Genomic DNA, 57,671 nt, shown 5'->3' with positions numbered 1-57,671 from the left:
GGGTTGAGCTTCGGTACGCTGAACTTCGGCTCGCAAACCACCTTGTTTTCCTCGGCGAATGCGCAAGTGGTGTCCGGCAGCAACAACGGGATTTCGATCCTCTGCTCGCCCGGCACCACTTCCACTCTCAAAGTGCGCGCCGGGCTGCACGACACACTGTCGGCACCTAACACCCGTGCATTGGCCGACAGCGCGGGTAACTACGTGGGCTATGACATTTTTACCGACTCCGGGTTGACCACGGTATTACCGGTCGATGGCACGGTGCCGGTGCCGGTGAGTACCGGCACCGCCAATGTGATCAATCTGTACGGCAAGGCGGTGGGCAAGGCCAGTTTGCCTCCGGGCACCTACACCGACAGCGTGGCTGTTGAACTGACGTTTTGAGCCATGACCCTGCCGTGGCTCGCACGCTCAATGGTGTGCCTGGGGTGTTGGCTGCCCTGGCCGCTGCTGGCGGCAACCGGCGCAACGTTTCAGGTCAGTGCCAGCATCGTGCCGGGCTGTCTGGTGGTCGGCGGGGTGACCCAATACGGCAACCTCAACTTTGGCACGTACTCGGCGTTGTCCACGCAAGTGGTCAAAGTGGCGTTGAGCAGCGGGGTGACGGTGCAATGCACACCGGGCGTGGCGCTGAGCATGAGCGTCGATGGCGGACTGCATAACAGTGGCGGGCGCAACGTGCAGCTTAATGGCGGGACGGCGCGGGTGGCGTACCAGTTGTTTCAGGACGCGGCCTACAGCCAGAGCCTGGGCATCGCGCAGAGCGTCAACGTGCCTTACCTGAGCACGAATGCCAATGCCATCACTTTGCCGATTTACGGCTACATGCAATTGCCGGGTAACAGACCCGGCGGGATTTACAGCGATGTCGTGCAAGTGCAGCTGTCTTTTTGAGATCTGGGGATCAGGAGTGTTCTATGCAATTACCCGCCCGGCCGATTCCGGCCTTGGTCGCAGGTTTTTTGATGGCGGTGGGGATGTCGGCTGCACACGCCGCCAGTTCGGTGCTGATTTGGCCGATTGACCCGGTGTTGGAGTCGGATCAATCGGCCAGCGCCCTATGGCTGGAGAATCGCGGTGATGAAACGGCCAACCTGCAAGTTCGAGTGTTTGCCTGGAGCCAGGGCGCGTTTGACGATCAGTATCAAAATCAGCGTGACGTGGTGGGCAGCCCGCCTGTGGCCCGTATTGAGCCGGGGCAAAAGCAATTGATTCGTCTGACGCGGACCAAGGCGGTAGCGGACGGTCAAGAGCAGGCATATCGCATCATCATTGACGAGATTCCCGCGCCGTTGCCCGCGACTGCGGCGGGTGCGGGCAAAACAGACGCGGCGATTCGCTTTCAAATGCGCTATTCAGTGCCGCTGTTTTCCTACGGGGCTGGGTTGTGGGGCAAGCAGGACGCCACCCTCAAGCGCGACCCGGCAGGTATCGGGCAGCCACAGTTAAGTGCGCGAAAGATCACCGTGGCGGGCAAACCTTTCATCGAGGTGCGTAATCGCGGAGCGGTGCATGCCCGGTTAACCGAAGCCAGCCTGACCCAGGGCGCGCAATCGCAGCCCTTGGTTGAGGGTTTGATGGGCTACGTGCTGCCCGGCGCCACCATGCGTTGGCCTGCGCCCACTGCGTGGGGGCAGACGTTGCGTGCGCGCGTCAACGGTCAGACGCAATTTCAGGACATCCCTTTGACGCAATAACCCTGCGCTCATCCCGTCCAGGCATAAGGAGCACGTGCGCAGGAGTCGCCCAAAATGGATCTAAACAGGGCATGAAAAGCACGCTGGCATGGATAGCCATCACCTTGTGGGGTGGTTGGGCCAGCACGACTGTGCTGGCGGGCGAATTGCCCCCGCCGCCTGCCAGCATGGAGGCCGTCGCCGATGCACAGTTGTATCTGGAACTGGTGGTTAATCAGATGAACACCCAGCGCGTGGTGCCGGTTGTACAACGCCAAGGGCAGCTGTTTGTGAGCGCCAGCGAATTGCAGGCGGTCGGCATTCGCTTGCCTGCCTCAGGCCCCTCAGAGGTGGGGCTGGACAGCGTGCCCGGTTTACACAGCGAGTACGACAGCCAGGCCCAGCGTCTATTGCTGCAAGTGCCGCCCGACTGGCTACCGGAACAACGGATCGGGGCGCGTTCGACCTACCCGCGCACTGAGGCCATGAGCAGCTTTGGCGCCTTGTTCAACTACGACCTGTACCTCAATGACACCGATGACGCGGGTACGTACCTGGCGGCGTGGAATGAAGTGCGCCTGTTTGACAGCTGGGGCACGCTGTCGAACACCGGTCAATATCGGCGCAGCATCCGTGACATGCCGGACAGTCAGCTCAATAACGGCTACCGGCGTTACGACACGACGTGGCGCTACTCCGACGACAACCGCCTGCTCACTTATGAAGCAGGGGATGTGATCAGCGGCGCGTTGCCCTGGACCAGTGCGGTGCGGTTGGGCGGGGTGCAACTGTCGCGTGACTTTGGTGTGCGCCCGGACCTGGTGACGTATCCCTTGCCGCAGTTTTCCGGCGAAGCGGCAGTGCCGTCTTCGGTTGATCTGTTCATCAATGGCTACAAATCTTCCAGCGATAACCTGCAACCGGGGCCGTATACCCTGACCAACATCCCGTTCATCAACGGCGCCGGGGAGGCGGTGGTGGTGACCACCGATGCGCTGGGCCGACAAGTGTCCACCAGCGTGCCTTTTTATGTGACCAGTACCTTGTTGCAACAGGGCCTGAGCGATTTTTCGGTATCGGCCGGTAGCCTGCGGCGCGATTACGGCACCAAGGATTTTTCTTACGGGCCTGGTGTGACAGCGGGCAGCCTCCGCTATGGCCTGACTAACAGCCTGACCCTTGAAAGCCACGTTGAAGCCTCAGATGCGCTGACCTTGGGCGGGGTGGGCGGCAACCTCAAGTTGGGTAATTTTGGGGTGCTGAACAGTGCGGTCAGTCAAAGTCAGTTCGATGGCCGCAGCGGTCGGCAGTTAAGCCTGGGGTATCAATACAGCACTCAACGCTACAGCCTGTCCTACCAACGGCTGCAACGTTATGAAGACTATGCCGACCTGAGCGTGGTCGACAGTCAGTACATCAGCCTTAGCCAGCGCAGTGAGCAAGTGACGTTAAGCCTGAACATGGAGCGCTTTGGCAGCCTGGGGGCGGGTTACTTCGATGTAACGGCTGCCGACGCTTCGCGCACCCGACTGCTCAACCTGAGTTGGAGCAAGCCGTTATGGTTTAACAGCAGCCTGTACCTGTCGGCCAACCGTGAAGTGGGTGACAGCAACTGGGCGGTTCAGGCGCAACTGGTGGTGCCGTTCGATGCGCGTGGCAGCCTGAGCCTGAGCGCCGAACGCAGTCAGTCAGGTGGCAGCCTGCAACGGGTCAACTACAGCCGCAGCGTACCGACCCAGGGCGGGGTGGGCTTCAATCTGGGGTATGCCAGGGGCGACGGGCCGGATTACCGGCAGGCAGACATGACCTGGCGCTTGCAGTCAGTGCAACTGCAAGCGGGTGTTTATGGCACCTCTGAGCAGCAAACGCGCTGGGCCGATGCCAGCGGCTCATGGGTGTGGATGGATAAGCACGTGTTCATGGCCAATCGGATTGACGACGCCTTTGTGGTGGTCAGCACCCAGGGTTTCCCCGGCGTGGGCGTGCGTTACGAAAATCAGTGGGTGGGCGACACCGATAAAAACGGCCACCTGCTGGTGCCGTGGAGCAGTGCTTACTATCGCGGCAAATACGAGATTGATCCGCTCAACTTGCCCGGCAACGTGCTCACGCCCAATGTCGAGCAGCGGGTAGCCGTGCGTCGCGGCAGCGGTTATTTGCTGGAGTTTGCCGTTAAACGCGTGAGCGCTGCCAGTGTGCGGCTGGTGAATGCCGAGCAGCGCGAGTTGCCTTTGGGCAGCGCGGTGCTCAATGAACAAAACGGCGCGCGGGCCGTGGTGGGCTGGGACGGTTTGGTGTACCTGGAAGACCTGACGGCGCAGAACACGTTGCAAGTGATAGTGCCCGACGGCGCGCCGTGCAGGGCCTCATTCGCGTTACCGCCCCAAGGCGATCAAGTGCCCTTGATCGGGCCGGTGGTGTGCCAGTGAAGCGCCTTGCGATGTTGCTCGCGCTGGGCGGCCTGTGCGGGTTGTCAGTCAGCGCACAGGCGGCGTGTAGTGTGGGCACCACGACCCCCGCAGCGTTTGGTTTGGTGGGGTCGATGGCGGTGAAAAACACGCTGCAATCCACCTCCACGCTCAATTCGGGGCTAAGTTGCGTGGGCACCGGCATTACGCTGTTCGGCACCTCGATGTTCAAGGCCACCATCACCTCGGCCACCAGCGGCATGGTCGGGCCGACCGGCGATGTGATCGGGTATACGATTTACGCCACCAATGCCACCACCTACCCGATCAGCCGCGGGGCACCCGGCTTTGACTTCGCAAGTAACGGTTTGCTGTCGTTGTTGGGGCTGATTGGCAGTGCGTCGCCCAAATACATCCCGCTGTACCTCAGCACCATTACGGGGAGCAATGTGGCGGCGGGGGTGTACACCGAAACGCTGAATATTCAATGGGACTGGTACTACTGCCCCGGTATCGGCATCGGTGGCATTTGCATCGGGGCCAACTCTGGCAGCAAGTCGACGCCCTTGACCGTCACCCTGACGGTGGCCAATGACTGCACCATCTCCGCGCTCAACATCAGCTTTGGCAGTGCGCCGGTGATCAGCGCATTCACCCCGGTCACCAGCCAGACCATCAGCCTGTCTTGCACCAAGGGCAGTGCCTATACCGTGGGTTTGAGTGACGGTGCCCATGCGGTAAGTGTGGGTGGGCGACGGCAGATGATCTCGGGGAGCAATTTTTTGGCGTATGACATTTTCAAAAGTGCCGGCACCACCCGTTGGGGCAGTGTCGGCAGCGCCCGACGGGCAAGCTCGGATGCCGAGATCAACCCTGGCAACGGGTTGGGCGTCGGCAGTCAGGTGTTTAACTTCAACGCCAAAATCTACACCGATCAGGCCACCCCGCCCGCCGGGACTTATATCGACAACGTGGTCCTGGATGTCGGGTTTTAGCGCAGTTCCTTGACCATTGCCGAGAGGGTGCTCAACACGTCTTTGCCCAATTGCATCGAGCGTTGACCATCCCAGCCTGTACCCGGGTTTGGCGCGTCGTTGTTGTCCTTGAACGGCATCTCCAGAGTCAGCGACAAACAGTCGAAATGCTCGCCGACGCTGTTGCAGGCCAAGGTCATGTTGGCTTGGCCGGGTTCATCGCGGGTATAACCGTGGGTGGTCTGAAAGTCCTGAGTGCGAGCCTTCAGGTCATCGCGAAAGCGTGCTTCCAGGGCGGCCAGGCGCGGCGTATAGCCGGGGTTGCCTTCACAACCCGCAGTGAACACATAAGGGATTTCTTCGTCGCCGTGGATGTCCAGAAACAGGTCGACGCCGTATTTTTTCATCTGCTCCAAGGCAAAGAACACCTCCGGGCTGACCTGCGAGCAGGGATTTTGCCAGGCGCGGTTCAGGTCCTGGCCGTTGGCATTGGTGCGCAAGTGGCCATGAAAGGCACCGTCCGGGTTCATGTTGGGGATCAGGTATAAGTCGGCGAAGTCCAGCAACTTGCGCAACTGCGGGTCACTGCCTTGTTCCAGACGTTTTAAAATCCCTTCCATGAACCACTCGGCCATGTGCTCACCGGGATGTTGTTGCGCGATGATCCAGATCTTGTGTTTATGGGCAGCGCCAGTGCCCTTGCGCAACAGCTCAATATTGCGACCTTCGGCACTTTGGCCGACGGCCAGCAGCTCGCAGCCCGACCACTGCTGTGCGTCCTTGATCAACTGGTCGTGGCGTACGCGGCTGTAGGGTTCGAAATAGGCAAACCACACCTCGCGGTGCTCGGCGTTCAGGGTGATGTTGAGCGAAGTACCCTCAAAGCGGGTCGGCACTCTGAACCAGCGCTCGTGATCGTAGGACGCCACGGCGTTGTAGCCATCCCACGCCTTGTTGTAGGAAGACTGGCTGGCGTTGGTCAGGCAAAAGGTGTGGGTTTGCCCTGGGGTCAGACCGCTGGCCTTGAAGTGAAACCACTGAAAGTGCTGACTTTTGGAATCGGGCTTGATGGCCAGTTTTACGTTCAGCGGGTCGCTGGCCTCCAGCACCTGAATATTGCCGCTGTCGAAGTCACTGCTGATGTGAAGTGAAGAGGGCGCCACAGTCATCGTCCAGATCCCTGAGTCTAAGAATTGTGGGCGTTACTGTACCGCGTCATGGCGTCGGGCCAATACGAAAATGTAGGTAAAAGCAGGCGAAAAAAGAGGAGAAAAAAGAGGAGAAAAATACGAGGGGGGCGTCATCCTTGACGCGGCGCAATTCTAGTGTTTTTGCGATTGATTCTCAAGTGCTAAATTGCCATTACGGCTATAGTCTTGGACTTCAGGCTTTCTTCGGTCGATGTTCTTTTGCTATCATCGCCGGCATCGTAGCGGTCACCGAAAAAAACCGGCCGCACACCAGACTTCATTAGCCTGAAGCAAGCTGAGCCAGATAACTGGCCACAAAAAAAAGACCCGGCCAGAAGCCGGGTCAAATAACCGTGATTAGCCTGATGAGGAGATTATTCAAAGAACCGACCTAAGGTCCCTTGAATGATCGGCTGATCTCGCGACCAGCTGCATGCAATAGTAATCATTATCATTTGCAAAGCAAGTGTTTTTCCGCGCATTTCGGAAATTTTTTTTCCATTCCTCGTTCCAAGGCTCTATCCCGCTAGTCCAACAACAACTCAGTGGTGCGCTTGACTTCGCTCATGGCGATATTTGAGTGGGCTTCCTGTACGTGTGGCTTTTGCAGCAGGTGATCGCGCAAAAAACGCTCGTAGCTGTCGATGTCATGGGTCACGACCTTAAGCAGGTAATCCATATCGCCTGCCATGGTGTAGCACTCGATGACTTCCGGATAACCGGTGATCGCTTCTTCAAACTCGGTCAGATGGCGCCTGCCGTGGCCAGAAAGCCGCACATTGACGAACACCACCACGTTGAGTCCCAGTTTTTTCGGGTTGAGCAGGGCGACTTTGCGCTCGATCAAGCCTTCTTCCTGTAAGCGATGGATGCGCCGCCAGCAGGGCGATTGCGACAACTCAACGTGTTCGGCTACTTCAGCGGCAGACAGGTCGGCGTTGTGTTGCAGCAAGCGCAGGATCTTGCGGTCGATGGTGCTTAATTTAATCGGCATGAATTAATCTGATTTCTTATTTTTGTTGAATGTTTCATGCAGCCTAGCACTGCATTTCCTAAAAATAAGAAAGAAAAATCCTCTGGCAAACCTTCACTCTCTTACGACGGGTTACGCACCCGCAGGCCGGGTCGCGCAGTGACCCTCAGGTCTGGCGTCGCTCACTGACTAACAACAAGAGAGAAATGAAATGCCGATTTTTGCTCATCCCGAATTTGATCAGCATGAACAGGTCATGTTCTGTCACGACAAGGCCACGGGTCTCAAAGCCATCATTGCGGTGCACAACACACGTCTGGGCCCAGCCTTGGGCGGGTGTCGCATGTGGCCCTACGCCGATGAACAGCAGGCGTTGAATGATGTTTTGCGCTTGTCGCGCGGCATGACCTACAAATCTGCCTTGGCCGGGCTGCCTTTGGGCGGTGGCAAGGCGGTGATCATCGGCGACCCGCACAAAGGCAAGAGCGAGGCGTTGTTCCAGGCCCTTGGCGTCTTTATCGGCCTGCGCGAAGCGGTCGCGCAGCGTCTGGGTCGCTCAGACCTTAACGGCTTGCGTGTCGCCATTCAGGGGCTTGGGCAGGTGGGGTTTGATCTTGCCCGGCAACTCAAGGCCGCCGGTGCGCAGTTATGGGTACACGATATTCAGGAGGCGAATGTACGCCGGGCCGTCGATGAATTGGGTGCCCATGCCGTAAGTGCGCAAGACATTTACGGGCTGGACGTGGATGTGTTCTCGCCCTGTGCCATGGGTGCAGTGATCAACGATCACACCCTGCAACTGTTGCGTGCGCCGGTGATTGCCGGTGCTGCCAACAACCAACTGGCCACCGCCGCCCATGCCGATGAATTGTGGCGCAGGGGGGTGTTGCACGCCCCCGACTATGCGATCAATGCGGGCGGCATCATTGACGTGTCTTACGAGTACCACGGCGGCACACCCGAGCAGGTCCGTCGGCACGTTGAAGGCATAGGCGAAACCTTGCGTCAGATCTTTGTGCGAGCCAAAGCTGAAGATCGCAATACCACCGCCGTTGCCGACAGCCTTGCTCAAGAGCGCCTTAACGGCTGATACGTGAGCAGGTCAGGCAAGGGCTGCCTGACCTGCAACGGCGGCGCTGTCAATCAGGCCGCCGGGTGTCAGCCCCCGGCGACCTTGTGTGTGTCCACCGTGTTGTCGACCAGGTCTTTGGCCATCTCGATGAAATGCACCGCGCCAAGTGTGAGATCCCGCTGCGCGCCTTGTAGGCTGCCAGCGCACTCATGGGCGTAGGCCAGTGCATAGCGCAGCAACTCTGAGGCATGGACCATGGCCTCTTCCAAACTCAAACCTTCGCGCACCGTGAACACTTTGTGCTCAGTACTGCGCTGAGTTACAGATGGTTTCAAATAATAATCGAGTGCGCGCTGGGTTGCGGCACTGTCTTTGAGCGCTTCTAGCTCTGCATCGGGTTCAGTCTTGAGCGGAATTTTTGTTATGGGAGTCATGATTTTCCTGCGTCTCTGAGATTAATCGAATCAGCCAATGCAGATTAGTACAGTAAGTATTCAGAGCTAATAGTTAAATAATACAATATGTGTATTGTTGCGGCTCAGGCATTCCGTATTGTTCGCCAGATGGATAAATGGATCGCTTTAGTCAGAACGAAATTGCGCGAGCTGAAACTCACGCAAGAAAAACTCGCCGAACGCGTCGGGGCTTCCCAGGGCGGTGTTGGCCATTGGCTCAACAAACGTCGTCAGCCCGACCTCGAAACGATGAACAAAGTGCTGCATGCCTTGGGGCTTGAGCACCTTGAAGTCGCGATTGTGGTACGTGAACGCAAGGCCAGTAACGATGACGTGAACACCGACGAGCCGGTCTACGACATCACCTCGGCGTATCGCTACCCCGTCACGGACTGGGAAAGTGCCGGGCAGATCAACGAGAAAGCCCGGCAGGGTTATCAATCGTCCACGGTGTTTGAGATGAGCGATCACTACGCCAAAGGGGACGCCTATTGGCTGCAAGTGACGGGCGATGCGATGACGGCCCCCGTGGGCATCAGCATCCCCCAAGGCATGATGATCCTGATCGACCCGGACCTGGAAGCCGAACCCGGCAAGATGGTGGTTGTGCGCACGCCGGACAGTGAAGCCGCTACGTTCCGCCAGTTGATCGAAGAGAGTGGTCGGCGCTATCTCAAGCCGCTAAACCCGACGTATCCCAAAACCCTGCTCGATGAGCGCAGCCGTATTCTTGGGGTGGTGGTGCAGGCAACGACCAAGTTCTGACTGCCAATCCCTCCGTGCATCCAGCTCAAAGGCGGACACCGACACCGGTGTCCGCCTTTTTAATACCCGGTAATCAGGTCAGTTCGACCAACACCGCGCCTTCGCCCACCATGTCCCCTTCCTGGCAGTAAAGGGCGTTGACGATGCCGCTGCGGGGCGCACGCACGCTGTGCTCCATTTTCATTGCTTCGAGCACCACCAGTTGCGTACCGGCTTCAATGCTTTGCCCAACCTCGACCAGTACCCGCACGATGCTGCCATTCATGGGGGCTGTCAGACCGCCTTGTTGCCCATGACTGGCCCCCGCAGTCGCCAGCGGGTCGCAGGCGTTCACCGTCTGTAGTTCGCCGTCCCAGCGCAGGTACAGCGTGTTAGCGCGCCGAATGGCCAGGTGTTTGCTGCGCACGCCGTCGTGTTCGCTCAACAACTGATCGTCGCGCAACGGGCTGCCAACACCGCTGAGGCTGACGGTGCGTTGCTCGCCGTTACAGCTCAGTGACAGCAAGGTGTGCGCCGCGAATCCGTTGCGAAATCCGCTGGTGACCGCCCACGGTGAGGCGCGATCCTCTTCGTGAACAACAGGTGTAAGGCTTTGCGCATACGCCTGCGCGGCCGCAGTCCAAAATGCGTCAGGCAAAGGCTCGGCAGGCGGCAGTAATTGCGCCTGGTAGCGCGGGATGAAGTCGGTGTCGAGTTCAGCCGCCGCGAAGGCGGGATGCCCGATAATCCGGCGTAAAAAGCTCAGGTTGGTTTTCAACCCGCCAATGCAAAATTCATCCAGCATCGCCAGCAGGCGCAAACGTGCCTGTTCGCGGTCTTCGCCCCAGGCAATCAACTTGCCGAGCATGGGGTCGTAAAACGGTGAAATTTCATCCCCTTCACTCACGCCGCTGTCCACCCGGCGTCCCGCACCTGCGGCCGATTCGCGGTACACGGCCAGGCGGCCGGTTTGCGGCAGGAAATCATGGCTGGGGTCTTCAGCGTACAAGCGCACTTCGATGGCATGACCGCGCAAGGGCACTTCATTCTGGGTGATGGGCAGTGCTTCGCCGCGTGCGACTTTGATCTGCCATGCCACCAGATCGAGACCGGTGATGGCTTCTGTCACCGGGTGCTCTACCTGCAAACGCGTGTTCATCTCCATAAAGAAGAATTCACCGCGGGCGTCCAGCAAAAACTCCACCGTACCGGCGCCCACATAGCCAATGGCCTGCGCGGCGCGCACTGCGGACTCGCCCATCGCGCGCCGTAGTGCAACGCTCAAGCCCGGTGCCGGCGCTTCTTCAACGACCTTTTGATGGCGGCGCTGAATCGAGCAGTCCCGCTCGTTGAGGTACAGGCAGTTGCCCTGTTGATCGGCAAATACCTGGATCTCTACGTGCCGGGGTTTAAGCACGTACTTCTCCACCAGCATCCGCGCATCGCCGAATGACGACAACGCTTCGCGCTGCGCCGACGCCAGCGCCTCAGCCAGTTGGCTGTCGTTTTCGACCACTTTCATGCCTTTGCCACCGCCCCCTGCCGTGGCCTTGAGCAACACGGGGTAGCCGATGTTGTTTGCTGCGGTGCGAAAGGTGTCCACGTCTTGGGCTTCGCCGTGATAACCCGGCACCAACGGCACGCCTGCCACTTCCATCAGGGCTTTGGCTGCGGATTTGCTGCCCATTGCATCAATAGCCGAAGCGGGCGGGCCGAGAAAGATCAGGCCCGCGGCTTCAATCGCCCGCGCAAAGCCTGCGTTCTCGGACAAAAAACCGTAGCCGGGGTGAATCGCCTGGGCGCCACTGGCTTTGGCGGCGGCAATGATCTTGTCGATTTTCAAGTAGCTGTCAGTGGCCTTGCTGCCGCCCAGGTTCACGCAGATATCCGCTTCGCGACAGTGCCGAGCATTACGGTCAGTGTCGCTGTGAACCGCCACGGTGGTCAGCCCCAACGCTTTGGCCGTGCGCATCACGCGGCAGGCAATTTCGCCGCGGTTGGCCACCAGCACGCAGGTAATTGTCGAGGGGTTCATGGGCGCGGCTCCTGTCTGGATGAGTCGAGCTGCCAACTCGGGGTGCGCTTTTGGAGAAAGGCACGCAGACCTTCCTGGCCTTCAGGGCTGACACGAATGCGCGCAATGGCGTTTTCGCAGTAGCGGCGAATGGCTGGCGTCGGTGCGCCGTGGCTGACTTCGCGCAGCAAATCTTTGCAGGCGCGCATGGCATGTGGGCTGTTGAGCAGCAGGGTGTCGGTCCAGCGCGCCACCTGTTGTTCGAGTTCTGCCACGGGGTAGCTTTCTGACAACAATCCCAATTGGCGGGCACGTTCGCCACTAAAGCGTTCGGCGGTGAGGGCAAACCGTCGTGCGGCACGCTCGCCGATGGCTTGCACCACAAAGGGACTGATCACGGCGGGGGCAATGCCGATGCGCACTTCAGACAGGCAGAACTGGGCGTCATCGGCGCCGATGGCCATGTCACACGCGCTGATCAAGCCCAAGGCACCGCCATAGGCCGCGCCTTGCACCACGGCCAGGGTCGGTATTTTCAACTTGGCCAGGTTGTACATCAGCTCGGCCAAGTGCCGGGCGTCGTCCAGGTTGGTGTTGTAATCAAGCTCGGCCGACTGCTGCATCCAGGCCAGATCGGCCCCGGCGCTGAAATGCCTGCCGCGCCCGCGCAGTATGAGAAAACGCAGGCTGGCATCACTTTGCACGGCGTCCAGCGCCAGGATCAGCTCACGGATCATTTCAGCGTTAAACGCATTGTTTTTCTGCTCGCGACTCAGCCACAAGGTGGCAAAACCCCGGGGGTCGGTGTGCAGTTCAAGGGTGTTGAAATCAATCATGTCCGTCAGTCCTTGGATGGCTGTACGTGTAAAAGATTGCGCCTGCTGTGTAGGTGCTTGCGATGGAATGCGGCCATCGCAAGCAAGCTCGCGCCTACCGTGAAGCTGGGGTTACATACGGAATACGCCAAAGCGCGTGCTGTCGATGGGCGCGTTCAGCGCTGCGGACAAGCCCAACGCCAGCACTTCGCGGGTTTGTGCCGGGTCAATCACCCCGTCATCCCACAAGCGGGCGCTGGAGTAGTAGGGATGGCCCTGATGTTCGTACTGATCAAGGATGGGCTGTTTGATCTGCGCTTGCTCTTGATCGCTGAACGTTGTGCCGTTGCGTTCGGCTTGTTCGCGCTTGACCTGCACCAGCACCCCGGCTGCCTGTTCGGCGCCCATCACGCCGATGCGAGCGTTGGGCCACATCCACAAGAAGCGCGGGTCGTAGGCGCGACCGCACATGCCGTAGTTGCCGGCACCAAAACTGCCGCCGATGATCACGGTGAATTTAGGCACTTTGGCGCAGGCCACAGCGGTCACCAACTTGGCGCCGTGTTTGGCGATGCCGCCGGCTTCGTATTTTTGCCCGACCATAAACCCGGTGATGTTTTGCAGGAACACCAACGGGATGCCGCGCTGGCAGGCCAGCTCGATAAAGTGCGCACCTTTTTGTGCCGCCTCGGCAAACAAGATGCCGTTATTGGCCAGGATCGCCACCGGATACCCGTGCAAATGGGCAAACCCACACACCAGCGTGGTGCCGAACAAGGCTTTGAATTCATCGAACACCGAGCCGTCGACCAACCGTGCAATCACTTCACGTACATCAAAGGGTTGCTTGGCCTCGGCAGGCACCACGCCATACAACTCGTCGCTGGCATACAGCGGCGCCGACGGGGTGCGTTGTTGCAGCTGGCCCAATTTGCGCCAATTAAGGTTGGCCACACTGCGCCGCGCCAATGCCAGCGCGTGTTCATCACTCTGGGCGTAATGGTCGGCGACGCCGCTGATTTTGCAGTGCACATCGGCTCCGCCCAAGTCTTCGGCACTGACCACTTCGCCCGTTGCCGCTTTGACCAACGGCGGCCCCGCGAGAAAGATTGTGGCTTGCTGGCGCACCATGATCGCTTCGTCAGCCATCGCCGGCACATACGCGCCGCCTGCGGTGCACGAGCCCATCACCACGGCAATTTGCGGGATGCCCGCAGCACTCATGTTGGCTTGATTGAAAAAGATGCGGCCGAAGTGTTCGCGGTCCGGGAACACCTCGTCCTGGCGCGGCAAGTTGGCGCCCCCGGAGTCCACCAGGTAGATGCAGGGCAAACGGTTTTGCTCGGCAATGGTTTGCGCCCGCAGGTGTTTTTTGACGGTCAGCGGGTAGTACGAGCCGCCTTTGACGGTGGCGTCGTTGGCCACAATCATGCACTCCACGCCTTCGACCCGACCAATGCCTGCGATGATTCCGGCCGCTGGCACGTCTTCGCCGTACACCTCGTAGGCAGCGAGCTGACTGAGTTCAAGGAATGGCGAGCCGGGGTCCAGCAGCCGGTCGATACGCTCGCGGGGTAACAGTTTGCCCCGTGAAGTATGCCGTTCTTGTGCTTTAGTGCCGCCGCCCTGTTGCACCTGGGCGAGCAGGCGGTGCAGGGCGTCGACCTGCTTGAGCATGGCCTCGCGGTTGACCGCGAATTCGGCCGAACGCGGGTTGATCGTCGTGTTCAAGATGGACATGTGCGTCCTCCTTAGCGGGTTTCGTTAAAGAGTTCGCGGCCAATCAGCATTCGGCGGATTTCACTGGTGCCCGCGCCGATTTCGTACAGCTTGGCGTCGCGCAGAAGGCGACCCGCCGGGAATTCATTGATGTAACCATTGCCGCCCAGAATCTGGATCGCGTCGAGGGTCATTTGGGTCGCGCGTTCGGCGCTGTACAAAATCACCCCGGCGGCGTCTTTGCGCGTGGTTTCACCACGTTCGCAAGCAGCGGCCACGGCATACAGGTAGGCGCGGCTGGCATTGAGTTGGGTGTACATGTCCGCGACTTTGCCTTGGATCAGTTGGAATTCACCGATGCTTTGGCCGAACTGTTTACGGTCGTGGATGTAAGGCACCACCAGATCCATGCACGCTTGCATGATGCCGGTCGGGCCACCCGAGAGCACCACACGCTCGTAATCAAGGCCGCTCATCAGCACTTTGACCCCACCGTTGAGCGGGCCGAGCAGGTTTTCTTCGGGCACTTCTACGTTGTCGAAAAACAGTTCGCTGGTGTTCGAGCCGCGCATGCCCAGCTTGTCGAAATGTTTGCTGCGGCTGAAGCCTTTCCAGTCGCGCTCCACGATAAATGCGCTGATGCCGTGGGCGTTTTTCTCGATGTCGGTCTTGGCGTAAATCACGTAGGTACTGGCATCTGGCCCGTTGGTAATCCAGGTTTTGCTGCCGTTGAGCACGAAGTGATCACCGCGCTTGTCGGCGCGCAGTTTCATCGACACCACGTCAGAACCCGCGTTCGGTTCGCTCATGGCCAATGCGCCGACATGTTCGCCGCTGATCAGTTTGGGCAGGTAATTGAGTTTTTGTGCGTGGGTGCCGTTGCGGTTGATCTGGTTCACGCACAGGTTGGAATGCGCGCCATACGACAGAGCGACCGAGGCTGAGCCGCGGCTGATTTCTTCCATGGCCACCACGTGTGCCAGGTAGCTCAGGCCTGTGCCGCCGTATTCTTCCGGGACGGTGATGCCCAGCAGGCCCATGTCGCCGAATTTGCGCCACATGTCGGCTGGGAACAGGTTGTCTTTATCAATTTGCGCCGCCCGTGGCGCCAATTCAGCGGCCACGAAGGCCTGAACCTGATCGCGCAGCATGTCGATGGTTTCGCCCAGGGCGAAGTTCAAAGTCGGGTAGCTCATGGGGCACCTTGATCGTTGTTCTTATAAGAGGCGGTAACTGCATCGCCATGGGTATGCTTTACGTTAACGTAAACTTGGTGTCAGGGGCTGTCAATGACCTTTACGTTAACGTCAACTTAAGCCAGAGTGATTGTCTATTCTTCACCTTGAGACGGCGCTTGCGCGCACCGTGCTCATGCTCCCGACAATAATCACAAGAGGAGTTGCCATGAAGTTGCCATCTGTCCCCAGTTACAGCCAGGGCGCACAGGACAAAGCCCTGCTGAGCCTGACCCTTGGCCAGGCGTTCGATCAAACGTGCATGCGTTACCCTGACGGCGAGGCGCTGATTGTGCGTCATCAACAGCAACGATTGACCTGGCAGCAATTGGCGCACGCGGTCGATCTGCATGCCAAAGCCTTTATGGCGCTGGGGATGCAAGCGGGTGACCGGCTGGGTGTGTGGGCACCCAACTGCCTGGAATGGTTTATTTGCCAGTTTGCCAGCGCTCACATCGGCGTGATTCTGGTCAATATCAATCCTGCGTACCGGCTTTCTGAACTGGAGTACGTGCTCAAACAATCGGCGTGTCAGTGGTTGGTGTGCGCGCAGGCGTTCAAAACCTCGGACTACCACGCCATGGTGCAGACGCTGGTGCCTGAGCTGGCGCAGCGCCCCCTCCACAGCGAACGTTTTGGTGACTTGCGTGCGGTGATCAGTCTGGGTGCGCAGCCCCCCGCCGGGTTTATCCCCTGGGCACAGCTGGCCGTGCTCGGGGCGGGTGTCAGCGCCGCACACTTGCATGCCCGCCAGGCCGCTGTGCAGCCTCAACATCCGGTCAATATTCAATACACTTCGGGCACCACCGGCTTCCCCAAAGGGGCGACCCTCAGCCATCGCAACATCTTGAATAACGGCTACATGGTGGGTGAAAGCCTTGGATTGACGGCTCAAGACCGGCTGGTGATTCCGGTGCCGCTCTACCATTGTTTTGGCATGGTGATGGGCAATCTGGGCTGCGTCACCCACGGCACCACCATGATTTACCCCTCTGACGCCTTCGACCCTGGCCTGACCCTGCAAGCGGTTGCTCAAGAGCGCGCCACCGCGTTGTACGGCGTACCCACCATGTTTATCGCCATGCTCGATCATCCTCAACGGGCCGATTTTGACCTGTCGAGCTTGCGCACCGGCATCATGGCTGGGGCCACATGCCCGATTGAAGTGATGCGCCGGGTGATCAGCGACATGCACATGGGTGAGGTACAAATTGCCTATGGCATGACTGAAACCAGCCCAGTGTCGATACAGACCGGTCCTGCGGATGGCTTGGAATTGCGTGTGACCACCGTGGGCCGCACCCAGCCACACTTGGAAAACAAGCTGATTGACGCGCAGGGCGAAGTGGTTGCCCGTGGTGAGATTGGCGAGTTGTGCACGCGCGGGTACAGCGTAATGCTCGGTTACTGGAACAACCCGCAGGCGACGGATCAAGCCATTGATAGCGAGGGCTGGCTGCACACGGGTGATTTGGCGCACATGGATGAAAACGGCTATGTCTGCATCGTCGGGCGTAACAAAGACATGATTATTCGCGGCGGAGAAAACATTTACCCGCGTGAGCTGGAGGAGTTTTTCTTCACCCATCCGGCCGTTGCAGACGTGCAGATAGTGGGCATACCGGACGCCAAATACGGTGAGCAAGTGGTGGCCTGGATCAAATTTCACCCCGGTCATACGGCTAACGAACTGGAGCTGCAAACCTGGTGCAAATCGCGCATCGCACACTTCAAAACGCCGCGCCACTTCAAGTTTGTAGAGGCCTTCCCGATGACCGTGACCGGCAAAATCCAGAAATTCAAGATGCGTGAAATCAGCATTCAAGAGCTTGGGGAGGGGTAAAGGGTCATTGCAGATAGCACAAAGGGGAGCCGAAGCTCCCCTTTAACGTGTCGTTGCGTGCTCTTTTTTAATTATTGAGGGGCGGTCTGTTGTTGTTTTTGGAACCGTGGCCCTTTGTTGCTGTTTTTGCGATCCCCATCCGGGATCAAGAGCAAACGTATTTTTTTGAGCGCTGATCCACTTTTATCACCGGCTATCACACCTGTGATCCAACCTGAACGGGTGCTACCTGAAGGTAGTTTTATTATTCTCAGCCCGGTTGCGAGGTGGCTTATGGCTCCTCGGAAAAGTAAACCTTCTCCAAAAAAATCTGTTAGCTGCGTCTCTGCCGTGTTGTTTTTGTTATGTCAGAGTCGTTTCGTATTGTTTTTATTATGTTGCTGCACTTTTTATTCTTGTTATGCCATAGAGATAGCAGAAGCCGTGCCAACTTTTAAAAATCCTTATAAATCAATGGTTTATTTTTTTGATGGAAAAAAATAGGCCCCTTGAGGGGCCGGTTTGTTTCCTTGTTACTCGTGTGGGTAACCGCTCGGTAACACTGCAGCACACTTTTCAGCCCTGGCGCGCTTTCGCGACGCGCGAGCCGGTAACACGGCCCAGTACACGGCAGATGTGTTCACCGGCCAGCAGCAGCGTGTCCATGTCGACACCGGTTTCAATGCCCATGCCGTTGAGCATGTACAGCACATCTTCAGTGGCGACGTTACCGCTGGCGCCCTTGGCATAGGGGCAGCCACCAAGGCCTGCGATCGAGCTGTCAAACACGGCAATGCCTTCGTGCAGGCTGGCGTAAATATTCACCAGTGCCTGGCCGTAAGTGTCATGGAAATGCCCGGCGAGCTTTTCGCGCGGCACGTAGGCAGTCACGGCTTCAAACAGTGCGCGCGTGGCCGTGGGCGTGCCCGTGCCAATGGTGTCGCCCAGCGAAACCTCGTAACAGCCCATGGCATACAACTCATTAGCCACGGCGGCGACTTGCTGCGCCGGCACGTTGCCTTCATAGGGGCAGCCGAGCACGCAGGACACATAGCCGCGCACGGTAATCCCATGCTGGTGTGCGGCTTCAATCAGCGGGACAAAACGCGCCAGGCTGTCACTGATCGAGCAATTGATATTGCGTTGTGAAAACGCTTCGGAGGCGGCGGCAAACACGGCGATCTCCTTGACCCCGGCGGCCACGGCGTCTTCAAAACCGCGCATGTTGGGCGCCAGTGCGCCATACACCACGCCGGGTTTGCGCTGAATGTGGGCAAAGACCTCGGCCGAACCCGCCATTTGCGGCACCCATTTGGGCGAGACAAAACTGCCGACCTCGATGTAGTCCAGCCCTGCATCAGTCAGCGCGTCAACCAACTGCACCTTGTCCGCCACGCTGATGGGCTGGGCTTCGTTTTGCAGGCCATCACGCGGACCGACTTCTATCAGGCGCACATGGGTAGGAAGTGTCATGGGGTCACCGATTTGTGTAGGAGCGAGCGTGCTCGCGAAGGGCAGATGTCAGGCCGTCTGACTTTTGATGGTGTGCTCCAGCGCCTGCGTGCAACGTTCTTCAGCCGTGTCCAGCTCCAACTGCATCTGCTGAATATCCAGCAACTGTTGCTCCAGTTGTTCACGGCGCTCGGCGATTTTGGCCAGCATGCTGGTCAGCTGCTTTTGATTGCCGCTGGTCGGGTCGTACAGCTCAATCAACTCGCGGCATTCGGCCAACGAAAAGCCAATGCGCTTGCCGCGCAGAATCAATTTAAGGCTGACTTTGTCACGCGCTGAATACACCCGCTCCTGGCCCCGGCGTTCAGGCGCAAGCAGCCCTTGTTCTTCATAAAAACGAATGGCACGGGTGGTGATGTCCAGTTCGCGGGCGAGGTCGGAAATACTGTATGTCTGGCTGCTCATGGGCGCGCTCTGGAGAAATCGTGTGATTAAGCTAATGGTTGGTTGACGTTTACGTCAAGCAAGCTCGCCGCCAGCCCTTTCTTTTCCTGAGCCACTTGCTGCTGACACACCTCAATCAACAATTCGCGCATCCAGCGGTTGGCCGGGTCTTGCTCGGTGCTTTCGTGCCAATACAAATGGGTTTCCACGTTGGGCATCTCGTTGAGTGGCAACGCCACAAAATGCAACGCATTGCGCCGTGCGAACCGCTCGGGCACGGTCATGACCATGTCGGTGTGTTGCAACACATTGGAGGCCATCAAGTAATGCTGCGAGCGCAGGGTGATTTTGCGTTGCAGGCCCATTTTGCCCAGCGCCAGATCGACCTGGCCCAGCCCGTTGCGGCGCGTAGAAATATGAATGTGGGTCAGCGCCAAATACGCGTCCAGGCTGAGGGTGGCTTGACTGGCCAACGGATGCCCGGCGCGCATGGCGCACACATAGCGGTCCTCCATCAACTTGACGTGACGTACTTGCGGGTCAGTGTTGAGCGGCGCGTCGATGGCAAAGTCCAGACGTCCTGCCGCCAGGTCGCTGGTGGTCTCACGTCGATGAGCTAAAAAGCTTTCAATGACCACCGACGGAGCCTGCTTGCGCAAGCGCTGGAACAGCGGTGGCAAAACCACGGCTTCTGTCAGGTCGGTCATGCTGATGCGAAAGGTTTTGTTGGCTTGTAAGGGGTTGAAGGTGCGGCTTTCCTGCACTGATACGCGCAATAACGCCAACGCGCTGCGCACAGGGCTGATGATGTTTTGTGCCATGGGCGTGGGCACCATCCCTTGGGCGGTGCGCACAAACAGCGGGTCGTTGAAACTCTCGCGCAGACGGGCCAGTGCATTGGACACCGCAGGCTGAGTGATGCCGATGATCTGCCCGGCGCGGGTCAGGTTGGCCTCGGTGTAGATCGCATCGAAGACCACAAACAGATTGAGATCGACTTTGTTCAAGTTCATGCGGGGCAACTCTTGTTATTGAGGGGGGCTGGCAGCACTGAATCATATATTGCTTATGAATGGTAATACACGCTGTCAATAGGCTGGGTAAATGATGGGGCGCTGAATTAGCATCGGGTGATACTTCCCACATTCCCGGTAAAGGCAGCCAGTCATGGATTTCGCTTATTCCCCTAAAGTTCAGGATCTTCGTGAGCGTGTTACGGCGTTTATGGACGCTTATGTGTACCCGGCAGAGGCGATTTTCGATCAACAGGTGGCTGAAGGTGATCGCTGGCAGCCAACCGCCATCATGGAAACCTTGAAGCTCAAAGCCAAAGCCGAGGGGCTGTGGAACCTGTTTTTGCCGGATTCAGAACAGGGCGCGGGGTTGACCAACCTTGAGTACGCGCCGCTGGCCGAAATCATGGGGCGTTCCATGCTCGGCTCCGAGCCGTTCAACTGCTCGGCGCCCGACACCGGCAACATGGAGGTGCTGGTGCGCTATGCCAATGCGCAACAGAAACAACAGTGGCTGGAGCCTTTACTGCGCGGTGAGATTCGTTCGGCGTTCGCCATGACCGAGCCGGAGGTGGCGTCGTCGGATGCCACCAATATGCAGGCGAGTGCCCTGCGTGAGGGCGACGAGTGGGTCATTAACGGGCGCAAGTGGTGGACCTCCGGCGTCTGCGACCCGCGTTGCAAAATCATGATTTTCATGGGGCTGAGTAACCCGCACAACCCGCGCCATCAGCAGCACTCCATGATCCTGGTGCCGGTCGACACACCGGGGGTAAAAATCGTACGTCCCTTGCCAGTGTTCGGCTACGACGATGCGCCTCACGGTCATGGCGAAGTGCTGTTCGATAACGTACGGGTGCCCTACGAAAACGTGCTGCTGGGTGAAGGACGCGGGTTTGAAATTGCCCAAGGGCGGCTTGGACCAGGGCGGATTCACCACTGCATGCGTTCAATTGGCATGGCCGAGCGAGCACTCGAGTTAATGTGCCAGCGTTCGCTGGCGCGCAGCGCCTTTGGCAAACCCCTGGCCCGCTTGGGCGGCAATATCGACAAGATCGCCAATTCGCGCATGGAGATCGACATGGCGCGCCTGCTGACCTTGAAAGCGGCGTACATGATGGACACCGTGGGCAACAAAGTGGCGAAAAGCGAGATTGCGCAAATCAAGGTCGTGGCACCGAATGTGGCGTTGAAAGTGATTGACCGGGCGATCCAGTTGCATGGCGGGGCAGGGGTCAGTGCGGATTTCCCGCTGGCGTATATGTATGCCATGCAGCGCACGCTGCGCCTGGCCGACGGCCCGGATGAAGTGCACCGTGCGGCCGTGGGCAAGTGTGAGCTGGACAAGTACGCCACGTTGTCGAAGTGACAGCTAGGAGGCTGGTGCTAATACACCCACACCTCAACGCGACGATTCTTCAGGCGGCCTTCATCTTCGGTGTTGGTCGCGACGGGCATTTGTGCGCCATAACCGCGTATTTCGCGCAGGATCACGCCGTTTTTCACCAGCTCACGGCGCACCGCCATTGCCCGCAGTTTTGACAGCAATTGCGCACGCTCGGGGTTGTCCTTGGCATCGCCAAAGCCTACCAGCGTCACCTGTTTGGTGAGTTTTGCGTGGCGTTGCAGATAGTCCACAACACGCAGTAAGTCTTGACGCGCCTTGTTGTCCAGCGACGCACTGCCTTCCTCAAAACGGAAATTGACTGATAAACGCTGGGCCTGTTGGGTCAGCGCCTGATAGTCCTGCGGCATGTGTGGGCCGGGCAGCACGCTGTCGGCCACCACGCTTTGCGCCACAAAACCGTTTTGCGCGACGATGGCTTGGCCCTGCGCACTTTGGGTGAAGGTAATCAGCGCTTTAGCCCAAGGATTATTCGCTGCAGGTGGCAGGTAAAAGTACAAGCGTCGCGACAGCGGATAATCTTCGCTGGCGATCAGGCTGTTAAGCGGCAGCATCGGTTGCGAAGCCCCATCGACAATGGCGACAGCCCTGGCTTCGCGGATGTAGGGCAAACCGATGAAACCAATGGCTTGTGGGTCCTGGCTGACAGCATCGGACAACTGTTCGCTGGACTCGAAGCGCTTGGCGGCTGCGCTCAACGGTAGCCCCGCGCGGCTGAGCACCAATTCCTTGAAGGTCTCCCACGTGCCGGACTGATCGTCCCGCGCATATAAATGAATGCTCCCGCCGACGCCGCCTAACGCTTCCCACGTCTGTATGTTGCCGCTGAAGACTTGCGCCAGTTGTTCGGTGTTCAAGGTCGTGAGCGGGTTGCGCGGGTGCACGATGATGGCCAAACCGTCGATGGCAATTACCTGTTCAGCCTCCGGGCTTTTCAGGTCGCCGAGGCGCTCGAGTTCGACCAGTTCGCGGTCCTTGATCGGGCGCGAAGAGGCCACCACATCGGCGTGCTCGTCGTTCAAGGCGGTAAACCCGGTGCCTGAGCCGTGGGCGGCAACGTCCACCCGTACGGGTTGGCCTTGGGCATCGGTGCCCATCAGGGTGTGCTCGTTGGGAGTGGCGGCTGGCACGCTATGAATGTCGCGCACGCCGTGCGCAGCGAGCATGGCAGCCACCAGCGCCGGGCCGAGATTGGCACCCATGGTGTTGGAGCCTTGAATCCTCAAGTCAGCGACTGGCGCGGCGAGGGCCATCCCCGACAAGGCGCACAGCATGATCCATGACATAAAACGCAGCATCGTCGGCGACCTTCCTGGGGCCATAAACGTGCCAGCAATTTAAGTCAGAAAGATTGCAGCGCGATGACAGCTCGCGTGAACCCGGCGCGTCGTATCTGACGCTGTGGGTTGAAGGGGTTTACGACGACTTTGCCGCCGATCACAGCCTCGCCTTACTCGTCAGTTCCTGCGGGTTATGCGCCAACGTTTTGTAGGCACTGACGAGGCGCGAGGCTGCGAGCGGTTCAGCTCAGTTCCAGCCAGATCGGTGCGTGGTCCGAGGGTTTTTCCATGGCACGCAGGTCGTAGTCGACGCCCGCGTCTTTGATGCGTGGCACCAGGCCCTTAGAGGCCAGAATCACGTCGATGCGCAAACCGCGCTTGGGTTCGTCTTCAAAGCCGCGGCTGCGGTAGTCAAACCAGCTGAAACGGTCTGTCACGTCCGGGTTGAGGTAGCGAAAGCTGTCGACCAGCCCCCAGCCCTTGAGGCGTTCCATCCACTCGCGTTCTTCAGGCAAGAAGCTGCACTTGCCGGTTTTCAGCCAGCGTTTGGCGTTAACCTCGCCGATGCCGATGTCGCAATCTTGCGGTGAGATGTTGATGTCGCCCATCACCACCAGCGGCTGTTCGTTGCTGAATTGGCTTTCGAGCAACTGCTGCAAGTCACTGTAGAAACGCTGCTTGGCAGGGAACTTGGTCGGGTGATCGCGGCTTTCACCTTGTGGGAAATAACCATTCATGACCGTCACTGCCTGGCCATTTTCATCCGCGAATTCGCCCCAGATAAAACGCCGCTGAGCGTCGTCTTCATCGCTCGCAAAGCCTTTATGGATGCTCAGGGGCGCCTGACGCGATAGCAGGGCAACGCCGTAATGGCCTTTCTGGCCGTGGAAATGCACGTGATAACCCAGGGCTTCAATGTCGGCGAAGGGGAACTGCTCATCGCTGACTTTGGTTTCTTGCAGGCCGATCACGTCGGGCTGGTGTTTTTCAATCAGCGCTGCCAGCTGATGGGGCCGAGCGCGCAGGCCGTTGATGTTGAATGACACAATTTTCATGGGCGGGCAGTCCAGAGCAAAACTGCGATGCTAGCGGACTGGCGCGCAAGCGGCCAGCGTGCAGTAGGGCAAATGCGCTGCTAACGTAGGTTGCATGTAGCCATGATTGAACTGTTGTGGCTCTCGGGGGCTCGTACTCACTAGAAGCGCCGCCATCCAAGCGCCGCCAGGGAGATTGAACGTCATGACGCAAACGTCGAATGCCATAGGCCAGATTCAACTGCTCGATGGTGGTTATTCACGCGAAGCGCGTTCGTTGCTGTATCAGGCTTATCGGCATGAGCCGACGTTTCGCTATCTGTTCGATGCTGATCGCAGGGGCTATGAGCAGCGGGTGCGGGCAACCGTTCGCGAGTTGGTCAAGCAGCATTTTTTGCAGGATCGGCCAGGGCTTGGGCTGCTGGTCAATGATCGGCTGGTCGGCATTGCCCTGATCGCACCGCCGCTGCGGCGTCTGGACATCACCGAAAGCTGGGCCTGGCAATTGCGCATGGTGCTGAGCACAGGGCTGCGCTGTACCCGGCGTTATCTGGAATACCATCAGGCGGTGTTGGCGTGCGTGCCGGGTGATGCGGTGCATATGCTGCCGTTGTTGGGGATTCACCCAGAGTTTCAAGGCCAGCATTATGGCGAGCAGTTGCTTGAGGCGGTGCACAACTGGTGTGCCGAGGATGAGCACTCCGAAGGCGTGGTGCTCGACACCGGCAATCCGCGTTACCTGGAGTTTTACAAAAAACAGGGTTACGTCGAGATTGGCGAAGTGGCCGTCGGGCCGGTGCGCGAGCACGTGTTTTTCCACGCCAACCCGCAGGTGTTACATACAGCAACGGCTTAAGGGCGAACTTCTCACCTTAGGCAGGCTCTATGACGTTCCTTGCCCGTGTTAGCATCCGCGCCTATGACGTTTCCAGGAAGATTTACCAGTGGTGTGGTCCTGCTGCTCAGCAGCTTTGCAGCCTTTGCGCAAAGCGAGCTGGTGGTCAAGGTCAAACCCGCCAATAGCGCCCTCAAGGCCAACGTGGAAGGCTATATAGGCAGCCTCGGCGATCGTGACGAGGCGGCCTTGTTGCGCTTCAAACGCGGTGCGCAAGAGCAAGCCCTCAAAGCCTCCCAAGCCTTGGGTTATTACAACCCCACCATTGACAGCGAAGTTAAACCCGGTGATCCGCCGCGTTTGGTATTGAGCATTGATCCCGGCGAGCCGGTGCATCTGCGCAACGTCAATGTGCGCGTCGAAGGTGCGGCCGCTTCGCTCAAGGCCTTTCAGATCCCCGCCAGTGACGACCTCAAGCCGGGGGCGGTGCTCAATCAGGGCGATTATGAAAGCGCCAAGCAAATGATCCAGAACCGGGCGCTGCGTTACGGTTTTTTCAATGGCCAATTTATCAAGCACGAACTGCTGGTCGACCCCAAGGGCGGCTACGCCGATATCAATCTGGTTTACCGCAGCGGGCCGCGTTTTTTGCTCGGCAAGGTCAGTTTTGGTGGCGACACGCCGTTTGATGAGGTGCTGTTGCAACGCATGGTGCCTTTCAAACCGGATACGCCCTATGACTCGGAGCTGGTGAACGAGCTTAATCAAAACCTGCAATCGAGCGGTTATTTTGAAGTGGTGCGCGTTGATGCCGCGCCCAGCACGGCAGTGGGGCAAGTGATTCCGGTCGACGTTGAGCTGCACACCCGCAAGCCACGCACCATGACGCTGGGCCTGGGTTACTCGACCGATACCGGGCCGCGCGGCAAGGCCAGCTGGATGCGCCACTGGGACAACGCCCGTGGCGACAGTTACGGTTTTGAGTCGGAAATTTCCCAGCCCAAGCAAAACGTCGGCGCCTGGTATGACATCCCGCTTGATCCGCCGCTCACCGACAAACTGCGTTTTGCAGCCGGTTATCAGTACGAAGAAATCGCCAATACCGACACCTTGAGCAAGTTGCTGACAGTCGGCCCGGAGTGGCACAGCAAACTGGACAACGGCTGGACGCGCATTGTCTCGCTCAAGTGGCAGCACGAAGAATATCGTTTGGGCGATGACTCGGGCCTGAGCACCTTATTAATGCCCGGTGTCAGTTATTCGGTACTGCGCAGCGATAACCGCATTGATCCTACCCACGGCTACAGCGTGTCGCTGGATGCGCAAGTGGCCAAGGAAGGGCTGATGTCGGACACCAACCTGTTGCACGGCAATGCGCAATTTAAAGCGCTGACTACGTTGTGGGACAAACACCGCTTTTTGGGCCGGGTTCAGTTTGGCGGCAGCGCCACCAACGGTTACAAGTCGATCCCGCCGTCCCTGCGGTTCTTTGCCGGTGGCGACCAAAGCGTGCGCGGCTATGACTACCAGAGCCTGTCGCCGAAGAACTCTGATGGCGACCGTATCGGTGGCCGCTACATGGTGGCGGGCAGCGTCGAGTATCAATATCAGTTCGCCGAAAAATGGCGCTGGGCAACCTTTGTCGACAAAGGCAACGCGTTCAACAGCCTCGACTTCCCCAGTTTAAAAACCGGGGTGGGCATGGGTATTCGCTGGATTTCGCCGGTTGGCCCGATCCGTCTCGATCTGGCTCATGCGCTGGATGACGATGGCGGCGTTCGTTTGCACTTTTCCATGGGGCCAGAACTGTGATTCGTGGTGTGAAAATAGCGGGTCTGGTGTTGCTGGCCTTGTTGCTGACAGGGGTGCTGGCGCTGGGCCTCGTGCTGGGTACACAAGCGGGCAGCCGTTGGGTGCTGGGCCAGGTGCCGGGTTTACAGATCGACAACTTTGCCGGTCGTTTGGGTGGCCAGTGGAGTGCCGATCATCTGTTGTGGGAGCAAGGCAGCAGTCGTGTGGAAGTGGAGCGGCCGATTTTTGCCTGGTCGCCCGCGTGCCTGACGCGCCTGACCTTGTGTGTCGATCAATTGCAGGCAGAGCGCGTGAGCCTGCAATTTCCGCCAGGCGAAGACAGCAGCAGCGGGCCGGTCAGCCTGCCGGAGCTGAAACTGCCGCTGTCCATCGAGGTGGGCGTGATCAAGGTCGGCAACGTGTTGTTCAACGGTATCGAGCAGCTCAAGGGCTTGCAGATGGCGGCGCAGTGGACGCCCAAGGGCTTGCAGATCGACTCGGTGCACGTAGACCGCGAGGATTTGAGCGTCGAGTTGTCTGGCCTGTTGCAACCCAATGGCGATTGGCCTTTGACCTTGCAGGGCGCTATCAACCTGCCGTCTCCCGATAAAGACAAACCCTGGGCGCTGGCGCTGAAGGTCGACGGTGATTTGCGTACTTCACTGAACCTGACCGCCGATAGCACGGGGTATCTCAACGCACAGTTAAAGGGCCAATTGCAGCCACTGGCCGAGAACTTGCCCGCGCAGATCAGCCTCACGTCTGAGGCGTTCAAAGCCAGCCCGGAGTTGCCCGATACCCTGCAAGTCAACCAGCTCGTATTGAGCGCCAAAGGTGATCTCAAGGCCGGTTATGTGCTGAACGGCAGCGCCAGTCTGCCTGCTGAAAAAGCCCCGGTCAGTCTGGTGCTCAAAGGCCGGGTGGATGCCAAGGGGGCGCAAATCTCGGCGCTGGATTTAACCGTCAGCCCCGAGCAACGTTTGAAACTGTCCGGGCAAGTGGATTGGCAAGAAGGCTTGAAGGCCGACGCCACTATCGACTGGCTTAAGTTTCCGTGGCACACCCTGTACCCGCTGATTGCCAAGCTCGATGTAGACCTGCGCACTTTCAAGGGCGAAGTGTCTTACACCGATGGCAACTATTTGGGCCATTTCAAAGCAGATCTGGATGGCCCGGCCGGGGCGTTCAGTCTGGCCAGCCCGTTCAGTGGTGATCTGGGCAAAATATTTTTGCCCCAGCTGCAACTGGTCGCCGGGCAAGGCAAGGCACAGGGCCACGTCAACGTGCAGTTCGCCGAGGGTGTGGCGTGGGACACCGCTCTGGACTTGAGCGCCATCAACCCGGCGTATTGGGTCGCTGAGCTGCCGGGTAACCTGGGTGGCCCGTTGCGTAGCACCGGTTCGTTCAAAAATGAGCGCCTTGAACTCAATGCCGATCTCGATTTAAAAGGCCGTTTGCGCGGCTTGCCCGCCGTCTTGCAAGCCAAGGCTCAAGGCGCTGGCGAAGATTTCACCCTGAGCGCTCTGGACATTCGCCTGGGCGATAACCGCATCAACGGCAGTGCCAGTGTGCAGCAGCAACTCAAGGCGCAACTGGATCTGAACTTGCCGCGTTTGGGTCAGCTGTGGCCGGATCTGCGCGGTCAGCTCAAAGGTCGGGTTGATGTAGGCGGTACGCTCAAGGCACCGCAAGGCAAGGTGGCACTCACAGGTCAGCAATTGGCCTTTGCCGACAATCACCTGCAAAACCTGACGCTGGATGCCTCGCTGGATCGCAATCAAAACGGGCGAATTGACCTCAAAGGCAGCGGGATTCAGACCGGCGACACACAACTGGGCGTACTGACAGCCAATGGCAGCGGTGACCTCAAGCGCCAACAACTGAAACTGGCGTTGCAAGGGCCGATGCTGCAACTGGGGCTGGCGCTGGAGGGGGGGCTGGACAAAGACAACTGGCGCGGGCGTTTGCTCAGCGGGGACGTGAAGGCGGGCGGCCAGAGTTGGGTGCTGCAAGACCCGGCGCGTCTGGAGCGGTTGGCCGATGGCCGTATCACCTTGGGTGCGCAGTGCTGGATGTCCGGGCCTGCCAGCCTGTGCGCTGAAGATCAGCGCTTGATGCCCGACCCCAAATTGCGTTTGCACCTTAAGCAATTCCCCCTCGACAGCCTGGCGCAGTGGTTGCCCAACGACTTTCAGTGGCAAGGCCAGCTCAACGCCGACGTGCTGATGGATGTGCCCGCCAGCGGCCCCAAAGGTCAGGTGGTGGTGGACGCCAGTGGCGGCACCTTGCGTATCAAAGACAAAGGTCAGTGGCTGGACTTCCCGTACCAGACCTTCAAATTGACCAGTCACCTGACGCCCAGCCGGGTCGACACACAGTTTGAATTCAATGGCGGCAAGCTCGGGCAATTGATGCTCAACGCACGCATCAATCCGCTGCCCAAAAGCAAACCGGTGAGCGGCGAGTTCCGCCTCACGGGGCTGGATGTGTCGGTGATCCGTCCGTTTGTGCCGATGGTGGAAAAGCTCACCGGGCAGTTGAATGGTGCGGGGAGTATTTCGGGCGGTTTGCTCGCGCCCTCGATCAACGGCAAGGTGGCGCTGACTGGCGGTGAAATCTCCGGCCCGCAGTTACCGACCAACTTTGAAAACCTGCAACTGACGGCCAACATCGTCGGCGAAACCGCGCAACTCAACGGCGGCTGGACCAGCGGTACGCAAGGGCAGGGCAGCATCAGCGGTGACGTGGCATGGGGCAAGGCGGTGGCCGTCAACGTGCTGGTCAAGGGCAATCACTTGCCGGTGACGGTGGAGCCTTACGCCAAGCTGGACGTGGCGCCCGATCTGAAAATCACGCTCAACGCAAACAACACCCTGTTGATTGCCGGTACGGTGAACGTGCCAAAAGGTGAAATCACCGTTCGCGAACTGCCACCGTCCACGGTCAAGGTTTCGGATGACACCGTGATCGTCGGTCAGCAGGTGGCTGAGGGCGAAGTGCCGATGGTGGTCGACATGGACATCAACGTGGTGGTGGGGCAAGAACTGCTGACGTTCTCCGGGTTTGGTCTGAACGCCGATTTGGCGGGCCAGGTGCATATTGGCAATAACCTCGATACGCGCGGCGAACTGCGCCTGAACAATGGCCGTTACCGTGCTTATGGCCAGCGCCTGACCATCCGCCGTGCGCGGCTATTGTTTGCCGGGCCGATTGCCCAGCCGTATCTGGACATTGAAGCGATTCGCCAGACAGATGATGTGATTGCAGGCATCCGCTTGAGTGGTAGCGCTGAACAGCCGACCACGCAAATCTTCTCGGAGCCGGCGATGAGCCAAGAGCAAGCGTTGTCTTACTTGATCCTGGGGCGTCCGTTGTCGGGCACCGGGGAAGACAACAACATGCTGGCCCAGGCAGCCTTGGGGCTGGGGTTGATGGGCAGTGCAGGCATTACCTCCGGTCTGGCGAACCACTTGGGTATCAAGGACTTTGAACTCGACACTGAAGGCAGCGGCGACAACACCGCCGTGGTTGCCAGCGGCAAGATCAACGAACGTTTGAGCGTGCGGTATGGCGTGGGCGTGTTTGAACCGGCGAGTACCATTGCGTTGCGTTACAAACTGAGCAAGCGGGTGTACGTGGAAGTGGCCAGCGGCTTTGCCAGTTCGCTGGATATCTTCTACAAACGCGATTTTTAAAACGCCAGACTCAGCGCAGCTGACGAGGCACGAGGCTGTGATCGAATGCGAAGCGGCCGTTAATCTGATGGCTGTGGCGTTTCTGACACACAGGGTTTAACGGTTTCACGACGGCCTTGGCGCCGATCACCGCCTCGCCTAACGCGTCAGTTCCTGCAGGTTGGTAGGAACTGACCTAGCCTGCGCGAATGTGAAACCTGCAAGGGCGGTCGCCGAGACAATGATGCGTCACTGTCTGGATGACTCCACTCATCCATGCCAGCCAAGCGAGGGGATATGGACCGATTCAACGCGATGCGCGTCTTTACCCGTATCGTCGAGCTGGGCGGTTTTGCCAAAGCTGCCGACAGCCTGCAAATGCCCCGTGCTTCAGTGACGGTACTGATCAAACAACTGGAAGCGCACTTGGGCGTGCAACTGTTGCATCGCACCACGCGTCAGGTCAGCCCGACGCTGGACGGCGCCGCGTATTACCAGCGTTGCGTCAGCGTGTTGTCAGACCTTGAAGAGGCCGAAGGGTTGTTCAGCGCCAGCCAACCCAAGGGTACGCTGCGGGTCGAAATGCCAGCGGCGGTGGGGCGTCTGGTGGTGCTGCCTGCGCTGCCTGAGTTCACCCGGCGTTATCCGCAGATAGCGCTGGAAATCGGGCTTAACGACCGGCCGGTGGATTTGATTCGTGAAGGTGTGGACTGCGCGATTCGCGCCGGTTTGACCGTGGATGATTCGCTGGTGGCCCGGCCCCTGGTGCTGATGGACCAAGTGACTGTCGCCAGTCCCGACTATTTGCGTGCTCACGGCATACCGCACACGGTGGCCGATTTGAGCGGGCATCTGATGGTGGAGTATTTCTCTGGCGTGTCGGGCAAGCGTTACGGGCTGGAGTTTGAGCAAGGGCCAGACGTGCAGTTGGTCAACTTGGCCAAACAGGTGTCGGTTAACAGTGCCGAAGGGTATTTGGCAGCGTGTGTGGCCGGTTATGGTTTGGTGCAGGCGCCGCATTATCATGTGGCCCAATGGGTGCGTGAGGGGCGCTTGCAAGAAGTGCTCAGTGAATGCTTGCCGCCGCCTCTGGCGCTGACCGCTTTATACCCGCCACATCGCCAGTTATCGCCACGGGTGCGCGTGTTTGTTGACTGGTTGGTGGCTGTGTGTGCTCGACCGGGTAGCGGATTTTGTCGCCAGATGACGAGCTAAAACCCAGGTGCGGTTGTAACATGGCCCACCGTTGAGGGTGGGCTTACCCGTAGACCCTACGCATGTGCACCTTTTGGCTTTGATTCAAGTCCCATTTTTTCAGGAACAGGCAATGACTCCTTCGCAGCGCTTGAAATACTCGATTTTGATCTCCCTGGTTGTACTGGGGATCATGTTTGGTCTTTCGTACATGCAGAACGCCGGCATGATCTCCGAGAAGATGTTTCAGTACGTCGCCATCGGCGTGGCAGTGATTGTGGTTGTCATCAACGGCGTCATGCGCCGCAAAACCAAAATCTAGGCGTCGATCTGCCCCATCAAAACAGCTTCGGCCTGCGGATGCAGGCTGTAGCTCTTGTCGCTGTTGAGCACCACCACCCCCTCGCTGCACAGGCGCTTGAGCACTTCGCGCACGCTGAGAAAAGACAGCGGGATATCCAGCGCTTGTAAATGGCTGTGCATGCCGCGCACCCCGAGTCGACGATCATTGCCGGCGGCGGTTAACAGCGCGTCGATGACCTTGAGCCGCACCAGGCTGGTGCGCAGCCCAAAACATTTAAGTAAATGACGAATACGTACATTGCCGTGTAATTGCACCTGTGCCTCCAGCAACCCGTTGTCGGGCTGAAAAGCTGATTTGCGTTGTTGATTACCGTCCGCTGGCATTTGCGAGTTGTGCATGCAAATAACTCCTTATCAGAGCCTGATCAGGAAAATAAAAACTGCTCTTAAGGTACTAGACGAATGAGCCGCCGAAATCATGAACATTTGGATGTAGAAAATTTGTCGTCAAATGCGCTTGATTGAAGTGAAGCCGCTTTGTAGACAGGTTTTTAACGGTGATTAAATTTTTTTAATCGGCTTCGTCTTTAGTGCAGGCACATGCCCGGTGGCGGCGTCCCCATGATGCGCAACGGGCATTTCTATTGAACGAGCAGGAGTGCGCGTGATTATTTTCAGGCCATTGAGCAAAGCGTGTGTTGCAGGGCTGTGTGTGGGACTGAGTGTTTGTGCTCTGGCTCAGACACCGGCCAAAGACGTGAGCGCCGACATTCGCCGCACCACCTTTGGTGTACCGCATATTCAGGCCGCCGATGAGCGTGGCCTGGGGTATGGCATTGGTTATGCCTATGCCCAGGACAACCTGTGTTTGCTGGCCAATGAGGTGGTCACGGTGAACGGTGAACGCTCTAAATACTTTGGGCCTGACGCGTTGACCCTGGAGGAGCGCGACAACCTGTCCAGCGACATTTTTTTCAAGTGGCTCAATACCCCGCAGTCGGTCGATGCCTTTTGGCAGGCGCAAACCCCGCAGGTGCGAGATTTGATTGAGGGGTATGTGGCCGGTTACAACCGTCAGCTCAGCGAGCGCAACGGTCTGCCAGCGCAATGTGACAATGCCTCGGTGCGGCCCCTCACGAGCCGGGATCTGGTCAAGTTGACCCGTCGCCTGTTGGTCGAGGGGGGCGTGGGTCAGTTTGCGCAAGCGCTGGTGGGCGCAACGCCGCCACGCGCCACGGCGCAATGGGCTCAGCACAGCAAGGGCTTTGCAGTGGCTGAGCAACGCATGCAGCGTTTTGCGCTGGAGCGTGGCAGCAACGCAGTGGCTATCGGCAGTGAGCGTTCAAAGACCGGGCGGGCGATGTTGCTGGCCAATCCGCATTTTCCGTGGGTAGGCGGCATGCGCTTTTATGAGATGCAGTTGACCATCCCCGGCAAGCTTGACGTGATGGGCGCCGCGCTGCCCGGTCTGCCGTTGATCAACATCGGTTTCAATCAGCACGTGGCCTGGACCCATACGGTCGACACCTCAAAGCACTTCACCCTGTACCGGCTTGCCCTCGACCCGCATGACCCGACCCGTTATCTGCTGGACGGCAACTCTTACGCGCTGCAAGAGCACACCGTCAGCGTTGAGGTCAAACAGGCCGATGGCAGCCTCAAGCCTCAGTCGCGGGTTATTTACAGTTCAGTGTTCGGGCCGATTGTGCAGTGGCCGGGCAAGCTGGACTGGGACGATAACGTGGCCTTTAGCCTGCGTGATGCCAACCTCGGCAACGATCGCGTATTGCAGCAGTGGTACGCAATGAATCAGGCGGACAGTGTCGATGCCTTGCAAGCCTCGGTGAACAAGATTCAAGGCATCCCGTGGGTCAACACCCTGGCCGTGGATGACAAAGGGCAGGCGCTGTACATGAACCTGTCCGTGGTGCCGTATGTCGATCAGGCCAAATTGGCCGCGTGCAGCGACCCGCGGGTGGGGCTGGAGATGATCGTGCTCGACGGTAGTCGCAGTGCCTGTGCGTGGACGGTTGACGCCAGCGCGGCACAACACGGTATTTATCCGGCGAGTCAGTTGCCGCAACTGCGTCGCAAAGACTACGTGCAGCATTCCAACGACTCCGCCTGGATGGCCAACCCTCTGGCACCGTTGAGCGGTTTTTCGCCGCTGATCAGTCAAGAGGGCCAGCCACTGGGGCCGCGAGCACGTTTTGCTCTTCAGCGGTTAAGTCAGCCCGGTGCCCTCGGTGTATCGGACTTGCAAGGCATGGTGATGGACAACCGGGTGTACCTGGCCGGGCAAGTCATGCCGGACCTCCTTGAGGTGTGTGAAGGTGAGCGTGAGGCCGCGCCGGCAGCGGTGTGTGCCAGCCTCAAGGCATGGGATCAGCAGGCGAATCTGGACAGCGGCATGGGGCTGGTGCATTTCCAGCACCTTATGGCGCAGTTGTTTGAAGTGCCTGACGTGTGGCGCGTGTCGTTCAACCCCGCAGACCCGCAACATACACCGCGAGGTTTGAACATCGATCATCCGGCGGTGCGTCAGGCGGTGCATGACGCGCTCAAAGCGTCAGCGGCGCAGGTGGCGCAAGCAGGGTTGAGTACCGACACGACGTGGGGTGAGATTCAGGGCGTCAACAGTGGCGGCCAGCGTACGCCGATTCACGGTGGCCCGGCGGTACTGGGTGTCTATAACGCCATGCAAAGCGTACCGGGTGAAGGCGGTCAGCAAGAGGTCGTGAGCGGCACCAGCTACCTGCAAACGGTCACGTTTGACGAGCAGGGGCCACAGGCGCAAGGGATGCTGGCGTTTTCGATTTCCAGCGACCCGGCGTCAAAACATGCGCGGGATCAAACCCGGGCGTTCTCGAAGAAGCAATGGCAAACGCTGCCCTTCACTGAGGCGCAGATCAAGGCCGACCCTAACTATGAGCTGACGCACATTCGTCAATAAATACTCTGCACACGCCCGACGCAGGCTGCCGCAGCCTGCGTCAATGGCGCGGGGGAACGGTGTTCAATCAGCCCCGCGGCAGGGCGTTGAGTACGGGGTTACCGTCCTGATTCACGCTCAGGTACACCGGCAACACTTTGGGCAGGGAGGTCACAAGGTTGTTGATTTCTTTGGTGTTGAATACGCCACCGATGCGCAATTGGCGGGTGGCAGAGTCTGCCAGTACCAACGGCGTGCCCAGGTAACGGTTGATCATGGGCAAGGCGTCAGCCAGCGTCAGGTTATCGAGCACCAATTTGCCATTGCGCCACGCCAGATCCGGCGCGTTGGCATAGGTCTGGCTGATTTGCGGGGTATAGTCGCCCGCCTTGTATCGCGCTTGCATGCCCGGCTCCAGACGCAAGCCGTCCCCGCTGAGCTGTTGGTTGCTGGTGACCAGCACTGAGCCTTCCAGCAGCGTGACTTTGACCTGATCTTCGTACATCCACACATTGAACTGGGTGCCGGTCACGCGCACCCGGCCCTCCGCAGCCTGCACCATGAACGGGTGTGCGACATCGTGACTCACCTTGAAAAAGGCTTCGCCTTTGCTCAGGGTGACGCGACGTTGGTCTTTGTAGTTGGCATACGTCAGTTGTGTGCCCAGGTTCAGTTCCACCTGGCTGCCGTCTGGCAGGGTCACGGTTTGCAACTGGGCATCGGCCTGATGACGTTCATAGGCATTGGGCACCCAGCCCAGTTCCCAGCCGCTGTACGCTGCCACAGGCACCGCGAGCAGGGTGATGGCCGCTGCCGTGGCGTATTTTTGCCAGGTGCTGCGCCGTGGCACTTGGGGCAGTTGCACCACGTGTGCCCCTATAGGCTCGGGGCGCGGCAGGTGCTCGCTGACATCCCAGATGTCGAGCATGGCCTCATATTCAAACGCATGCAGCGGGTCAGCGTTCAGCCACACAGCGAAAGCTTCACGTTCCCGGTCAGTGCAATCAGGCTCATGCAAGCGCATACACCACTGGGCAGCCGCTTCAGTGATGGCATCGTATTGGGCTTCGGTGAGGCGTGTTTCGCTCATTGGCTCTTCCTGGTTTTGTGCATTCTAACCCTGTGCTAGAGCGAACGAGAACATGAGGCATGTCAAAAGCATGTCATTTACCCATCATGGAGGTTTTTTTCTCTGCTACGTTTACTGCGGCAACCTACGTAACAGACGCAACATCAATTAATGGAGTTAAGACAATGTTGAAGAAAACCTTTGCTGCTGCAATCACTGCTGCTGTTGTGTTGAGCGCTGGCGCTGCGATGGCTGCGACACCCGATGCGAACTGGGCGTTCTCCAAAGAGGTGATTAAAGTCCTCAAAACCGATAATGGCTACGTCACCATTAAAAAGGTTGAACTGGAGAATCCGGCTACCGGTATCTGGAAAGCGGAAGGCGTGAAGAAAATCGATGGTGTGGAAGTCGAAGTCGAAACCACGCTTGATCACACGGGCAAAGTGATTTCCGAGAAGAAAGACTGATTCTCGCTACCTGAATCGCTTGCGAGCGCTTCTAGCCCGGTCTTGCCATTGCAGGGCCGGGCATCACGTGGTCATCACGGGCACATAAAAAAGCCCGCGTTCAACGCAGGCCTGGTGTGCAGCATTATCGTTGTTGACTCGATCAGCCGTTGGAACAGCCGTTACCCATGACCCGGTACTCAAGAATGTGACGCTGACCCTGGTGGTCTTCATAGATCATTTGCGCCGGCACCACTTCACACACATCGGCAGTCGGAGTCACGCTGATCACATGGGCAACGTCCAGGTCAGTGGCGTAGGTGTACTGTTCAACCACCGGTTGGGCCTGTGCAACTTCAACGTCGTCAGCGGCGGCTACTGTCGCAATACCCATCAAAGCAAGTGCTATAAAACCTTTCATTTTTTTCAGACCTTAAAACAATCACGTATCACTGACTTCCATTGCCATGCTGGCGGGAGAAGTTGTTGCGCCTTTTAAGAAGTGTGGCGCAACACGAAGTACCGTGCCCTGTTTCAATGTTTCAGCGAGGGATGAACATAGGATACGCACTTAAAACATTGATTAAAGTCAAAAGAATGCCAAGCAGTATTGTTGGAATGGTAATAATGCTGTTTTTTATGTTGTGCAAAAGAAAGCCCCCTACAAAGAGGGGGCTTGGGGTCGCATCCGTGCGTGCAACCTTGGGCATAGCCTGTGTTTAGTGAGTGCTGCAACCGTCACCCATGACCTGATATTCCACAGTGTGGCGTTGGCCCTGATGGTCTTCATAGGTCATTTGCGCCGGTACCACTTCGCACACTTTCGGGATGCTGGACATACTGATGACATTGGCAATGTCCAGCGTTGTTCCGTAGGAATAGTGTTCAACTGTCGGTTGCGAAGTGGGGGTTGTTTCACCGGCCAGGGCGGTGGTCGCTATGCCGGCCAGTAATAAAGCGATCAGATGTTTCATGTGAGTGGCCTCTAAAGTAATCAAATATGAACAGTGACTGACTTCATGTGCCGTGCAGGCGGGTAGAAGTTACGCGCCCGAATAAGTATTCAATGAGTGCGTACGAAGTTCCGTGTTTAAGTTTCAAGTGCGGTTCAGTGCATGTCGCCAAGTTTACGCCGTTTGAATGATTGAAAAAGACTTGATGGCAAAACGCTCTGTTACCGCTTGAGTAACAATGTGGTGACGCCGATCAGCATTTCAAGGGCCTCGGCCTGATGCCGTGCTGGCATACTGGCCCGTCAGATTCAGGAGCCGGTCATCGTATGAATGTTGAATCCCCCATCACTGCCTGGGAGCGGGCCATTGCACAGCACGGATTTGTCCAGGACCCTGCACAGTGGCGTGCGGTGCAAGCGTTGCAGCATTGTCACGAACAACTAAGCCAGGGCATTGAGCCGGTCAGGGGCGTGTATTTATGGGGACCGGTGGGGCGCGGTAAAACCTGGCTGATGGATCAGTTCTACCAGAGTGTGTCGGTGCCAGCGCGGCGCCAGCACTTTCACCATTTCATGCAATGGGTGCATCAGCGTCTGTTTCAACTCATTGGCACTCAGGACCCGCTCAAGGCACTGGCGCAAGGTTTGGCCCAAGAGGTGCGAGTGCTGTGTTTTGACGAGTTGTTTGTCAATGACATTGGTGACGCGATCATCCTGGGCCGCCTGTTTCAGGTGATGTTTGAGCAAGGTGTGGTGTTGGTGTGCACCTCCAATCAGCCACCGGAGCAGCTGTATGGCGAGGGTTTCAATCGCGACCGGTTTGCGCCGGCGATCACCGCGATTGTCAAACATATGGCCGTGGTGTCGGTAGACGGTGCTCAGGATCACCGATTGCATCCGGGGATCGCCGAGCAGCGTTATTGGCTGACGGCAGCGGGGCAACCGAGCGTGATGGGGCCGCTGTTTGAGCGTCTGACTCAAGGGCAGGTGGTGTCTGAGCAACCGATTGCAGTGGGGCATCGGGTATTGAAAACCCTGGCTGCCAGCGACACCGTGCTGTGGTGTACGTTTCACGAACTGTGCGAGCAGCCCCTGGCCGCCACTGAATTTATGCAGATGTGTGACCGATACAGCGTCATCTTGCTCAGCGAGGTGCCATGCCTGAGTGCCGAACAGCGTGAAGGTAAAATCGCGCGGGGTACGGAAGATGGGGCGGTAAAAGTTGAGGCGGGCGATCGTGAACTGCCGCAGCTGTCCAAATATGACGACAGCGTGCGGCGTTTTATTGCTTTGATCGATGAGTGTTACGACCGCAAGGTGGCGGTGTGCATTGAGGCGCAGGTGCCCATGGACCAGTTGTACACGCAGGGCTATCTGGCCTTTGCGTTCCGCCGTACCTTGAGTCGCTTGCAAGAGATGCAATTGCAGAGGTTTGGCGTGCAGTAGGTGCTGGCGAGGCACGAGGCTGCAATCATCTGACACAGCCTGGTTGAAGGGTTTTACGACGGCGCTGGCGCCGATCACAGCCTCGCATTACTCGTCAGTGACTACAGGTCTGTTTAATCCCACGCAGGCGCTACGCTTTGCGGATCGGTCAGGCGATGCCCGCGGTCCAGGGCTGCAATCTGCTGCATGTCTTGCTCAGTCAAGCGCAGTTCGCACGCCTTGAGGTTGCTTTCAAGGTTTGCCCGCTGGGTAGAGGACGGAATCACCGAGTAGCCCAGTTGCATGGCCCACGCCAGTGTGACCTGTGCTGGCGTTGCGTTGTGACGCTTGGCAATGGCATTGATGACCGGATCTTTGAGCACTTCGCCGTAGGCCAACGTCATGTACGAGGTGATATGAATGCCCTGGCTTTTGGCAAACTCGGCCACCTTGCGGTTTTGCAGGTACGGGTGCAGCTCAATCTGGTTGGTGGCAATGTTTTCGGCACCCACCGCGGCAATGGCTTCTTTCATCAGCGCGATGGTGAAGTTGGACACACCGATTGCTCGGGTCAGGCCCTGTTGCTTGGCTTCCAGCAACGCCCCCATAAACTCGGCAACGGGCACTGCGTTGTTGGGCGATGGCCAGTGAATCAAGGTCAGGTCCAAATGCTCGGTGCGCAGTTTTTTCAGGCTGTCCTTGAGGCTGGGGATTAACGCGTCCTTGCTGAAGTGGCTGATCCAGATCTTGCTGGTGATGTACAGCTGATCACGGGCCACGCCGCTCTCGGCAATGGCCTGGCCCACGTCGGCTTCGTTCTCATAAATCTGTGCGGTATCCACGGCGCGGTAACCCAGTTCAAGGGCGTTTTTTACCGAGTCGATCACCACTTGGCCTTTTAGTCGAAATGTACCGAGGCCGAATGCTGGAACTGTCATGGATAACTCCTTGGGTGTCGTAAGAATGAGGCTGAGTATCCTCGGTCAGATACGTGGGAAAAACCCGGCATCAGACAAAGCACTCTTGACCACAGGTCATGAATCACTGAGTTCAGTGGGAGGGGAGAGTTCCTGAAATCTGGCTGTGGCTGCGGGGCTAAATTTGAGCGCGCAACAAACGTTCTAGCTTGGATACGCCTGCATTCAGGCTGGGACAGGTAGGGCAATGACGATTTCTCGACGAGGGTTCATCGCGGGTTTAGCGATCACCGGCGCAGTGGCGCCAGCAGCGTTCTATGGGCATCGCGAGTTGACGCGGGTGGATGACCCGATCACGCCCGGCGAGGCGACGGTCGACCTGGCGGACACCGCCGGGCAACAACTGGCGGATCAACTGCGGGGTGTGTGGACAATCCGTTTCGATGGTCGCGACGCAGGGCTTGAAGGCTTGCCTGCGGATGACCTGCAAGTGTGGCTGGATATTGCCCCGCGTGGCCGTGGGGTGCGTGGCTTTCTGGACACCGCGCAGGTCTTGCATAGCGCGCAGACGCCGCGTTACCGCATCTTGGGTGATCTGGTAGAACCCGACGCCAAGCTGATGCATTGGCGTCTTACGCGCAGTGACGCGCCTCAGGGCCAGCCGGATTACGAATTCAGTTTCAGTCTTGATGAAGTGTGGGGCCTGTATGGCAACGCGGGCAGTGGCACGTTGAGTGGTCGGGTGCAGCGCCTGGATCGTGCGCTGGCATGGCCCGAGCTGGATAACCGTTTTGTGGCCGTCAAGCATACGTTTCCCGAAGCGCGCGAGCGCAATGGCCTGAATCCTGCGTTGTTGGCCTGGCTGGTGTCGCCCGAGCACCGTTTGTTTCACCAGCTCTGGCACGCTTCGCGCGATACCTGGCATGAACTGACGGAGGACAAGCGCAATGCCCTGCGCGGTATCGGCTGGCAACCCGGTCAGCGTGACAAGGAGCGGGACGCCCGGGGGCCGCGTAAAGACCGCAACGGTTCGGGGGTGGACTTCTTTTTTATGCACCGGCACATGCTGCGCACGGCGCGTTCCATGCAAGACCTGCCTTCGTGGCTGGCCTTTCCGTTACCGCAGCCAGAGCTGGTACGCGACCGGGCGGGCTTTGCCCGTTACTTTGATAACCATGACGGCAGTGCCTTGCCGCCGACCTGGCTGGCGGAAGGTGACGCGGTCTATACCCAATGGCTGAGTGATATCAAACAGCCCGAAACCTTTCACAGCAACTTCGAGGTGTGGGAGTCGCGCTATCGCGACCCGCGTTACCTGTCGACATTGACCCTGGGCCAGTTTGGGTCGGAGGTGGAGCTAGGCTTGCACGACTGGCTGCACATGCGCTGGGCCTCGGTGCCGCGCGATCCATCCAATGGCGCCCCGGTGCCTTTTGCGCGAGATCCGGCCGATTTTTCGGCGCGTTGGTATGTGCCTGAAAACGACTTTCTTGGCGACCCGTTTTCGTCGCATGTAAACCCGGTGTTCTGGAGTTTCCACGGCTGGATCGATGACCGCCTTGAGGACTGGTTTGCTGCTCACCAGCGCTTTCATCCCGGCGAGTTGACGCGTCAGGAAGTCAACGGCGTGCCCTGGTTTGCACCGGGGCGCTGGGTGGAAGTGGATGATCCATGGCTTGGGCCGATAACGCATGGGTGCAGCACGACGCCGGGGCTGGCGATGGGCAAAACGGTTGAAATGGACCCTGAAACCATGAAGCTGGCATTGCGGATCACTTTTGGCGATGAAAAGACCCTTGCCAGTCTGTTCCGTAAAGTCCCGCGACGTCCTTGGTATGCGCGGCATTTGTCGGTCAAGGCGTAGCTGCGTTTACCCACCTGGGTAGGCGTAACGATAAAACGCAGCAAGCACGCCGGGAGTGTTGGCGCTGGATTGGTATGCGCCAACGTGAACCGGGTGCTCAATCACATCGCTTGCCAACCGCCGCCTAGTGCCTTGTACAGTGCGATGCTGGCCTGCAACCGGGCCATGCGCAGTTGCACCTGTTGGTCCTGGGCCTGATACAGCGTGTTTTGTGTTTGCAGAACGGTCAGCAGCATTTCAGCCCCGGCCTTGTAGCGGTTTTCAGCAATGTCGAAGGCTTGCTGTGCCTGTTTGAGCTCTTCGTCTTGCCACTGACGCTGCTGGTCCAGACCGTTGGCGCTGTTGAGGGCTTTTTCAACGTCGGCGAAGGCGCTGATGATGCTTGCCCGGTAGGTTTGCAGCAGTTCCTGTTGGCGAGCACTGGCTTTGTCGCGTTCGGCACTCAGGCGCCCGTTGTTGAAGATCGGGGCGGTCAGCCCTGCCGTCAGGTTGTAAAACGGGCTGCGCAGCACATCGCTCAGACGGTCGGCCCCCGAGCCGAGGCTGGCCCCCAGTGTCAGGCCCGGCAACAGGGCGGCGCGGGCCACAATGACATCCGCGCGGGCGGCCGCCAGTTTGGCTTCGGCGCTGGCGATGTCGGGGCGCCGGGTTAGCAGTTCACTGGGTAACCCGCTGCCGATGCTCGGCCAGTGCAGTTGGGCGAACGCGGTGTCGCCGATAGTGAGTTGTTGCACAGGCTTACCCATTAGCACCGCGAGGGTGATGCGGGCCTCTTGCGCCTGTTGCTCAATGAGCGGCAGCTGACGTTGCTGACTGGCGACCAGGCTTTTTTGCTGGGCCAGCTCCAGTGCTGTCGCGGAGCCGGCGTCATAGCGCGTTTGCACCACGCCAAGCACACGTTGTGCATTGTTCAGGTTAAGTCGGGCAATGCGTGACTGCTCGTCGAGCGCCAGCGTTTGCACGTAACTGTTGGCAACGCCGCTGAGCAAGGTCAGCTCAACCGTGGCGCGATCAAATTCGGAGGCTTGGAGTGCCTGTAGCGCGCTGTCACGCGCTGCCGCTTTGCCTCCCCAAAAATCGACTTCATAGCTGGCAGTCAAGCGGGCGTCAAAGTAATCGACGGCCTTTTTGTTGTCTGTGGCGTCCAGTTGGCTGTAGCCCTTGCCGCGCAACAGCTTTTCGCGATTGCCGCTGCCGCCCAGTTTTATTTCGGGCAGCAAGGGGGCCCCGGCGATCACGGCGCTGGCTTGAGCTTGTCGTACCCGTGCGACGGCGCCCGCCAGGTCATAACTGCCCACCTGAGCCTGGGCAATCAGGCGGTCCAGTTCGGGGCTGCCAAATTGTTGCCACCATTGTTGCTGGGTCAGCGGGTTGGCGAGCGTGTGGGCTGACTGCCAGGTGGCGGGTGTCAGGACGTCGTGATCGTCGCGCGGGGTATTTTGGCTGCAGGCACCCAGCAACAGGCAGGCGGACAGCAGGCTCAAAGACGGCTTCATCAATCGTTTATTCACTGGTAAGGGCCGTGACCGGGTCGAGCCGGGCAGCTTTGCGGGCCGGCATAAAGCCGAAAATGACGCCAGTCACCAGTGCGCAACCGAAGGCGCCCAGGACGGCAACCAACGAAAACGCTACGGCAACGTCGCACAGGTAAAGTACGGCGCCCACGATGAATGCCAGGCCGATGCCCGCCGCGCCGCCCACCACCGACAGCATCAGGGCCTCAGTGAGGAATTGACGCAGAATGTCGCGCTGGCGCGCGCCGGTGGCCATGCGAATACCGATTTCACGGGTACGTTCGCGCACCGTCATGAGCATGATGTTCATCACCCCGATACCGCCCACCAACAATGAGATGGCGGCAATTGAGCCGAGCATCAGCGAGAGGGTGTTGCGGGTTTTGGCTTCGGCCTGGATCATCGCGGCGTTGTTGGTGATTTCGAAATCACGTTTGCCGTGGTGCAGTTTGAGCATCAGTTGCTCAATGGCTTTTTCGGTTTGATTGACCTTGCTGGCATCGGCTGCGGCAATCACCACGTATTCCGGGTTATGGGTGCCAAACAGGCGCACGCTCGCCGAGGAGTAGGGCACCACGATGCGCGTGTCACTGTCGGAGTCGCCGGAGCTGGCACCTTTCTCGGCCAGCACGCCGACTACGCGAAAGGGCACGTTCTCCAGCAGGATGTACTGGCCAATTGGGTTGGGTACGTTTTTGAGCACTTTCTCGCGGACTTTTTTACCGATCACCGCGACAGCGGCGGCGGCGTCTTCATCGGCCTGGGAGAAGAAACTGCCTTGCACCACGGGCCAGTTGAAGATCGCCGAAAAGTCGATGCCGTTACCGCCGGTGTACATGGTGTGATCTTCGTTGCCGAAGCGCACGCCGATCTCGGCGCCATTGATCGGCATGATCATTTTCACTTGCGGCAGGGTCGACAGCGCCGCCACGTCGCTGAGGGTGACAATGCCCAGCGGTGCTCTGGGACGGGGCGACATGCCGCTGAGGTAAATGATGTTGGAGCCAAAGGCGCCCATTTCGGCCATCACCTGGCGTTTGCTGCCTTCGCCCACGGCCAGCATCACCACCACCGAGGCCACGCCAATGACAATGCCGAGCAAGGTCAGGGCGGTGCGAAAGCGATTGATCCACATCACCCGCCAGGCCGCGTGCACGGCGTCTACCAGCTCGCCTTTCCAGGCGCCCCTGGCCTCGCTGCCTTCGTTCAGGCGTTGGCGCAAATCGATGGCCTGTAACGCTTTGGGGTTGTCGCTGGAAGCGGGTGCGCCGTTGGCAGTGTCACTGATGACCTCGCCGTCGCGCACTTCGATGATGCGCTTGGCCCGTGCCGCCACTTCGCGGTCGTGGGTAATCAGGATCACCACATGGCCCTGGCTGGCCAGTTCATCGAGCAGGGTCATGACTTCGGCGCCGCTGTGGCTGTCCAGGGCGCCGGTGGGTTCGTCGGCCAGGATGATGTGCCCGCCGTTCATCAAGGCGCGCGCAATGGACACGCGTTGTTGTTGGCCGCCAGACAGTTGGTGCGGGCGATTGGCCGTGCGCTCGGCCAGGCCCAGTCGGTCGAGCAGGGCAGCCGCGCGTGCGTGCCGCTCGGCAGCGGGCATACCGGCATAAATGGCCGGCATTTCGACGTTTTCCTGGGCTGAGGCCGACGGGATCAGGTGGTAGCCCTGAAACACAAAACCAAAGGCTTCGCGGCGCAGCCAGGCCAGTTCGTCGCAGTCCAGCCGGGCCACGTCTTCACCGGCAAACAGATAGCGTCCGGACGTGGGGCGGTCGAGGCAGCCGAGGATATTCATCAGCGTCGATTTGCCCGAGCCCGAGGCGCCGACAATGGCCACGAACTCGCCCGCGTGAATCGACAGGCTGACACCTTTGAGTACGTGGACTTCGGGGGTGTCGATGCCGCCATAGACCTTGCGGATGTCGTGCAGGTCAATCAGGGGAGTGGCCATTTAGCCTCCGTTGCCGGTGGCTGGGCCGATCAGCAGGTGATCACCTTCGCTCAGCCCTTCGAGGATTTGCACGCGCAGGCGATCACTGATGCCGGTGCGAATGTCGCGGGCTTCGACTTTGCCGTTTTTGGCGACGATGTGCGCCGTCTGGCGATCGCTGTCGGTACTGCCTTGCAGGGCCACAATAGGTGCAAGCAGCACGTCTTTGGCCTGATCGGCAACGAAGAAAACCTGGGTGGTCATTTCGGGCATCAGCGCCTGATCGGTGTTGTCGACGTCCAGCAATACGGTGTACAGCACCACCCGCGCGCTACCGCTTTTGCCTGAGCTGGCGGGGCTGCCGCCGCCCTGGCTGGCCTCGTTCAGGGGCTTGGGGGGCACCGGCAGAATTTGCCGCACGGTGCTGTTCCAGCGCCGGTTGCCACCACTCAAGGTGGTGAAGTAAGCCTGCATGCCGGGTTTGACGTGGCCGATGTCGGCTTCCGAGACCTCGGCCCAGACTGTCATTGGAGACAGTTTGGCAATGCGCAAAATCAACGGTGTTTGTTGTTGCGCGTTGAGGGTTTGGCCTTCGCGAGCGTCAATCGCCACCACGGTGCCGGCCATCGGCGCAAAAATGCGCGTGTAACCCAGCTCCGCTTCATCGCTGCGCAAGCTGGCCTGTGCCTGGCGAATCTGGGCCTGGAACATCTGGGTGCGGGCCTGGGTGGTGCGGACCTCGGCCTGTGCGCTTTGCACGTCTTCCTCGCGGGTGGCGCCGCCTTGTGCCAGGTGTTGCTGGCGGCGGTATTTCTGTTTGGCCAGGTCGTGCAGGGCGCGCTGTTCTTGCAGTTGGGCCTTGAGGTTTTCAATGGCAAACCGGCTGGCGTCGAGCTTGGCCGTTTGCGTGGAGGGGTCTATCTCGACCAGCAATTGGCCTTCTTTGACCTCGTTACCGACCTCGACATGGATCTTGTGAATTTGCCCCGAAGCCTGTGCACCCACATCGACATATTGGCGCGGTTGTAATGTGCCGAGGGCCGTGACGCTGTTTTCGATGTCGCCACGGGTGACGGGGACGGTGTCATACGCGTCCCGACCGGGCGTGAGAAAAGGCCACGCAACGAGGGCGGCAATCAGCAGTAAAGAGAGAGTAATCAGCAGTGCGCGGCGGGTCTGTCGGGGGCGTTTCATGCAGGGTTCCGGCCAATGAGATTCGGCCCGTCGTCATGTCATTGAGCCGAAATGCCCAACAGCTAACGCTGTCGGCGAGGCGACAGACACGGGGAGCTGTTGAGTAAACGAACGCTCAGGCGCGCAATTTAAGGCTGTGCAGGGCGGGCTGTTACTGAATATTTCCTGTGAGTTTGAACGGTCGGGCTTTAAATCTATATGAGAATTACTATAAATTACGTCTGCAAAAGTGCCATCATCATGCCGCTATGTCATACGGCCATGTTTCTGCGCTCATGGAAAGTTACCGCGCCCGCTGCGGTCAGGAGTCATGTTGGAAAACTACTATCGTGAATTGGTGAGCTTTTTGAGTGCCCGCATGGGCAATGCTCAGGCCGCTGAAGATGTGGTGCATGACGCGTATGTGCGGGTGCTGGAACGTTCCAGTGATGAGCCGATTGAGCAGCCACGGGCGTTCTTGTACCGCACGGCGCTCAATCTGGTGATCGACGGTCATCGGCGCAATACCTTGCGTCAGGTCGAACCGTTGGAGGTGCTGGACACCGATGAGCGGTTTTTCTGCCCCTCTCCCCAAGCCACCATGGACCACGGTCAACGCCTGGAGATGGTGCAGCGTGCGTTGAGCGAGCTACCTGAAGCCTGCCGTGACAGTTTTTTGTTGCGCAAGCTTGAGGGCCTGTCCCACCCCGAGATTGCCGAACGCCTCGGTGTGTCACGCAGTGTGGTGGAGAAGCACATAGTGAATGCCATGAAGCATTGCCGGTTTCGTATTCGGCAGTGGGATAACGCCTAAATTTTATTTCTGTAGCCTCGTTCCTACTCAACAGACGACCTGCTGTTCTGCCACAGAGCAATCAGGTCATGGGCTTTTTCTTCCCTCTGTTGAGGGGTAATCCAGAGGACACTGGAAATGACACAGGCAATCGCTTCGGCCGTCGTTCATGATCTGATCGGCATCGGTTTCGGGCCTTCCAATCTGGCCTTGGCCATCGCCCTGGAAGAACGCGGGCAGGTGCAAGGTCCGCTGGACGTGCTGTTTCTGGACAAACAGGCCGACTACCGTTGGCACGGCAACACGCTGGTGACCCAGAGCGAACTGCAAATCTCGTTCCTCAAAGACCTGGTGACGTTGCGCAATCCGACCAGCCCGTATTCTTTCGTCAATTACCTCAAGGCGCACGGGCGTCTGGTGGACTTCATCAACCTGGGCACTTTTTACCCGTGCCGCATGGAGTTCAACGATTACCTGCGCTGGGTGGCGTCGCACTTCGAAGCGCAAAGCCGTTACGGCGAAGAAGTGCTGGCCATCGAGCCGGTGCTGCATCAGCAGCAAGTTGAAGCGCTGCGCGTGATCTCGCGAGATGCTCTGGGCCAACAACACGTGCGCACGACACGCTCGGTGGTGGTGAGTGCAGGTGGCACACCGCGAATTCCAGAGGCCTTCAAAGCGCTCAAAGATGACAGCCGGGTATTCCACCACTCGCAGTACCTGGAACGTATGGCCAAACAGCCGTGTGTGAACGGTAAGCCAATGCGCATCGCGATCATTGGCGGCGGTCAGAGTGCCGCCGAAGCCTTCATTGACTTGAATGACAGCTTTCCGTCGGCGCAAGTGGACTTGATCCTGCGCGGCTCGGCGCTTAAACCGGCCGATGACAGCCCCTTCGTTAACGAAGTGTTTTCGCCGGAGTTCACCGACCTGGTGTACCAGCAAAATACCGCCGAGCGCGAACGGCTGATCAATGAGTACCAGAGCACCAACTATTCAGTGGTCGACATTGACCTGATCGAACGTATTTACGGGATTTTCTATCGTCAGAAAGTCTCGGGCATTGCCCGTCACGCGTTCCGCAGCCTGACCAGCATTGAAAACGCGGTGGCTGACGCGCAGGGCATCAAGCTGGCGCTGCGCAACACCGCCAGCGGTGAGCTTAACGAGCAGCATTACGATGCGGTGATTCTGGCCACGGGCTACGAGCGCCAGATGCATCGTCATTTGCTGGCACCTTTGGCCGAGTACCTGGGCGACTTTGAAGTGGGCCGCGATTACCGCATCACCACCGACGCGCGCTGCAAGGCGGGCATCTATATGCAGGGCTTTTGCCAGGCCAGCCACGGCCTGAGCGACACGTTGCTGTCGGTGCTGCCGATCCGTGCCGAGGAAATTTGCGCGTCGCTGTACACCCACGATAAAAACCGCACCAAGGGCCACATCAACGCGGAGCAATTGCTGGCCACCGCCGTCTAAGACGGAGCCTGTCGCGCACCCACAATGGCCACGTGTTGGCCTGCGACTCACGGCATCCCCAAAGCGCTTGCTTGATATTCAGGTAAGCGCTTTTTGGTTTCTGAACCCTGCCTGAAGAACCTTCTGATTCATCAAGTACAAGCCTTTCTACGGTTTACTCTCTAAAACGTCGGGCGTAAGCTGCCGGCGTTTTCATCAATAGCGGAGTCCCTCAGTGGGTACCAGTTCGAGTGACAGTAGTCGGCCGGTGTTAAAGACCGGTATCACCTCGGCAAGCTAACGCGCAGATTCCCCTGCCGTTTCTTGCTGATCAGCGAGAAACGGTGTCTTGATCGGGTCAGTGGTGACCTGAACCTCGAAACCTTCTCTTCGACACTGAAACCTGTGTGAACACAGCCTCTACGGCTGCGGATCGCATCAGGGCGCAGGTTCATGCCCCGCCTTTATGGCGCACGGCTTGCGCTCGTCTGTACCTGCTGCGCAACACCGCTGACACCACGTGTTAGGGGAATCACCATGGGCAACATTTTCAGACGCATCCACCGTCGTCGTCATCGGCCTGCCTTGCCGGGCTGCGTACGACTGCCCCACTAAAAAGCACAGGCATTTGGCCTGTATCCGGGTTGTAACACCATGAATGACGGTTCGAGATTAAGGCCGTCTGGGTAAGCCCCCGCTGGGGGTGAGCGCAGGCGGCGCAGGAGTAGCACCATGAAACTCACCCTGAAAGAATTCTTCGCAGGTTTTCTGCGCACGCGTCACATCGGGCGGCACTTTCGTCGTCTGGCCGTTCTGGATGGCCTGAGCCATACCACGGTCAGCCGCGAAGTTCCCGCGACATTGGCGCAAACCCTGGTCGCTGCGGCCAACAGTGACAGCGCGGTACTGATCGACACGCTGGGCACCCACACCGATGGCCTGAGTGAAGTTGAAGCGCAAGCGCTGCGTCAGCAGCATGGGCTTAACGAGGTCGAGCACGAACAGCCTCTGAGCCGCTGGGTGCACCTGTGGCACTGCTACAAAAACCCCTTCAACTTGCTGTTGACCTTGCTGGCGGCCGTGTCGTTGGCCACCGATGACATTCAGGCCGCGGTAGTGATTGGCACCATGGTGGTGTTGTCCACCGTGCTGCGTTTTTGGCAGGAAGCCAAGTCGAATAAAGCAGCAGATGCCCTTAAGGCGATGGTCAGCAACACGGCCACGGTGATGCGTCGCGATTTCAGTGCCGATGCCGCGCCAATGTTTGGCAAGTTCTACGGCGCGTCGCTGAACATCAAAGGCGCGCAGCGCATCGAGCTGGCGATCAAGCAATTGGTGCCGGGTGATCTGATTGTGCTGTCTGCCGGTGACATGATTCCTGCCGATTGCCGGGTACTCAGCGCCAAGGACCTGTTCGTCAGCCAGGCAGCGATGACGGGCGAATCGATGCCCGTGGAAAAATTTGCGCACCAGACTGACCGCGATACCAGCAACCCGCTGGAGCTGGACAATATTGTGTTCATGGGCACCAACGTGGTGTCCGGGGCAGCCACGGCAGTGGTTCTCACCACGGGTAACAACACCTACTTCGGGGCATTGGCGCAACGAGTCGGGGCGACCGACCGCGGGCCGACTTCGTTCCAGACCGGGGTTAACAAAGTCAGCTGGTTGTTGATCCGTTTTATGTTTGTAATGGCGCCGCTGGTGCTGTTCATCAACGGCTTTACCAAGGGCGACTGGACAGAAGCACTGCTGTTCGCGCTGTCGGTGGCGGTGGGCCTGACCCCCGAAATGCTGCCTATGATCGTGACCTCGACCCTGGCCAAAGGCGCCGTATTTCTGTCGCGTAAAAAAGTCATCGTCAAACGGCTGGACGCGATCCAGAACTTTGGCGCGATGGATGTGCTGTGCACCGATAAAACCGGCACGCTGACCCAGGATAAAATCTTTCTCGCCCGGCACGTGGACGTATGGGGGCAAGAGTCTGACGACGTGCTGGAAATGGCTTATCTCAATAGCTACTACCAGACCGGTTTGAAAAACCTGCTGGACGTGGCCGTGCTGGAGCACGTTGAGGTTCACCGTGAATTGAACGTGGGCACCGCGTTCAACAAGGTTGACGAAATTCCTTTCGACTTCACCCGTCGCCGGATGTCAGTGGTGGTGGCCGAGCAGGACCAGCCTCACGTATTGATATGCAAAGGCGCTGTCGAAGAGGTGTTGTCGGTGTGCAACAGCGTGCGTCATGGCGAGTCTGAAGAAGCGCTGACGGATGAGCTGTTGGCGCGGATTCGTAGCGTTACCGCAGCGTTCAACGAAGAAGGCTTGCGCGTTGTGGGTGTCGCGGCGCGTTCCATGGCGCCAGGGCGTGACACTTACAGCCTGGCGGATGAACAGCAACTGACGCTGATCGGTTACGTGGCGTTTCTTGATCCGCCCAAAGAAAGCACGGCGCCCGCACTCAAGGCGTTGGCTGAGCACGGGATCGCGGTCAAAGTGCTGACGGGTGATAACGAGTTGGTAACGGCGAAAATTTGCCGCGAAGTGGGCCTGGATCAGCAGGGGCTGCTGATGGGCAATGACATTGAACGCATGAGCGATGCTGAGCTGGCGGTGGCAGTGGAAACCACCAATGTGTTCGCCAAGCTCACACCCTCGCACAAAGAACGCATCGTGCGCTTGCTCAAAGCCAATGGCCATGTGGTTGGCTTCATGGGCGACGGGATCAACGATGCGCCCGCCCTGCGCACCGCAGACATTGGTATTTCGGTGGACAGTGCAGTGGACATCGCCAAGGAAGCGGCGGACATCATCTTGCTGGAAAAAAGCCTGATGGTGCTGGAGGAGGGCGTGCTTGAAGGGCGTCGCACCTTCGCCAACATGCTCAAGTACATCAAAATGACCGCCAGTTCGAACTTCGGCAACGTGTTCTCGGTATTGGTGGCCAGTGCGTTCATTCCGTTTTTGCCAATGCTGCCGATGCACCTGCTGGTGCAAAACCTGCTCTACGATGTGTCGCAGATCGCCATCCCGTTCGATAACGTCGATGAAGACATGCTGAAAAAACCACAGCGCTGGCAGCCTGCTGAAGTGGGGCGCTTCATGTTGTTCTTTGGCCCGATCAGCTCGATTTTCGATATTTTGACGTTTGGCCTGATGTGGTACGTGTTCCAGGCCAATACGCCTGAGCATCAAACCCTGTTCCAGTCAGGCTGGTTCGTGGTCGGCCTGCTGACGCAAACCCTGATTGTGCACATGATCCGTACGCCTAAAATTCCCTTCCTGCAAAGCCGCGCGGCGATGCCATTGATGGTGATGACGGGCGTGATTATGGCAGTAGGTATTTTTCTGCCGATGGGACCATTGGCCAGCTACTTTAAACTGGAGGCGTTGCCACCGCTGTACTTCGTGTTTTTGCCGATGATCTTGCTGGCGTACATGGCCCTGACCCAAGCGGTCAAAGGCTTCTACATTCGTAAGTTTGGCTGGCAGTAAAGCAGGCGTCTGGTGTCGCTGGCGCCAAGGGCGTCAGCGACTGCGCATAGTGATCGAGTCAGGGATGAAATCATGCAAGCACTCAACAATATCAACCTTACCTCGCTGGTCGACACACTGGTCAGCCTCAGTGCGGCCTTTATCCTTGGCGGCTTGATCGGTTTCGAGCGCCAGTATCGCCAACGTACCGCCGGGTTACGCACCAATGTGCTGGTGGCGGTGGGCGCGGCGATTTTTGTCGACATGGCCAACCGCCTGGGCGGCGCTGAAGGTGCGGTGCGAGTGGTGGCGTATGTGGTCTCAGGTATAGGTTTTTTGGGGGCCGGGGTGATCATGCGCGAAGAAGGCAATGTGCGCGGTCTCAACACGGCAGCCACGTTATGGGCCTCAGCGGCTGTTGGCGCCTGTGCCGGTGCAGACCTGATTCTGGAGGCGTTGCTGGGTACGTTATTCGTTTTGGCAGCCAACACTTTGCTGCGTCCGATCGTCAACAATATTAACCGTCAGCCACTGGACGTGATTTCGTCCGAAGTGACCTACATGGTGTACGTGATTGCGCGACGTCATCAGCAAAAGGCCGTGCTTGCCTTGCTCGAAGCAGAGTTGGAACGCAGCAATTACCCGGCTCGGGATTTGGATGTGCATGCCTTTGGCCAGGATGAAGTCGAAATTGAAGGCACGCTGGTTGCAACCTCTGTTGACGGGGATGAGCTGGATGCGTTGATTGCCCGTATCTCGACCTCAACGTTGGTGGTTCAAGCCTTTTGGAGCCCGAGCACCACGGAATAATGCCGGTGTCGGCGTGGCTAGCTTGAGAAATACCCTACACGCGTAGTCGCAATTACCCTTCATGCTGCTAGTGCTTAATTGGCGATTATCCCCGGCTGAGTTTCACGTGGTCTTCAGAGGAGAGCTTTATTTGTTTCGGATATTTGAAAGAAATTCGTGGGAATTTTCCTATACTTCATTCATGTCTCAATAAATCTGTCTTTTTGGATTGCTGAAAAAACGCATCTATTCAAAACGGTGTTTAGCACGAAGTGTGCACCGGCGTTGATGCAATGGACTGAGGTGCCTATGTATAAAGTTTTGATTGTCGATGATCATCCTTTGATCCGCTCTGTGATGAAGCTAGAACTGACGGCACAAAACTATGAGGTGGTAGGAGACGTCAGCACGGGTAGCGAAGCCATTCAATTTATTCGCGATCACCCGGTAGACCTCGTGATTCTGGACATTGGTCTGCCGGGTGTCGGCGGACTGGATGTTCTTAACCGAATAAAACCCTCCTACCCCAAAGTTCGGGTTTTGGTGCTGACTTCTTATCAGGATTCGCATTTCTCGCAGCAATGCATGCGTGCCGGTGCCAATGGTTTTATTACCAAGACCAAGGGCATGGAAGACGTTTTGCGTGGTGTCAAACTCGTGATGGATGGTTATAGCTTCTTTCCGAGTGTGGGTAGCAGTTCTGTTCGCAACAGTGATGGGAGCTTGAGTGAGCAGGCGTTGATTGAAGGTTTGTCCGGGCGTGAGCTCACTATTTTGCTGCACCTGGCGCGGGGCTTAAGTAATAAACAAATTGCCCAAGACATGATTTTGAGCAGTAAAACCATCAGTACGTATAAGACCCGTTTGAAGGAAAAGTTGAAAATTGACTCTGTGGTGTTCTTGGCCGAGTTTGCCAAGCGTAATGGCCTGCTCTAAATGAACGTGTTTGTACGCCAGTGTGTGATGGGGCTGTGCTTGATGAGCGTGTGCTGGTCAAGCGTCGCGGCGCAGGCATCGGTTCAGACCCTGCAATTGCTAGGCCGCTCCAACGTTGAAGAGTACAGCGTGGTGCTTGAACCCGCGGACAAACAATGGCTGAGCAAAAAAGGTACGTTGCGCTTAGGCGTCTCTGCGCCGGATTACGCCCCCTTCGATGTGACGGCGGACGGGCAGTATTTTGAAGGTTTGACGGCGGACTATGCCGAGCTTGTTTCGGAGTTACTGAACGTTACCGTCGAGGTCAAACGCTACCCTTCAAGACCCGCGGCCATGGCGGCGCTCAAACAGGGCGAGGTGGATTTACTGGGCAGCGCCAACGACTTTGAAACGCAGGACCCAGAGCTGAAGTTAACCCGGGCTTACGCCGAAGACTCCCCGACGCTGGTTACCCGCACCAGTAACCGCAACAACTTGCCGTTTGATCTGGCGGGCAAGCGTGTGGCGTTACTGGATCACTATTTGCCGCCAGACAAAGTCAGGGCGTTTTACCCCCAGGCCACATTGCAACTGTATCCCTCCACCCTGACGGCGATCGGTGCCGTGGCGTTTGGTCAGGCCGATGTGTATTTGGGTGATTTCATCAGCGCCAATTACCTGATCAACAAAAACTATTTGAACAATGTGCAGGTGGCGGATTTTTCACGCCTGGAGGTGACGCCCTTTTCCTTTGCTTTACGGCGCACCGACACCCGGTTACTGCGCGTGGTGAATGCGGCGATGGCGGTGATTCCTGCCAGTGAACGCATGACCATCCTGCGCCGCTGGAGCTCGGAAGGGCCCCAAATAACCAGCCATTGGCGGCTCAACCTCAGCGACAGTGAGCAGCAATGGCTCAACCAACATCCGCGCATTAAAGTGGCGATCAACGATCAATACCTGCCGCTGTCGTTCATCGACGAGCAAGGCGAATTCAAAGGCATCAGTGCCGATGTGCTGGCCCATATCAGCGCCCGAACCGGACTTGTATTCGAGGCGGTCAAAGCCCAGTCAGTCGAGGATCTGGCAGCGCTGGTCACGAGTGGCAAAGCCGACATGATGGGGGCCTTCACCCCCAGCGCCTCGCGTGAACACCAATTGCGTTTCACTCGACCCTATCTCACCACGCCCTTTGTGCTGGTAACGCCATTGAACACCGACAGCCCTGTCACGCTGGACCACATGGCGGGTCAGCGGGTGGTGTTGGTGCGCGGCAATGTGCTGCGTGACTACGTGGAGCAACATTACCCGCAGGTTCAACTGCTGGAGGCCGAAAACGCATGGGATGCCATGAGTTGGGTGGCCCAGGGCAAGGCGGATGCAGCGATCAATGCGTTGGTGAGTGCCCGCTACATGATCTCGCTCCATTTCAGTGAGCAATTGCATATCACCAGCACCGTGGGGTCACATCCCGCACAGATTGGTTTTGCCACGTCGCATAACGCCCCTCAATTAAGCGCCATTCTGGATAAAGCTCTGCTCAGCATCACCCCTGAGGAAATGGGCACTTTGACCAATCGCTGGCGCACCGCCACGCAAGCCGGTGAAAGTTACTGGTTGCGTAACCGTGCCGCGATTGTGCAAGGCTTTGCGATTGCAGCGGCTTTGCTGTTGGTCGCGCTGGTCTGGATTGCTTACTTGCGCCGTGCGATCCGTAAACGCCAGCAGCTGTTAGAGCAACTGCAAGTGGCCAAGCTGGGTGCAGACGAAGCCAACCGGGCTAAAACCACGTTTCTGGCCACGATGAGTCATGAGATTCGGACACCCATGAATGCCGTGATCGGCATGCTTGAGCTGGCGATGAAAAAAGCCGACCAAGGGATACTGGACCGTTTCGCTATTGAGGTGGCCTCAGGTTCGGCCCGAGAGCTGCTGGAGTTGATCGGCGATATTCTGGACATCGCACGCATCGAGTCCGGGCATCTTTCATTAAGCCCTGAACGCGCCAACTTGAAGGCACTGGTCGAATCGGTAGTGCGTATGTTTGATGGGCTGGCGCGGCAAAAACACCTGAGTTTGGTGAGTACATTGACCTTTGAGGAGCCTGACTCAGATGTGCTGATTGATCCTTTGCGCTTTAAACAGATTATTTCCAATTTAGTGGGCAATGCGATCAAGTTTACTGATCGGGGTGAAGTACGCATTGAGTTGCACGTGGGTGCAGGTCGCGCGCCGACTCAGCTTTCGGTACGCGTGCGGGTGCAGGACACCGGCATGGGTATTTCACAGCAGGATCAGGCACGTTTGTTCAGCCCCTTCATCCAGGCCAGCAATAACACCCAATCGGCACGCAGTGGCTCTGGTCTGGGGTTGGTCATTTGTCGAACGCTCTGCGAGATGATGGGAGGCACCTTGCGGCTGGAGAGCGTGGAGGGTGTCGGTACACAGGTCGAGATGGCAGTGCAGGTGCCTGTTCTTGAGCCTGAGACCATCAACGTGGCGCTAGAACCTGAGGCTGAACAACAACCCGGCGCGCTAACCGTACTGGTGGTGGACGACTACCCGGCGAATCGCATGCTGCTGGTACAGCAAATGAGCTATCTGGGGCACAGCGTGGTGGATGTTGAAAATGGTGCGCTTGGGCTTCAAGCCTGGCACGCCAGGTCTTTTGATGTGGTGATCACCGATTGCAATATGCCGGTGATGAATGGCTACGAATTAACGCGCTCGATACGCGAGCAAGAGCGCTTACTCGGCTCGCAACCTTGCCTGATTCTTGGCTTTACGGCTAACGCTCAACCCGAAGAAGTTGATCGCTGCCTGGCTGCCGGGATGGACAGCTGCCTGTTTAAACCCCTCAGTCTCAAGGATTTGGATGATTGCCTGGCTGGAGTAGTACCTGCCAGGCCGATCTATGAGCCTGCACAGGGGGCTAAAGAGCTGGATCTGAGTTATCTCAAGCAGATGAGCCAAGGTGATGAAAGGCTGGTTAAAAAAATGCTGGACGAGCTGGCCAGTAGTAATCGCAAGGATATTGGGCGTCTGCTGGCTTTTTTTGTCAGCGATGATCGTCAAGGCCTCATGGAACTGGCCCATGGGATCAAAGGTGGCGCCATGCTCATTGATGCCCAGGTGTTGGTTGAATCTTGTGAACAATTGGAAGTTGCGTGTGCATCTACCCCGGCGTTAGCGCTGACTGACTATGTCCATAAACTCCACCAGAGCATGGAGCGCCTTGAGGCGTTGCTTGAGGCCTACGCCGACAGCGATGAATTGCGGGCCTGAGGCGGTGAGCGGCCTCTTGAAATCCACACGTTTGTACTTATCTAGCGATGGCGTGTGGCTGTCCACAGATGTGGATTGTTTGAATTTTCGATGAAACATAATTTGAAGACGGTTCAACTCAAATGCCTACTAAATCATTACGAATCTTGATCGCCGATGCCGAGCGAACAGAGGCTTTAAAGATAGAGAAGGCGCTTAACGGCTTGGGCTATTACCGCATTGCACCCTTGGAGCGTGTTGAAGAGTTATCCGGGCTGTGCGATGCAGAGGTGGATGCTTTTGACGTATTGCTCATCAGTCAAGACTTGGCAGGTGCAGCGGGGTTGGATCAGGAGCAATTGCGCACAGATCACTCACAGTTCAGGCATGTGTACATCTACACCCCTACGGCCCTGCTGGCAGATGAGATCGAGACGCTGATGAAGTCCGTCGATGTATCTGCTCAGGCACCTGATTGAGACTTGAATGCGCGCCCTGGGCCACGTTAATGTCCGGGGCTGTCATCAGCAGTCTCAATGAGGAGAAGTGGTATGTCGGACATCGTTGTGGTGCAAGCAGACTATTCAAACCCCGTTCATGCACAGGCCGTCAGGGATGTGCTGAATCATTACGCCAAGGATCCTATGGGGGGCGGTGAAGCCCTCTCGGCGCAGGTGCTGGAAGCTTTGCCGGCTGAACTGGCCAAGCGTGCGCATGCATTTAGCGTGCTCGCGTTTGTCGATGATGTGGCGGCAGGGTTGGTCAACTGTTTTGAAGGGTTTTCTACGTTTGCTGGCAAGCCATTGGTTAACGTTCACGACGTGTCGGTGGTGGATACGTTTCGGGGTTTGGGCTTGAGCCACAAAATGTTGGAGAAGGTTGAAGACATCGCCCGTGAGCGCGGTTGCTGCAAAATCACCCTTGAAGTGCTAGAAGGCAACCCGGTGGCGCAGGGTGCCTATCGCAAGTTTGGTTTCAGCGATGGCCAGCTGGACCCGGCCTACGGGCACATGCTGTTCTGGAATAAATACCTGTAAGGCACGTCGTGGTGGCAGCGACTACAGGTGATAAACGCAGGGCCTGTAGGCGTTGACGAGTAACGCGAGGCTACGCGCGGCGACAGAGTCGTCGTGAAGCATTCAATCTAGGTGTGTCAGACACTGCGCGGGGATTGGTTTTACGACCGCTTCGCGGCCGATCGCAGCCTCGTGCCTCGGCAGCGACTACA

At 58.2% G+C, this 57,671-nt stretch carries 46 protein-coding genes (1 of these 46 running past the window's edge); 26 read left to right on the top strand and 20 right to left on the bottom strand.

Annotated features, from left to right (window positions below; all coding sequences use genetic code 11):
- From AP059_RS10295 to AP059_RS10275, 5 genes are all read left to right on the top strand, one after another.
- On the top strand, positions 1–387 hold the 3' portion of the coding sequence (locus tag AP059_RS10295) for a Csu type fimbrial protein (RefSeq protein WP_059763107.1). 150 nt of this gene lie to the left of the window's left edge; the window shows 387 of its 537 coding nt (coding positions 151–537); its start codon lies beyond the left edge, outside the window; it ends in the stop codon at positions 385–387.
- Positions 388–390: 3 nt separating this feature from the next.
- Complete coding sequence (locus tag AP059_RS10290; RefSeq protein WP_059763106.1) at positions 391–897, top strand: Csu type fimbrial protein; 507 nt, start codon at positions 391–393, stop codon at positions 895–897.
- Positions 898–920: 23 nt separating this feature from the next.
- Positions 921–1,700 carry a fimbrial biogenesis chaperone gene (locus AP059_RS10285; RefSeq protein WP_059763105.1) on the top strand — a complete coding sequence of 260 codons (780 nt, stop codon included), beginning with the start codon at positions 921–923 and terminating at the stop codon, positions 1,698–1,700.
- 71 nt (positions 1,701–1,771) lie between these two features.
- Positions 1,772–4,108, top strand: coding sequence for a fimbria/pilus outer membrane usher protein (locus tag AP059_RS10280; protein ID WP_082706784.1), 2,337 nt, complete (start codon positions 1,772–1,774; stop codon positions 4,106–4,108).
- A gap of 11 nt (positions 4,109–4,119) precedes the next feature.
- A complete protein-coding gene (locus AP059_RS10275) occupies positions 4,120–5,082 on the top strand; it encodes a Csu type fimbrial protein (protein ID WP_059763215.1) in 963 nt (320 codons plus the stop codon).
- Here AP059_RS10275 and AP059_RS10270 read toward each other — a convergent pair.
- Both AP059_RS10270 and AP059_RS10265 read right to left on the bottom strand, forming a co-directional pair.
- The gene (locus AP059_RS10270; protein WP_059763104.1) at positions 5,079–6,230 is read right to left on the bottom strand and encodes a M14 family metallopeptidase; all 1,152 of its coding nucleotides are present in this window, start codon (positions 6,228–6,230) and stop codon (positions 5,079–5,081) included. The two genes, AP059_RS10275 and AP059_RS10270, sit on opposite strands and share 4 nt — an antisense overlap.
- 547 nt (positions 6,231–6,777) lie before the next feature.
- Positions 6,778–7,245: an Lrp/AsnC family transcriptional regulator gene (locus AP059_RS10265; protein ID WP_048363621.1), complete on the bottom strand. Its 468-nt coding sequence runs from the start codon at positions 7,243–7,245 to the stop codon at positions 6,778–6,780.
- Between the two features lie 190 nt (positions 7,246–7,435).
- On the opposite strand from AP059_RS10265, the gene AP059_RS10260 reads away from it, so the two are divergent.
- Positions 7,436–8,314, top strand: coding sequence for a Glu/Leu/Phe/Val dehydrogenase dimerization domain-containing protein (locus AP059_RS10260; RefSeq protein WP_059763103.1), 879 nt, complete (start codon positions 7,436–7,438; stop codon positions 8,312–8,314).
- A gap of 68 nt (positions 8,315–8,382) precedes the next feature.
- On the opposite strand, the gene AP059_RS10255 is transcribed toward AP059_RS10260, so the two are convergent.
- On the bottom strand, positions 8,383–8,730 hold the full coding sequence (locus AP059_RS10255) for a DUF6124 family protein (protein ID WP_059763102.1): 348 nt from the start codon (positions 8,728–8,730) through the stop codon (positions 8,383–8,385).
- A 129-nt stretch (positions 8,731–8,859) separates the two neighbouring features.
- Between AP059_RS10255 and AP059_RS10250 the strand changes: the two genes are divergently transcribed.
- The gene (locus AP059_RS10250; RefSeq protein ID WP_059763101.1) at positions 8,860–9,516 is read left to right on the top strand and encodes a LexA family protein; all 657 of its coding nucleotides are present in this window, start codon (positions 8,860–8,862) and stop codon (positions 9,514–9,516) included.
- 73 nt (positions 9,517–9,589) lie between these two features.
- Here the strand turns inward: AP059_RS10250 and AP059_RS10245 are convergent, their stop codons facing one another.
- The 4 genes from AP059_RS10245 to AP059_RS10230 all read right to left on the bottom strand — a co-directional run bounded on the left by AP059_RS10245 (position 9,590) and on the right by AP059_RS10230 (position 15,239).
- Entirely contained in the window at positions 9,590–11,530 is a 1,941-nt protein-coding gene (locus AP059_RS10245; RefSeq protein ID WP_059763100.1) for an acetyl/propionyl/methylcrotonyl-CoA carboxylase subunit alpha, read from the bottom strand.
- The gene (locus tag AP059_RS10240) at positions 11,527–12,345 is read right to left on the bottom strand and encodes a gamma-carboxygeranoyl-CoA hydratase (RefSeq protein ID WP_048399720.1); all 819 of its coding nucleotides are present in this window, start codon (positions 12,343–12,345) and stop codon (positions 11,527–11,529) included. Before AP059_RS10240 ends, AP059_RS10245 begins: the two co-directional genes overlap by 4 nt.
- A gap of 111 nt (positions 12,346–12,456) precedes the next feature.
- Positions 12,457–14,064, bottom strand: coding sequence for a carboxyl transferase domain-containing protein (locus AP059_RS10235; protein WP_059763099.1), 1,608 nt, complete (start codon positions 14,062–14,064; stop codon positions 12,457–12,459).
- Positions 14,065–14,075: 11 nt separating this feature from the next.
- Positions 14,076–15,239, bottom strand: a complete 1,164-nt coding sequence (locus tag AP059_RS10230; RefSeq protein ID WP_059763098.1) for an isovaleryl-CoA dehydrogenase — start codon at positions 15,237–15,239, stop codon at positions 14,076–14,078.
- Positions 15,240–15,447: 208 nt separating this feature from the next.
- On the opposite strand from AP059_RS10230, the gene AP059_RS10225 reads away from it, so the two are divergent.
- Positions 15,448–17,121, top strand: coding sequence for an AMP-binding protein (locus AP059_RS10225; protein ID WP_059763097.1), 1,674 nt, complete (start codon positions 15,448–15,450; stop codon positions 17,119–17,121).
- Positions 17,122–17,676: 555 nt separating this feature from the next.
- On the opposite strand, the gene AP059_RS10220 is transcribed toward AP059_RS10225, so the two are convergent.
- Genes AP059_RS10220 through AP059_RS10210 form a run of 3 tightly spaced genes read right to left on the bottom strand, consistent with a single transcriptional unit; the run spans position 17,677 to position 20,009 of the window.
- On the bottom strand, positions 17,677–18,573 hold the full coding sequence (locus tag AP059_RS10220; protein WP_059763096.1) for a hydroxymethylglutaryl-CoA lyase: 897 nt from the start codon (positions 18,571–18,573) through the stop codon (positions 17,677–17,679).
- Positions 18,574–18,621: 48 nt separating this feature from the next.
- A complete protein-coding gene (locus AP059_RS10215) occupies positions 18,622–19,017 on the bottom strand; it encodes a MerR family transcriptional regulator (protein WP_048363630.1) in 396 nt (131 codons plus the stop codon).
- A 26-nt stretch (positions 19,018–19,043) separates the two neighbouring features.
- Positions 19,044–20,009 carry a LysR family transcriptional regulator gene (locus AP059_RS10210; protein WP_059763095.1) on the bottom strand — a complete coding sequence of 322 codons (966 nt, stop codon included), beginning with the start codon at positions 20,007–20,009 and terminating at the stop codon, positions 19,044–19,046.
- 154 nt (positions 20,010–20,163) lie between these two features.
- Between AP059_RS10210 and AP059_RS10205 the strand changes: the two genes are divergently transcribed.
- Complete coding sequence (locus AP059_RS10205) at positions 20,164–21,378, top strand: acyl-CoA dehydrogenase (RefSeq protein ID WP_059763094.1); 1,215 nt, start codon at positions 20,164–20,166, stop codon at positions 21,376–21,378.
- A 17-nt stretch (positions 21,379–21,395) separates the two neighbouring features.
- Here AP059_RS10205 and AP059_RS10200 read toward each other — a convergent pair whose 3' ends face one another.
- Positions 21,396–22,712: a substrate-binding domain-containing protein gene (locus tag AP059_RS10200; RefSeq protein WP_059763093.1), complete on the bottom strand. Its 1,317-nt coding sequence runs from the start codon at positions 22,710–22,712 to the stop codon at positions 21,396–21,398.
- A 224-nt stretch (positions 22,713–22,936) separates the two neighbouring features.
- On the bottom strand, positions 22,937–23,749 hold the full coding sequence (gene xthA, locus AP059_RS10195) for an exodeoxyribonuclease III (RefSeq protein ID WP_059763092.1): 813 nt from the start codon (positions 23,747–23,749) through the stop codon (positions 22,937–22,939).
- A 184-nt stretch (positions 23,750–23,933) separates the two neighbouring features.
- Between xthA and AP059_RS10190 the strand changes: the two genes are divergently transcribed.
- From AP059_RS10190 to AP059_RS10170, 5 genes are all read left to right on the top strand, one after another.
- Complete coding sequence (locus tag AP059_RS10190) at positions 23,934–24,584, top strand: GNAT family N-acetyltransferase (protein ID WP_059763091.1); 651 nt, start codon at positions 23,934–23,936, stop codon at positions 24,582–24,584.
- Positions 24,585–24,647: 63 nt separating this feature from the next.
- Positions 24,648–26,375, top strand: a complete 1,728-nt coding sequence (locus AP059_RS10185) for an autotransporter assembly complex protein TamA (protein ID WP_059763090.1) — start codon at positions 24,648–24,650, stop codon at positions 26,373–26,375.
- The gene (locus AP059_RS10180) at positions 26,372–30,049 is read left to right on the top strand and encodes a translocation/assembly module TamB domain-containing protein (protein ID WP_059763089.1); all 3,678 of its coding nucleotides are present in this window, start codon (positions 26,372–26,374) and stop codon (positions 30,047–30,049) included. The genes AP059_RS10185 and AP059_RS10180 overlap by 4 nt, the downstream gene beginning before the upstream one ends.
- A 276-nt stretch (positions 30,050–30,325) precedes the next feature.
- A complete protein-coding gene (locus tag AP059_RS10175) occupies positions 30,326–31,243 on the top strand; it encodes a LysR family transcriptional regulator (protein ID WP_059763088.1) in 918 nt (305 codons plus the stop codon).
- 112 nt (positions 31,244–31,355) lie between these two features.
- Complete coding sequence (locus AP059_RS10170; protein WP_048363639.1) at positions 31,356–31,544, top strand: hypothetical protein; 189 nt, start codon at positions 31,356–31,358, stop codon at positions 31,542–31,544.
- Here AP059_RS10170 and AP059_RS10165 read toward each other — a convergent pair.
- Complete coding sequence (locus AP059_RS10165; protein WP_059763087.1) at positions 31,541–31,924, bottom strand: hypothetical protein; 384 nt, start codon at positions 31,922–31,924, stop codon at positions 31,541–31,543. The two genes, AP059_RS10170 and AP059_RS10165, sit on opposite strands and share 4 nt — an antisense overlap.
- Positions 31,925–32,189: 265 nt before the next feature.
- On the opposite strand from AP059_RS10165, the gene pvdQ reads away from it, so the two are divergent.
- Entirely contained in the window at positions 32,190–34,478 is a 2,289-nt protein-coding gene (gene pvdQ, locus AP059_RS10160) for a bifunctional acylase PvdQ (RefSeq protein ID WP_059763086.1), read from the top strand.
- Positions 34,479–34,545: 67 nt separating this feature from the next.
- Here pvdQ and AP059_RS10155 read toward each other — a convergent pair whose 3' ends face one another.
- On the bottom strand, positions 34,546–35,547 hold the full coding sequence (locus AP059_RS10155) for a FecR family protein (RefSeq protein WP_059763085.1): 1,002 nt from the start codon (positions 35,545–35,547) through the stop codon (positions 34,546–34,548).
- 164 nt (positions 35,548–35,711) lie between these two features.
- Here AP059_RS10155 and AP059_RS10150 point away from each other — a divergent pair, with 164 nt between their 5' ends.
- Positions 35,712–35,993: a PepSY domain-containing protein gene (locus tag AP059_RS10150; RefSeq protein WP_059763084.1), complete on the top strand. Its 282-nt coding sequence runs from the start codon at positions 35,712–35,714 to the stop codon at positions 35,991–35,993.
- 142 nt (positions 35,994–36,135) lie between these two features.
- Here AP059_RS10150 and AP059_RS10145 read toward each other — a convergent pair whose 3' ends face one another.
- Both AP059_RS10145 and AP059_RS10140 read right to left on the bottom strand, forming a co-directional pair.
- Positions 36,136–36,393 carry a DUF2790 domain-containing protein gene (locus tag AP059_RS10145; protein WP_059763083.1) on the bottom strand — a complete coding sequence of 86 codons (258 nt, stop codon included), beginning with the start codon at positions 36,391–36,393 and terminating at the stop codon, positions 36,136–36,138.
- Positions 36,394–36,691: 298 nt separating this feature from the next.
- A complete protein-coding gene (locus AP059_RS10140) occupies positions 36,692–36,946 on the bottom strand; it encodes a DUF2790 domain-containing protein (protein WP_048363645.1) in 255 nt (84 codons plus the stop codon).
- 305 nt (positions 36,947–37,251) lie between these two features.
- Between AP059_RS10140 and zapE the strand changes: the two genes are divergently transcribed.
- Positions 37,252–38,370 carry a cell division protein ZapE gene (gene zapE / locus AP059_RS10135; protein WP_059763082.1) on the top strand — a complete coding sequence of 373 codons (1,119 nt, stop codon included), beginning with the start codon at positions 37,252–37,254 and terminating at the stop codon, positions 38,368–38,370.
- Between the two features lie 113 nt (positions 38,371–38,483).
- Here the strand turns inward: zapE and dkgB are convergent, their stop codons facing one another.
- Complete coding sequence (gene dkgB, locus AP059_RS10130; protein WP_059763081.1) at positions 38,484–39,287, bottom strand: 2,5-didehydrogluconate reductase DkgB; 804 nt, start codon at positions 39,285–39,287, stop codon at positions 38,484–38,486.
- A 226-nt stretch (positions 39,288–39,513) separates the two neighbouring features.
- On the opposite strand from dkgB, the gene pvdP reads away from it, so the two are divergent.
- Complete coding sequence (gene pvdP, locus AP059_RS10125; RefSeq protein ID WP_059763080.1) at positions 39,514–41,130, top strand: pyoverdine maturation tyrosinase PvdP; 1,617 nt, start codon at positions 39,514–39,516, stop codon at positions 41,128–41,130.
- Between the two features lie 101 nt (positions 41,131–41,231).
- Here pvdP and AP059_RS10120 read toward each other — a convergent pair whose 3' ends face one another.
- Genes AP059_RS10120 through AP059_RS10110 form a run of 3 tightly spaced genes read right to left on the bottom strand, consistent with a single transcriptional unit; the run spans position 41,232 to position 45,774 of the window.
- On the bottom strand, positions 41,232–42,626 hold the full coding sequence (locus AP059_RS10120) for an efflux transporter outer membrane subunit (protein WP_059763079.1): 1,395 nt from the start codon (positions 42,624–42,626) through the stop codon (positions 41,232–41,234).
- A gap of 7 nt (positions 42,627–42,633) precedes the next feature.
- On the bottom strand, positions 42,634–44,601 hold the full coding sequence (locus tag AP059_RS10115) for a MacB family efflux pump subunit (protein WP_059763078.1): 1,968 nt from the start codon (positions 44,599–44,601) through the stop codon (positions 42,634–42,636).
- Positions 44,602–45,774 (bottom strand): efflux RND transporter periplasmic adaptor subunit, encoded by a 1,173-nt coding sequence (locus tag AP059_RS10110; protein ID WP_059763077.1) that lies wholly within the window; start codon positions 45,772–45,774, stop codon positions 44,602–44,604.
- Between the two features lie 310 nt (positions 45,775–46,084).
- On the opposite strand from AP059_RS10110, the gene AP059_RS10105 reads away from it, so the two are divergent.
- From AP059_RS10105 to AP059_RS10070, 8 genes are all read left to right on the top strand, one after another.
- Positions 46,085–46,567, top strand: a complete 483-nt coding sequence (locus AP059_RS10105) for a sigma-70 family RNA polymerase sigma factor (RefSeq protein ID WP_173426968.1) — start codon at positions 46,085–46,087, stop codon at positions 46,565–46,567.
- A gap of 117 nt (positions 46,568–46,684) precedes the next feature.
- Positions 46,685–48,022, top strand: a complete 1,338-nt coding sequence (locus tag AP059_RS10100) for a lysine N(6)-hydroxylase/L-ornithine N(5)-oxygenase family protein (protein ID WP_059763076.1) — start codon at positions 46,685–46,687, stop codon at positions 48,020–48,022.
- Between the two features lie 711 nt (positions 48,023–48,733).
- Entirely contained in the window at positions 48,734–51,496 is a 2,763-nt protein-coding gene (gene mgtA, locus AP059_RS10095; protein WP_059763075.1) for a magnesium-translocating P-type ATPase, read from the top strand.
- A gap of 72 nt (positions 51,497–51,568) precedes the next feature.
- Complete coding sequence (locus tag AP059_RS10090; RefSeq protein WP_048363655.1) at positions 51,569–52,285, top strand: MgtC/SapB family protein; 717 nt, start codon at positions 51,569–51,571, stop codon at positions 52,283–52,285.
- 288 nt (positions 52,286–52,573) lie between these two features.
- On the top strand, positions 52,574–53,200 hold the full coding sequence (locus tag AP059_RS10085) for a response regulator transcription factor (protein ID WP_059763074.1): 627 nt from the start codon (positions 52,574–52,576) through the stop codon (positions 53,198–53,200).
- Positions 53,201–53,227: 27 nt separating this feature from the next.
- Complete coding sequence (locus tag AP059_RS10080; protein ID WP_441295893.1) at positions 53,228–56,464, top strand: transporter substrate-binding domain-containing protein; 3,237 nt, start codon at positions 53,228–53,230, stop codon at positions 56,462–56,464.
- Between the two features lie 122 nt (positions 56,465–56,586).
- On the top strand, positions 56,587–56,922 hold the full coding sequence (locus tag AP059_RS10075) for a hypothetical protein (protein ID WP_059763072.1): 336 nt from the start codon (positions 56,587–56,589) through the stop codon (positions 56,920–56,922).
- Between the two features lie 72 nt (positions 56,923–56,994).
- Positions 56,995–57,480: a GNAT family N-acetyltransferase gene (locus AP059_RS10070; RefSeq protein WP_059763071.1), complete on the top strand. Its 486-nt coding sequence runs from the start codon at positions 56,995–56,997 to the stop codon at positions 57,478–57,480.
- Positions 57,481–57,671: the final 191 nt, after the last annotated feature.

Origin of the sequence: Pseudomonas sp. TAA207, assembly GCF_001529285.1 — a bacterium.
Lineage (GTDB): Bacteria > Pseudomonadota > Gammaproteobacteria > Pseudomonadales > Pseudomonadaceae > Aquipseudomonas > Aquipseudomonas weihenstephanensis.
Note: the sequence above shows the minus strand (reverse complement) of the source record. Positions and strands in the feature narration are given on the sequence as shown.

Excerpts from the sequence above, each read along its gene's own strand:
- AP059_RS10080 (WP_441295893.1), top strand. The coding sequence starts at position 53,228 with ATGGGGCTGTGCTTGATGAGCGTGTGCTGGTCAAGCGTCGCGGCGCAG.
- mgtA (WP_059763075.1), top strand. The coding sequence starts at position 48,734 with ATGAAACTCACCCTGAAAGAATTCTTCGCAGGTTTTCTGCGCACGCGT.
- AP059_RS10255 (WP_059763102.1), bottom strand. The coding sequence starts at position 8,730 with ATGACTCCCATAACAAAAATTCCGCTCAAGACTGAACCCGATGCAGAG.
- AP059_RS10100 (WP_059763076.1), top strand. The coding sequence starts at position 46,685 with ATGACACAGGCAATCGCTTCGGCCGTCGTTCATGATCTGATCGGCATC.
- AP059_RS10265 (WP_048363621.1), bottom strand. The coding sequence starts at position 7,245 with ATGCCGATTAAATTAAGCACCATCGACCGCAAGATCCTGCGCTTGCTG.
- AP059_RS10225 (WP_059763097.1), top strand. The coding sequence starts at position 15,448 with ATGAAGTTGCCATCTGTCCCCAGTTACAGCCAGGGCGCACAGGACAAA.
- AP059_RS10275 (WP_059763215.1), top strand. The coding sequence starts at position 4,120 with ATGTTGCTCGCGCTGGGCGGCCTGTGCGGGTTGTCAGTCAGCGCACAG.
- AP059_RS10105 (WP_173426968.1), top strand. The coding sequence starts at position 46,085 with ATGTTGGAAAACTACTATCGTGAATTGGTGAGCTTTTTGAGTGCCCGC.
- AP059_RS10245 (WP_059763100.1), bottom strand. The coding sequence starts at position 11,530 with ATGAACCCCTCGACAATTACCTGCGTGCTGGTGGCCAACCGCGGCGAA.
- AP059_RS10215 (WP_048363630.1), bottom strand. The coding sequence starts at position 19,017 with ATGAGCAGCCAGACATACAGTATTTCCGACCTCGCCCGCGAACTGGAC.
- dkgB (WP_059763081.1), bottom strand. The coding sequence starts at position 39,287 with ATGACAGTTCCAGCATTCGGCCTCGGTACATTTCGACTAAAAGGCCAA.
- AP059_RS10260 (WP_059763103.1), top strand. The coding sequence starts at position 7,436 with ATGCCGATTTTTGCTCATCCCGAATTTGATCAGCATGAACAGGTCATG.
- AP059_RS10205 (WP_059763094.1), top strand. The coding sequence starts at position 20,164 with ATGGATTTCGCTTATTCCCCTAAAGTTCAGGATCTTCGTGAGCGTGTT.
- AP059_RS10280 (WP_082706784.1), top strand. The coding sequence starts at position 1,772 with ATGAAAAGCACGCTGGCATGGATAGCCATCACCTTGTGGGGTGGTTGG.
- AP059_RS10240 (WP_048399720.1), bottom strand. The coding sequence starts at position 12,345 with ATGATTGATTTCAACACCCTTGAACTGCACACCGACCCCCGGGGTTTT.
- AP059_RS10110 (WP_059763077.1), bottom strand. The coding sequence starts at position 45,774 with ATGAAACGCCCCCGACAGACCCGCCGCGCACTGCTGATTACTCTCTCT.
- AP059_RS10250 (WP_059763101.1), top strand. The coding sequence starts at position 8,860 with ATGGATAAATGGATCGCTTTAGTCAGAACGAAATTGCGCGAGCTGAAA.
- AP059_RS10090 (WP_048363655.1), top strand. The coding sequence starts at position 51,569 with ATGCAAGCACTCAACAATATCAACCTTACCTCGCTGGTCGACACACTG.
- AP059_RS10115 (WP_059763078.1), bottom strand. The coding sequence starts at position 44,601 with ATGGCCACTCCCCTGATTGACCTGCACGACATCCGCAAGGTCTATGGC.
- AP059_RS10145 (WP_059763083.1), bottom strand. The coding sequence starts at position 36,393 with ATGAAAGGTTTTATAGCACTTGCTTTGATGGGTATTGCGACAGTAGCC.
- AP059_RS10150 (WP_059763084.1), top strand. The coding sequence starts at position 35,712 with ATGTTGAAGAAAACCTTTGCTGCTGCAATCACTGCTGCTGTTGTGTTG.
- AP059_RS10270 (WP_059763104.1), bottom strand. The coding sequence starts at position 6,230 with ATGACTGTGGCGCCCTCTTCACTTCACATCAGCAGTGACTTCGACAGC.
- AP059_RS10210 (WP_059763095.1), bottom strand. The coding sequence starts at position 20,009 with ATGAACTTGAACAAAGTCGATCTCAATCTGTTTGTGGTCTTCGATGCG.
- AP059_RS10075 (WP_059763072.1), top strand. The coding sequence starts at position 56,587 with ATGCCTACTAAATCATTACGAATCTTGATCGCCGATGCCGAGCGAACA.
- AP059_RS10170 (WP_048363639.1), top strand. The coding sequence starts at position 31,356 with ATGACTCCTTCGCAGCGCTTGAAATACTCGATTTTGATCTCCCTGGTT.
- AP059_RS10155 (WP_059763085.1), bottom strand. The coding sequence starts at position 35,547 with ATGAGCGAAACACGCCTCACCGAAGCCCAATACGATGCCATCACTGAA.
- AP059_RS10235 (WP_059763099.1), bottom strand. The coding sequence starts at position 14,064 with ATGTCCATCTTGAACACGACGATCAACCCGCGTTCGGCCGAATTCGCG.
- AP059_RS10285 (WP_059763105.1), top strand. The coding sequence starts at position 921 with ATGCAATTACCCGCCCGGCCGATTCCGGCCTTGGTCGCAGGTTTTTTG.
- AP059_RS10120 (WP_059763079.1), bottom strand. The coding sequence starts at position 42,626 with ATGAAGCCGTCTTTGAGCCTGCTGTCCGCCTGCCTGTTGCTGGGTGCC.
- AP059_RS10070 (WP_059763071.1), top strand. The coding sequence starts at position 56,995 with ATGTCGGACATCGTTGTGGTGCAAGCAGACTATTCAAACCCCGTTCAT.
- zapE (WP_059763082.1), top strand. The coding sequence starts at position 37,252 with ATGAATGTTGAATCCCCCATCACTGCCTGGGAGCGGGCCATTGCACAG.
- AP059_RS10185 (WP_059763090.1), top strand. The coding sequence starts at position 24,648 with ATGACGTTTCCAGGAAGATTTACCAGTGGTGTGGTCCTGCTGCTCAGC.
- AP059_RS10200 (WP_059763093.1), bottom strand. The coding sequence starts at position 22,712 with ATGCTGCGTTTTATGTCATGGATCATGCTGTGCGCCTTGTCGGGGATG.
- xthA (WP_059763092.1), bottom strand. The coding sequence starts at position 23,749 with ATGAAAATTGTGTCATTCAACATCAACGGCCTGCGCGCTCGGCCCCAT.
- pvdP (WP_059763080.1), top strand. The coding sequence starts at position 39,514 with ATGACGATTTCTCGACGAGGGTTCATCGCGGGTTTAGCGATCACCGGC.
- AP059_RS10140 (WP_048363645.1), bottom strand. The coding sequence starts at position 36,946 with ATGAAACATCTGATCGCTTTATTACTGGCCGGCATAGCGACCACCGCC.
- AP059_RS10190 (WP_059763091.1), top strand. The coding sequence starts at position 23,934 with ATGACGCAAACGTCGAATGCCATAGGCCAGATTCAACTGCTCGATGGT.
- AP059_RS10230 (WP_059763098.1), bottom strand. The coding sequence starts at position 15,239 with ATGAGCTACCCGACTTTGAACTTCGCCCTGGGCGAAACCATCGACATG.
- AP059_RS10085 (WP_059763074.1), top strand. The coding sequence starts at position 52,574 with ATGTATAAAGTTTTGATTGTCGATGATCATCCTTTGATCCGCTCTGTG.
- AP059_RS10175 (WP_059763088.1), top strand. The coding sequence starts at position 30,326 with ATGGACCGATTCAACGCGATGCGCGTCTTTACCCGTATCGTCGAGCTG.
- AP059_RS10290 (WP_059763106.1), top strand. The coding sequence starts at position 391 with ATGACCCTGCCGTGGCTCGCACGCTCAATGGTGTGCCTGGGGTGTTGG.
- AP059_RS10165 (WP_059763087.1), bottom strand. The coding sequence starts at position 31,924 with ATGCACAACTCGCAAATGCCAGCGGACGGTAATCAACAACGCAAATCA.
- AP059_RS10220 (WP_059763096.1), bottom strand. The coding sequence starts at position 18,573 with ATGACACTTCCTACCCATGTGCGCCTGATAGAAGTCGGTCCGCGTGAT.